The sequence below is a fragment of the Amycolatopsis sp. VC5-11 genome, assembly GCF_037034185.1.
GTDB lineage: Bacteria > Actinomycetota > Actinomycetes > Mycobacteriales > Pseudonocardiaceae > Amycolatopsis > Amycolatopsis nivea.
In genome coordinates, this window is sequence record NZ_JBAGKF010000033.1 from 1 (window position 1) to 43234 (window position 43234).

41 protein-coding genes and 1 pseudogene are annotated in these 43234 nt (G+C 69.6%); 21 read left to right on the forward strand and 21 right to left on the reverse strand.

Features of this window, described 5'->3' with window-relative positions:
• Positions 1-246: 246 nt before the first annotated feature.
• The 5 genes from WA670_RS43485 to WA670_RS43505 all read left to right on the forward strand — a co-directional run bounded on the left by WA670_RS43485 (position 247) and on the right by WA670_RS43505 (position 5872).
• Positions 247-1638, forward strand: coding sequence for a sensor histidine kinase (locus tag WA670_RS43485; RefSeq protein WP_078870814.1), 1392 nt, complete (start codon positions 247-249; stop codon positions 1636-1638).
• Between the two features lie 24 nt (positions 1639-1662).
• Positions 1663-2307, forward strand: a complete 645-nt coding sequence (locus WA670_RS43490) for a response regulator transcription factor (RefSeq protein ID WP_037820382.1) — start codon at positions 1663-1665, stop codon at positions 2305-2307.
• A 16-nt stretch (positions 2308-2323) separates the two neighbouring features.
• A complete protein-coding gene (locus tag WA670_RS43495) occupies positions 2324-2734 on the forward strand; it encodes a YjbQ family protein (RefSeq protein WP_037820381.1) in 411 nt (136 codons plus the stop codon).
• A gap of 30 nt (positions 2735-2764) precedes the next feature.
• Complete coding sequence (locus tag WA670_RS43500) at positions 2765-3466, forward strand: haloacid dehalogenase-like hydrolase (protein WP_037820390.1); 702 nt, start codon at positions 2765-2767, stop codon at positions 3464-3466.
• Between the two features lie 234 nt (positions 3467-3700).
• On the forward strand, positions 3701-5872 hold the full coding sequence (locus WA670_RS43505; protein ID WP_107051245.1) for a bifunctional lysylphosphatidylglycerol flippase/synthetase MprF: 2172 nt from the start codon (positions 3701-3703) through the stop codon (positions 5870-5872).
• Here WA670_RS43505 and WA670_RS43510 read toward each other — a convergent pair.
• From WA670_RS43510 to WA670_RS43535, 6 genes are all read right to left on the reverse strand, one after another.
• A complete protein-coding gene (locus tag WA670_RS43510; RefSeq protein ID WP_037820377.1) occupies positions 5812-6789 on the reverse strand; it encodes a hypothetical protein in 978 nt (325 codons plus the stop codon). The two genes, WA670_RS43505 and WA670_RS43510, sit on opposite strands and share 61 nt — an antisense overlap.
• 5 nt (positions 6790-6794) lie before the next feature.
• Entirely contained in the window at positions 6795-8543 is a 1749-nt protein-coding gene (locus tag WA670_RS43515; RefSeq protein WP_238607739.1) for a proline--tRNA ligase, read from the reverse strand.
• Between the two features lie 76 nt (positions 8544-8619).
• Complete coding sequence (locus WA670_RS43520) at positions 8620-8907, reverse strand: hypothetical protein (RefSeq protein WP_336162015.1); 288 nt, start codon at positions 8905-8907, stop codon at positions 8620-8622.
• A gap of 512 nt (positions 8908-9419) precedes the next feature.
• Positions 9420-9989: a DUF3558 domain-containing protein gene (locus WA670_RS43525; RefSeq protein WP_336162017.1), complete on the reverse strand. Its 570-nt coding sequence runs from the start codon at positions 9987-9989 to the stop codon at positions 9420-9422.
• A gap of 30 nt (positions 9990-10019) precedes the next feature.
• Positions 10020-10409 (reverse strand): hypothetical protein, encoded by a 390-nt coding sequence (locus tag WA670_RS43530; RefSeq protein WP_336162018.1) that lies wholly within the window; start codon positions 10407-10409, stop codon positions 10020-10022.
• A gap of 451 nt (positions 10410-10860) precedes the next feature.
• Positions 10861-11826, reverse strand: coding sequence for a GNAT family N-acetyltransferase (locus WA670_RS43535; RefSeq protein ID WP_336162020.1), 966 nt, complete (start codon positions 11824-11826; stop codon positions 10861-10863).
• 65 nt (positions 11827-11891) lie between these two features.
• On the opposite strand from WA670_RS43535, the gene yaaA reads away from it, so the two are divergent.
• Positions 11892-12635: a peroxide stress protein YaaA gene (gene yaaA, locus WA670_RS43540; RefSeq protein WP_238607742.1), complete on the forward strand. Its 744-nt coding sequence runs from the start codon at positions 11892-11894 to the stop codon at positions 12633-12635.
• A gap of 207 nt (positions 12636-12842) precedes the next feature.
• Here the strand turns inward: yaaA and WA670_RS43545 are convergent, their stop codons facing one another.
• On the reverse strand, positions 12843-13931 hold the full coding sequence (locus WA670_RS43545) for an NAD(P)/FAD-dependent oxidoreductase (protein ID WP_336162023.1): 1089 nt from the start codon (positions 13929-13931) through the stop codon (positions 12843-12845).
• A gap of 4 nt (positions 13932-13935) precedes the next feature.
• Positions 13936-15483, reverse strand: a complete 1548-nt coding sequence (locus tag WA670_RS43550; RefSeq protein WP_336162025.1) for a phytoene desaturase family protein — start codon at positions 15481-15483, stop codon at positions 13936-13938.
• Between the two features lie 83 nt (positions 15484-15566).
• Here WA670_RS43550 and WA670_RS43555 point away from each other — a divergent pair, with 83 nt between their 5' ends.
• Complete coding sequence (locus WA670_RS43555) at positions 15567-16553, forward strand: aldo/keto reductase (RefSeq protein ID WP_238607745.1); 987 nt, start codon at positions 15567-15569, stop codon at positions 16551-16553.
• Between the two features lie 85 nt (positions 16554-16638).
• On the opposite strand, the gene WA670_RS43560 is transcribed toward WA670_RS43555, so the two are convergent.
• The gene (locus WA670_RS43560; protein ID WP_037820363.1) at positions 16639-17241 is read right to left on the reverse strand and encodes a TetR/AcrR family transcriptional regulator; all 603 of its coding nucleotides are present in this window, start codon (positions 17239-17241) and stop codon (positions 16639-16641) included.
• Positions 17242-17333: 92 nt separating this feature from the next.
• On the opposite strand from WA670_RS43560, the gene WA670_RS43565 reads away from it, so the two are divergent.
• The 4 genes from WA670_RS43565 (at position 17334) to WA670_RS43580 (ending at position 24504) form a co-directional block, all read left to right on the forward strand.
• Entirely contained in the window at positions 17334-18848 is a 1515-nt protein-coding gene (locus WA670_RS43565; protein ID WP_336162029.1) for an FAD-dependent oxidoreductase, read from the forward strand.
• 669 nt (positions 18849-19517) lie between these two features.
• Entirely contained in the window at positions 19518-20474 is a 957-nt protein-coding gene (locus WA670_RS43570) for a serine protein kinase RIO (protein WP_336162031.1), read from the forward strand.
• A gap of 321 nt (positions 20475-20795) precedes the next feature.
• A complete protein-coding gene (locus tag WA670_RS43575) occupies positions 20796-22505 on the forward strand; it encodes a DEAD/DEAH box helicase (RefSeq protein ID WP_238607747.1) in 1710 nt (569 codons plus the stop codon).
• An 832-nt stretch (positions 22506-23337) separates the two neighbouring features.
• Positions 23338-24504 carry an 8-amino-7-oxononanoate synthase gene (locus WA670_RS43580; RefSeq protein ID WP_336162034.1) on the forward strand — a complete coding sequence of 389 codons (1167 nt, stop codon included), beginning with the start codon at positions 23338-23340 and terminating at the stop codon, positions 24502-24504.
• Here WA670_RS43580 and WA670_RS43585 read toward each other — a convergent pair.
• Complete coding sequence (locus WA670_RS43585) at positions 24501-24932, reverse strand: GNAT family N-acetyltransferase (RefSeq protein ID WP_336162036.1); 432 nt, start codon at positions 24930-24932, stop codon at positions 24501-24503. The two genes, WA670_RS43580 and WA670_RS43585, sit on opposite strands and share 4 nt — an antisense overlap.
• A gap of 20 nt (positions 24933-24952) precedes the next feature.
• Positions 24953-25771: a S1 family peptidase gene (locus WA670_RS43590; protein ID WP_134733686.1), complete on the reverse strand. Its 819-nt coding sequence runs from the start codon at positions 25769-25771 to the stop codon at positions 24953-24955.
• Positions 25772-25943: 172 nt separating this feature from the next.
• On the opposite strand from WA670_RS43590, the gene WA670_RS43595 reads away from it, so the two are divergent.
• From WA670_RS43595 to WA670_RS43605, 3 genes are all read left to right on the forward strand, one after another.
• Entirely contained in the window at positions 25944-26804 is an 861-nt protein-coding gene (locus WA670_RS43595; RefSeq protein ID WP_336162039.1) for a M15 family metallopeptidase, read from the forward strand.
• Positions 26805-26874: 70 nt separating this feature from the next.
• Positions 26875-28269, forward strand: a complete 1395-nt coding sequence (locus WA670_RS43600; protein WP_134669602.1) for a mycothione reductase — start codon at positions 26875-26877, stop codon at positions 28267-28269.
• Between the two features lie 102 nt (positions 28270-28371).
• Positions 28372-28629, forward strand: a complete 258-nt coding sequence (locus tag WA670_RS43605) for a hypothetical protein (RefSeq protein ID WP_043830355.1) — start codon at positions 28372-28374, stop codon at positions 28627-28629.
• Positions 28630-28636: 7 nt separating this feature from the next.
• Here WA670_RS43605 and WA670_RS43610 read toward each other — a convergent pair whose 3' ends face one another.
• Together WA670_RS43610 and WA670_RS43615 are read right to left on the reverse strand one after the other, a co-directional pair.
• The gene (locus WA670_RS43610; RefSeq protein ID WP_238607751.1) at positions 28637-28954 is read right to left on the reverse strand and encodes a hypothetical protein; all 318 of its coding nucleotides are present in this window, start codon (positions 28952-28954) and stop codon (positions 28637-28639) included.
• A 59-nt stretch (positions 28955-29013) separates the two neighbouring features.
• Entirely contained in the window at positions 29014-30288 is a 1275-nt protein-coding gene (locus tag WA670_RS43615) for a CynX/NimT family MFS transporter (RefSeq protein ID WP_374204430.1), read from the reverse strand.
• 48 nt (positions 30289-30336) lie between these two features.
• On the opposite strand from WA670_RS43615, the gene WA670_RS43620 reads away from it, so the two are divergent.
• Positions 30337-31011 carry a FadR/GntR family transcriptional regulator gene (locus tag WA670_RS43620; RefSeq protein ID WP_037820340.1) on the forward strand — a complete coding sequence of 225 codons (675 nt, stop codon included), beginning with the start codon at positions 30337-30339 and terminating at the stop codon, positions 31009-31011.
• 234 nt (positions 31012-31245) lie between these two features.
• Here WA670_RS43620 and map read toward each other — a convergent pair whose 3' ends face one another.
• The 3 genes from map to WA670_RS43635 form a co-directional block, all read right to left on the reverse strand.
• Entirely contained in the window at positions 31246-32103 is an 858-nt protein-coding gene (gene map / locus WA670_RS43625; RefSeq protein WP_037820338.1) for a type I methionyl aminopeptidase, read from the reverse strand.
• 42 nt (positions 32104-32145) lie between these two features.
• Positions 32146-33000 carry a GNAT family N-acetyltransferase gene (locus WA670_RS43630; RefSeq protein ID WP_037820337.1) on the reverse strand — a complete coding sequence of 285 codons (855 nt, stop codon included), beginning with the start codon at positions 32998-33000 and terminating at the stop codon, positions 32146-32148.
• A 496-nt stretch (positions 33001-33496) separates the two neighbouring features.
• Positions 33497-34822, reverse strand: coding sequence for a glycoside hydrolase family 27 protein (locus tag WA670_RS43635; RefSeq protein WP_336162046.1), 1326 nt, complete (start codon positions 34820-34822; stop codon positions 33497-33499).
• Positions 34823-35057: 235 nt separating this feature from the next.
• Here WA670_RS43635 and WA670_RS43640 point away from each other — a divergent pair, with 235 nt between their 5' ends.
• Positions 35058-37667 (forward strand): fibronectin type III domain-containing protein, encoded by a 2610-nt coding sequence (locus WA670_RS43640; RefSeq protein WP_336162047.1) that lies wholly within the window; start codon positions 35058-35060, stop codon positions 37665-37667.
• 44 nt (positions 37668-37711) lie between these two features.
• Here the strand turns inward: WA670_RS43640 and WA670_RS43645 are convergent, their stop codons facing one another.
• Positions 37712-38647 (reverse strand): GlxA family transcriptional regulator, encoded by a 936-nt coding sequence (locus tag WA670_RS43645; RefSeq protein ID WP_336162049.1) that lies wholly within the window; start codon positions 38645-38647, stop codon positions 37712-37714.
• Positions 38648-38718: 71 nt separating this feature from the next.
• Between WA670_RS43645 and WA670_RS43650 the strand changes: the two genes are divergently transcribed.
• Complete coding sequence (locus WA670_RS43650; protein WP_238607755.1) at positions 38719-39054, forward strand: cupin domain-containing protein; 336 nt, start codon at positions 38719-38721, stop codon at positions 39052-39054.
• Here WA670_RS43650 and WA670_RS43655 read toward each other — a convergent pair.
• Both WA670_RS43655 and WA670_RS43660 read right to left on the reverse strand, forming a co-directional pair.
• Positions 39051-39443: a VOC family protein gene (locus WA670_RS43655; protein ID WP_336162053.1), complete on the reverse strand. Its 393-nt coding sequence runs from the start codon at positions 39441-39443 to the stop codon at positions 39051-39053. The two genes, WA670_RS43650 and WA670_RS43655, sit on opposite strands and share 4 nt — an antisense overlap.
• Positions 39440-40264, reverse strand: coding sequence for a helix-turn-helix domain-containing protein (locus WA670_RS43660; protein ID WP_336162055.1), 825 nt, complete (start codon positions 40262-40264; stop codon positions 39440-39442). The genes WA670_RS43655 and WA670_RS43660 overlap by 4 nt, the downstream gene beginning before the upstream one ends.
• 74 nt (positions 40265-40338) lie before the next feature.
• On the opposite strand from WA670_RS43660, the gene WA670_RS43665 reads away from it, so the two are divergent.
• From WA670_RS43665 to WA670_RS43675, 3 genes are read left to right on the forward strand one after another with little or no spacing between them, the layout of a single operon-like run.
• Positions 40339-40593 (forward strand): hypothetical protein, encoded by a 255-nt coding sequence (locus tag WA670_RS43665; RefSeq protein ID WP_037820327.1) that lies wholly within the window; start codon positions 40339-40341, stop codon positions 40591-40593.
• Between the two features lies 1 nt (position 40594).
• A complete protein-coding gene (locus WA670_RS43670) occupies positions 40595-41617 on the forward strand; it encodes a DUF2891 domain-containing protein (RefSeq protein ID WP_336162058.1) in 1023 nt (340 codons plus the stop codon).
• A 31-nt stretch (positions 41618-41648) separates the two neighbouring features.
• Positions 41649-41894: a hypothetical protein gene (locus WA670_RS43675; RefSeq protein WP_336162060.1), complete on the forward strand. Its 246-nt coding sequence runs from the start codon at positions 41649-41651 to the stop codon at positions 41892-41894.
• On the opposite strand, the gene WA670_RS43680 is transcribed toward WA670_RS43675, so the two are convergent.
• Entirely contained in the window at positions 41891-42496 is a 606-nt protein-coding gene (locus WA670_RS43680) for a TetR/AcrR family transcriptional regulator (RefSeq protein ID WP_336162061.1), read from the reverse strand. The two genes, WA670_RS43675 and WA670_RS43680, sit on opposite strands and share 4 nt — an antisense overlap.
• An 89-nt stretch (positions 42497-42585) precedes the next feature.
• Between WA670_RS43680 and WA670_RS43685 the strand changes: the two genes are divergently transcribed.
• Complete coding sequence (locus WA670_RS43685; RefSeq protein ID WP_336162063.1) at positions 42586-43056, forward strand: nitroreductase/quinone reductase family protein; 471 nt, start codon at positions 42586-42588, stop codon at positions 43054-43056.
• Between the two features lie 51 nt (positions 43057-43107).
• Here the strand turns inward: WA670_RS43685 and WA670_RS43690 are convergent.
• A pseudogene (locus WA670_RS43690) lies at positions 43108-43234 on the reverse strand (flavodoxin-dependent (E)-4-hydroxy-3-methylbut-2-enyl-diphosphate synthase); the annotation flags it as partial.

Here is a 43234-nt window from a genome sequence, read left to right on the forward strand (position 1 = left end):
ATCCCACGCACCGAACGCCACATTGGGTGCGTCACATGCACCCAATGCCACATTGGGGCGCTACCCCCACCACCAGCCGCAGCCGGTGCACCCAACGAGCGAGGCACCCAGCCCCTCCCCCGCACCCCGATACGAAGCTCCCCTGCGGTCGGTGGGTGCTTGTCAAGGCATCTTTCCCGCCTTGACAAGCACCCACCGACCGTCAGCACAATCAAGCTTCGGGGTGCCCCACGCACACCCGAACCAATGTCGCCCCCAGGCGACGAGGTAGGGCTATCCCCCGCCCCACCACACAGGCCACCCCGCTACCCGCCACTCATACAACCGGGCAAACTCACCAAGGTGACCACCACCAAGCAACCCCACCCAGGTCACCTAACCCCTGCCCAACTCCGCCACCTCTGGCCAGCAACCCCCCGCCAGACCCTGACCGAAGCAACCTGGATAGCCACAACCGGCCTGCTCCCACTGCTCTCCGTAGTCATCCTCCTGGCAGCGACAACCCTCGGCCTAGCCCTAACCCCGGTCTTCCTAGGCCTCCTAATCCTCACCACAGTCCTGAAAACCGCCAATCTCCTAGGCAGCCTCCACCGCCGCCTAGCCGCCAAACTCCTCAACCTCCCCCTCCCGCCCCCACCGAGAACCACCCTCAAACCCGGCCTCTGGAACTGGCTAACGGCCCGCCTCTCCGACCGAACAGCCTGGCGCTCCGTCGCCTACCTCCTGGTCCGCCTCCCCGCCGCCCTCCTGGCCCTCCTGGGCACCGGCACCCTCGGCTTCTACGGCTTGGCCTCCTTCACCTACCCCTTCACCTGGCTCCTCGAGACCAGGCCCGGCCACGGCCTCCCGGTCTTCAACATCCAGAGCGACAACTGGATCGGCTCGCTGGTCTGGTGCGTCTCCGGCATCCTGATCCTGGCCGTCTGGCCCGCCGTGGTGCACCTCGTCGCCGGAGCGGACCGCCTCCTCCTCCGTCTGCTGGTAGCCGACCCAAGCCTGCGCGAACGTGTCCGTTTCCTCGAAGAAACCCGCGCCACCGCGCTGGACGAAGCAGCGGAACAACTCCGCCGCATCGAACGCGACCTCCACGACGGCGCCCAAGCCCAGCTGGTCGCCATGGCCATGAAACTGGGACTGGCAAAGGAAGAACTAGCCACCGACCAGGTCAACCTCGACCAGATCCGCACCCTGGTCGACGCCGCGCACAGCAACGCCAAACAAGCCCTCACCGAATTGCGCGACCTGGCCCGCGGCATCCACCCCGCGGCACTGGACAAAGGCCTGAGCCTCGCACTGTCCACATTGGCCAGTTCCGCCGATTTCTCCGCGAAAGTCACCGTGGAACTGAGCCGCCGTCCGCCACCGTCGCTGGAAACGATCGTCTACTTCGCCGCCGCCGAACTCATGACCAACGCGTCCAAACACGGCGCCGGACGCTGCACCGTCCTGGTCGAAGACCGCGAAGACGTCCTGCGCCTGACCGTAATCGACCACGGCTCCGGCGGCGCCGCGATCATCCCCGGCGGCGGACTGTCCGGCATCGCCGAACGCCTCCGCCCAGCCGACGGAGAACTGACCGTGTCGAGCCCGCCCGGCGGCCCGACCGTCGTCACCGCCACGCTCCCGCTGCCCCGCTAAACTCGGTGAAATGAGGGGGAAACCGTGCGGATCGTGATCGCGGAGGACTCGGCCATTCTGCGTCAGGGTCTCGTCGAATTGCTGGGCCTGCGCGGCCACGAGGTAGCGGCGGCGGTGAAGAACGCCGACGACCTCCGCGCCGCCGTCCGCGAGCACCGGCCCGATGTGTCCATTGTGGACATCCGGATGCCGCCGACCCACACCGACGAAGGCCTGCGCGCGGCGATCGACCTGCGCGCCGAACGGCCTGGCTGCGCGATTCTGGTGTTCTCGCAGTACGTCGAGACCAACTACGCCAAGCAACTCCTCGCCGGGGAAGCAGGCGCGGTCGGCTACCTGCTGAAGGACCGCGTCGCCGAGGTGTCGGACTTCCTCACCGCGCTGGAACGCGTAGCCGCTGGCGAGACGGTGCTCGATCCGGAAGTCGTCCGCCAGCTGTTCGCGACCACCGGCCAGGCTGGTCCGCTCGCCGAGCTGACGCCGCGCGAACGCGAGATCCTCGGGCTGATGGCGCAGGGCCGGTCGAACTCGGCGATCGCGGCGGAGGCGTTCCTGTCCGCGGGCTCGGTCGAGAAGTACGTGACGAGCATCTTCGGCAAGCTGGGCCTGCCGCCGTCGGACGGGCACAACCGGCGCGTCCTCGCCGTGCTCCGCTACCTCGATTCCTGACGCCTACCCTGACGGTATGTACTCCACCGAGATCGAAGTGCACACCGGCAACACAGCGGTCGTGCACAACCTGACCCGGGAGGCCGAGAGGTTCCTGCGCGACGCCGACGCCACCGACGGCCTGCTGCACGTGTGGGTGCCGCATGCGACGGCCGGGCTCGCGGTGCTGGAAACCGGCGCGGGCAGCGACGACGACCTCCTCGCCGCGCTCGACGATCTGCTCCCCCGCGACAACCGCTGGCGCCACCAGCACGGCACCGGCGGACACGGCCGCGACCACGTGCTCCCGGCGTTCCTCCCGCCGTACGCGACCGTGCCGGTGCTCGGCGGCGTGCTGCTGCTCGGCACCTGGCAGTCGGTGTGTTTGGTGGACACGAACGTCGACAACCCCGTCCGCCGGGTCCGCTTCAGCTACCTCACCGGCTGAGCCCGCCGTAGCATCGCGGACGTGACAGCCATTCGCACGCACCGGCTGGTGCTCTGGGACATCGACCACACGCTCGTCGACTACACCGGGCTGGGCATCGGCTGGTACGGTGCCGCGCTCGCCGCCGCGACCGGCACGGAGTTCCGCACGCCGCCGAATTTCGGCGGCCGGACCGAACGCGCGATCACGGCCGACGTGTTGGCGATGCACGGGATCGAGCCGGACGAGGAAACCATCCAGCGGATGTGGCGGGAGCTGATCGCGGCCGTCGAACGCGCCCGGGAAACGCTGCCCGAGGAAGGCCGGGCGCTCGACGGCGCTGCGGCCGTGCTCGCTGACTTCGCCGGCCGCGAGGGAGTCGTGCAGAGCCTCATCACCGGGAACCTGCCGGAGATCTCGCTGCACAAACTCGCCGCGCTCGGTCTCGACGAACATCTCGATCTGGAGATCGGCGGCTACGGTTCGCTTTCGGCCCGCCGCGCGGATCTCGTCCCGCACGCCGTCAAAGCGGCGGAAACGAAGCATGGCACGGAATTTCCTGCTGAATCCGTAGTAATCCTCGGCGACACTCCGCACGACATCGAGGCCGCGCTCGAATACGGCGCGGTAGCGATCGGCGTTGCTACCGGCCGGTTTTCCGCCGAACAACTGACCGGAGCCGGTGCGCACACGGTTTTGCCGAATCTCGCCGACCTTTCCGCCGTCCGCGCGGCAGTGCTCGGAACGCCGTGAGGCAAGCGACCGGAATCACTCGTTCGGGCGGCTTTCGGCGTCAACCCCTACTCCGGGTCGGAGGCACCGCTTACTAGCCGAACGCCAGCCCCTTTCCGCTGGTGAGAGCGTTGCCGCACACCGCGGGTCAGTCTTGGGACCAGGGTCGGGTCCCCCTGGGGTAGCAGTCCCTTAGGGGGAGAAGTAGGTCCGACGGCCGATGACCGCTTAAGATCGCCGCGCCAAACTTTCCCCATGACGATCGCACAGGGGGGAACCGGCCTCACGGCCGGAGAGGCACGCGGGCGGCTAGCAGTGCTGTGGCACCGGATTCCGTTCACGACGACCGTGGTGCTCGCCATCTTGATCGTGGGGGTCGCGACCGGTTCGCTCTGGCACGCCGCCGAGCACCAGCACGCTTTCCACTATTACGCCTACGGCCTTCCCTCGCTCGAACACGGACGCTGGTGGACGCTGTTCACCGGCCCGTTCTACGCCCTGCGCCCCTGGTTCTACCTGCCGATGGCGGGCAGTTTCGCGCTGATGGCCGGATTCGCCGAATGGCACCTCGGCACCCGGCGGGCGATGGCGGTGACCATCGGCGGGCAATTGGTGTCGACGGTCGTGGCGGTGCAGTTCCTCGAGCTTTCCCGCAATTCCGGCTGGGCCTGGGCCGATCGTATCGCCGGCACGCTCGACGTCGGCTTCTCCGGCGGTGCGCTCGCCGCGATCGCCATCACCAGCGCGACCCTGCGGACGCCGTGGCGGCTGCGCCTGCGAGCCGGGCTGTGCGTGTACGCCGGGGTGGCGATCGTCTATGTCGGCACGCTCGCCGATCTCGTGCATTTCTTCGCACTCGTTCTCGCGCTTCCGCTGGGCCGACGCCTCGCCGGGCCCGCCGCGCGCAACGCCAACAAGCCGTCGCTGCGCGAATGGCGACTGCTCGCGTCGGCCGGGCTGGTGCTGCTGGTCGTCGCCGAAGTGGTGATGTGGCTGGTGCCCGGCGACGGACCGTTCGGCTCGTCCGACTCGATCTCGATGTCCGGCAACGAACTCATCCCGCTGTGCCTGATCGCGGTGCCGATCCTCAACGGGCTGCGCCGGGGTTCGCGGTTCGCCTGGCGGTGCGCGATCACGCTGTGCGTGCTCGCCGCGTCGCAGATGGCGGTGCTGGCCGGGGTCGTCGCGATCACGCAGGTCGTCCGGCAGGAAGCCGAACTCAGCAACCCGCCGCTGTTCATTGTGGACAATCTCTTGTGGGGCGTGGAACTGGTGCTGCTGATCTCCGCGCGGCGCGCGTTCCGCGTGCCCTCGCGGCGCAGGCGGCGCAAGCTGTTCCGCGGCGGTCCGGACCCGGCCTTCGCCCGGCTTCTGCTGGGCCGCAACGGCGGCAGCACCATCTCGTGGATGACGACGTGGCCGCAGAACACCTACTTCGTCGCCTCCGACGGTGCTTCGTACCTGGCCTACCAGCGGCACGCCGGCGTCGCGGTGGCGCTCGGCGACCCGGTCGCGCCGGACGGGACGAGCGACCGCACGCTGCGGGAATTCGCCGCGATGTGCGAGAACACCGGGCTCGTGCCGTGCGTTTTCTCGGCGACCGCGGGAACCGCCGCGCAGACCGCGAAACTGGGCTGGCAGCACGTGCAGGTCGCCGAGGACACGTTGGTGGACTTGGAAAACCTCGAATTCCGCGGCAAGGCCTGGCAGGACGTGCGGACCGCGCTGAACCGCGCGAAGAAGGACGGGATCGAGTTCCGGCTCGTGCGGCTGGCCGAGCAGCCGTGGTCGATCCGCGACCAGGTGCGCGCGCTGTCCGAGGAGTGGATCTGCGACAAGGGCCTGCCGGAAATGGGCTTCACGCTCGGCGGCGTGGACCAGGCGATGGACCCGGCGACCCGGGTCGGCCTCGCGGTCGACGCCGACGGCACGGTGCACGGCGTGACGTCGTGGCTGCCGGTGCACACCGGCGACGGCGAGGTCGGCGGCTGGACGCTCGACGTGATGCGCCGCCGCACCGGCGGATTCCGGCCGGTGATGGAGTTCCTGATCGCCTCGGCCTGCCTGGCGTTCCGCGAGGAGGGCGCGCAGTTCGTGTCGCTCTCGGGCGCGCCGCTGGTCCGCAGCAACGACAGCACGCCGCGGCAGATGGTCGACCGGATGCTGGACGCGCTGGGCTCGATGATGGAGCCGTACTACGGATTCCGTTCCCTGCACGCGTTCAAGGCGAAGTTCCAGCCGCGGCACGAGCCGCTGTACCTCGCTTACCGCGACGAGGCCGATCTGCCGCGGATCGGGATCGCGCTCGGCCGCGCGTATCTGCCGAACGCCGGGCTGATGGACTTCGCGAAGCTGGCGCTGCGCCGTCAGCGCGTGGTCGGCGGCGGCGTGGTCGTGGACCGGTCCGCGGCCGGGACGCCGCGGTAACTGTGCAGAATCCGGACGAGGTCGTCCCGGGACGCGGAGCCCGGGCGGCCTTGTTCGGAATACGCGACCAGCACGGCCGACTTTTCGCCGGCGGTGAGCGCGAGCGCCCCGACCAGCGCGCTCTTTGGCTGGCACGGCGCGTTGCTCGGGGCGACCTCGGCAACCACGAGCGTGCCCTCGCGGCTTTCGTTCTCGATCTTGACTTCGGTTTTCTCCGGAGCACCAGGCGTCACCTTCGCGGCCGGAGCGCCTTCGCCGGTGTACGCGCTGACGCCCAGGTCGGTGACGGCCTTACGGGCGGCTTCAGCGGCGTCACTGGTCTTCTCGGTGGTGAAACCCGAGCCGCCGATCTGGCCGACCGGATCTTCCTTGCAGCTGCCCTTGCCGAGGAACGCGCTGGTGGACAGGTTGATGCCGGGCGATCCGGCGACCGGGTCCCAGCCGTGCAGCGTGGTCGGAGCCGGTTCCCAGGACGGCGGCACGTCGTACGCGTAACTGCCGTCCTTGCCCGCCACTGACTGCCAACCCGCGACCACCGGCGGCACGACGACACGGGGGTCCGGCTGGTACGTGTACGGGGCGCGCGGAGTGTCGTCCGTGCTGGCGGAATGGCGGCTGTTGGCGGAGAAGACGTTGTAGCCGAACACCCCGATCAGGATGACGATCGGGACCGCCTTGACCAGGCGGAGATTGGTCTTGCGGGGCGTCCCTCGCCGCAACTGCGCCGGGGTGAGGGACTGCCGCATCGGGTCGGCCCGCGGCTCCGGGGCTGGTTCGGACGGCGCCGGGTCCGGTTTCCCGTACCCGGCGCTCGGGAACTTCGGCGCGTCGGACGGCTCGTACCCGCCGAAGCCGCTCAGCGCGGCGTTGTCCCGGTACCCGCCGTCGTCGCGGCGTTTGCGCCCGAACCAGCCCACCGGCTTCAGCCGCGGACGAGCTTCGCGAGGTGGTCGACGACCGAGTCGACGGCGATTTCCTCGCGTTCGCCGGTGCGCCGGTCCTTGACCTCGACCAGCCCGTTCGCGAGGCCACGGCCGACGACGAGGATCGTCGGGACGCCGACCAGCTCCGCGTCGGCGAACTTCACGCCCGGGGTGGCCTTGCGGTCGTCGAGGATGATTTCGAGGCCGGCGGCGTCGAGTTCGGCGGCGATCTTCTCCGCGCCCTCGCGCACCGTCTCGTCCTTGCCCGCGATGACCACGTGCACGTCGAACGGCGACACCTCGCGCGGCCACACGAGGCCCTGCTCGTCGTGGTTCTGCTCGGCGAGCACGGCGACCAGGCGGGAGACGCCGACGCCGTAGGAGCCCATGGTGATGCGGACCGGCTTGGAGTCCGGGCCGAGCGCGTCGACCTCGAAGGCATCGGTGTACTTGCGGCCGAGCTGGAAGATGTGCCCGATCTCGATGCCGCGCGCGGCGACGAGCGTGCCGTGCCCGTCCGGCGACGCGTCGCCCTCGCGCACCTCGGCGGCCTCGATGGTGCCGTCCGGGGTGAAGTCGCGGCCCACGACCAGGTCGAGCACGTGGTGGTCGCGCTCGTCGGCGCCGGTCAGCCAGGCAGTGCCCTCGACCACGCGCGGGTCGACGAGGTAGCGGACCCCGTTCTCCTGCAACGCCTTCGGGCCGATGTAGCCCTTGACGAGGAACGGGTTCTTCGCGAAGTCGGCTTCTTCGAGCAGCTCCACCTCGGCGGGTTCGAGCGCGGCTTCGAGGCGCTTGAAGTCCACCTCGCGGTCGCCCGGGACGCCGATGCCGAGCAGCTCCCACTCCTTCGCGCCCGGCTGGCGCGTCTTGACCAGGACGTTCTTCAGCGTGTCCGCCGCGGTGAACTCGCGGCCGAGCCCGGCGGCGTTGAAGAACGCGACGAGGGTCTCGATGGTCGGCGTGTTCGGCGTGTGGTGGACCTGCGCCTCGGGCAGCCCCTCGAGCGGGCGGGCAGCGGGCGCGGGCGTGACGACCGCTTCGACGTTCGCCGCGTAGCCCGACTCGGTGCTGCGGACGAAGGTGTCCTCGCCGTTCTCCGCGACCGCCAGGAACTCCTCGGACGCCGAACCGCCCATCGCGCCGGACGTGGCGGACACGATGACGTACTCGATGCCGAGCCGGTCGAACAGCTTGATGTAGGCGTCCCGGTGCTTCTGGTACGAGCTGGCGAGGCCTTCATCGTCGAGGTCGAAGGAGTAGGAGTCCTTCATGACGAACTCGCGGCCGCGCAGGATGCCCGCGCGGGGACGCGCCTCGTCGCGGTACTTGGTCTGGATTTGGTAGAGCGTGACCGGGAAGTCCTTGTAGGAGCTGTACTCGCCCTTCACGGTGAGCGCGAACAGCTCCTCGTGGGTCGGGCCGAGGAGGTAGTCGGCTCCCTTGCGGTCCTTGAGGCGGAAGAGCGTGTCGCCGTACTCGGTCCAGCGGTTGGTGGCCTCGTAGGGTTCGCGGGGCAGCAGCGCGGGGAACTGGATCTCCTGCGCGCCGATCGCGTTCATCTCCTGGCGCACGGTCTCCTCGACCCGGCGCAGCACGCGCAGCCCGAGCGGCAGCCACGAGTAACCACCCGGGGCGACCCGGCGGACGTAGCCGGCGCGTACCAGCAGCCGGTGGCTGGGTACCTCGGCGTCCGCCGGATCCTCGCGCAGCGTGCGGAGGAACAACGACGACATCCTGGTGATCACTGGGAACTCCCTGCGCTGAGCGGGCCTTAGACGTTTCGCACAGAGTAGTCAACCCCCTGGCCGCGACGCATGCGGGTTATCGGCGGACGCCGTTTTTGTCGGTGGTCGCGGTTAGCGTGCGGGCATGGGTTTGGAAATGGGCATGATCACCGTCGACTGCGCCGAGCCGCAGCGCCTGGCGGAGTTCTGGACGGCGGCGTGGGCGTTGCTTCGGGCCCATCCGCGGCCGCCGGGCGTCCTCATGCGTCGAGCAGGGCCCGCTTGGCTCCGACGCCGGGGCTTGTAGCGCGTCGCCCTTGAGCCCGACCCGGGCCAGGGCTTCGGCGCACTGGAACTCGGTGTAGGTGCGCAGGCCGATGTTCACCCATTCGTCCCGCCGACACAGCCTCGAGGCTACGCAGAGACTGCGGTGCCGCCCCGCCGCCGGGGCTACAGCTACCGGCGGCGCTATTACGCCGAGCGGTATCGACCCGCTGCACCTGTTCGTTGAGGGGTTGGCGCATGACCCCGGCCGCACCCGCCCAGCACCACCAGTTCAGCAGGTGCGGGTGCGGTCTACCTGCGCGATATGTCGCGAGGAGGTGCCGCAGTCAGCGGCACGTTGCCACTGCGGTGAGCTCTTCTGCACGCCCCACGTGGACCGTTCACAAGCTTGCTGGGCCTGATGATGTATCCCGAGGACGCACAAGAACGCTGGCCGGGCCAATTCCGCCTCGACAACGCCGACCGCCGCCACGAATCGCCCGAGCAACCGCATCCCGGGCTGTGCCAGCACGAGCGATGCGCGTGGAAACACGAAAACGGAGCGTCTCGCCCCATCTGATCGCCCGGTCGCCGCACCCGATACCGGTGCGGCGACCGGGTTCCGACTCAGGCTCAGGCAGCGCCCTTCAGGTGCGTGACCAGAGCGTCGCCGACCTTCTTCGCGATCGGGCACGGGTCCGACTTGTTCGGCCCGCTGCTGATTCCGGTGATGATGGAGACGGCCAGCTGATCGGTGACGCCCACCCAGAGCTGGCACGACCCGTCTGACCGGGCGTCGTCAGTGGCAGCGAACAGGCCCGGGTAGTCGCTGACCTTCACCGGCTCGAAGTAGGCCTGCTTCGCCTTCTGGGCGTAAATGTCGCTGATGCCGCCCTTGTTCTGCGGCAGCGGTGCCAAGCTGATCGAATTCAACTCGTTCGACGAAGACTTCCAGCGGCACGATTTGGGCGGTCCGGAGGTCACTCGGCCACCGGTGAGCAGCCCGATCTGCGTCAGCTGGCTGTCGCTCAGTGCTGAGCACGGGTTGTCGATCAGCCCGTCCGTCTGCAGGGGCGCCGGAACGGCGAGCGACGAATCGCCGGCAGATGAGGACGATGGCGCCGAGGATGCCGGCGGGGCGTCAGGCGATCCTCCATTGCTGCACGCGGCGAGAAGCGCCGGTATGGCCAGCAACGAGAGCACGCCGGCGGATCGGTACGGCTTCCTGGACACTCAGACTCCTTGACCCTTGGCCGGGGCTTTGGCGGCGTCGGCAGCTTGCTGCTCCGCCACCGTTATCTTGTTTTTCGCAGCCCGCAGCGCCGTGATGAAGTTCACTGTGTAGTCAACCATCGCCTTGTGCTGCTGCTTCAACGACTCCCCGGACGGCCCGGCACCCTGCTTGACGTAGAGGTTGCTCGCGGGTTCGTCACCCGGTGCCTGGACGTTGGCGATGCGCTCCGCGGAATCCAGGTCGTTTTTCAGGTCGTCCAGCAGGTCTTCCCACTGCTTGATGACCGAGTCGATCTCGTCCTCGCTGAACTTGTAGCCCCCGCCCTTGCCGTAGCTGCCGACCTGGATGGGCGGCACGGGCGGCAGTGGAATCGCACCGGAATCGGACATGGCTCGTAAGCCCCCCTCGTTTCATCACCGCACCACCCCGATGCGGCGAGATCAACATGTCGGATGCTAGCTCACCGCGCCCGGTTCCTCACAGAGACGGACGTCCGCGGGCCACGCTCGCTCACTACATGGCCTGGCTTGTCCACTGTCCGCTCGGACGGCCGGGACCACGCAGAGACGACGAAGAGCCCGCCCCCTCGGGTCGACGCCGGAATAACGAGAAGCCTTCGCCATTTGCACGCGATAGAGGCGCTGGACACAACTGGATGGAAGCCTCACGTCGCTTCCTGCTTCACGAGCAGCCACGCAAGACTGGTTTCGCGCCAGGGAATCTCTCCGCAGCAGACACTGCTAATACTCAAAGGGTCCACGAAACAGTCCGCACCAAGCGCACACTCGCCGAGCCGCGTCCAACCCCTACCAGCGGTCCCGTCGTACACCGCCCGACCGGTCAGTCGAGCGGCAAAACGTACCCGTAAACGCGCGCATCCGTCCGGTACCCGCACCGCTCGTACACCGCGAGCGCGCGATGAGTGTTGTCCACGTCCACCGACAGCGACGACCTCTCGAAGCCTGCCGCGCGACCGGCTTCGAGGGCGTGGGCCAGCAGGGCCGACGCCAGTCCTCGCCCGCGGGCCTCCGCCAGGGTCCCGACGTAGTTGACGTGCAGTTCCCGCACGCCGGTCGCCTGTGCGTCCGCCTCGAAGAACGACGACATCACGAACGCGACCACCCGGTCGCGCTCCGGGGAAAGGAGGAGGAACGACAAGTCCGGCTGGAAGTCCTTGCTGTCGCGGAACCGGTGCTTCCACTCGTCGGCCGAAAGCCACGTGCTGCCCCAGTGACCAGCAAACGCGGCATTGCGCGCGTCGAGAACCAAGGCGTCGTAGCGCTCTTCGCAGGCGACCAGCGGAAGGTCGTCCGGGAGCGGCGGTGCGGCGGGCAGCGAGGTGAGGTCGGCACGCATCTCCACGAAGGTGCGTTCCTGCTTGAACCCGCCGCGTTCGAGGAGCGAGAGGTACCAATGCTCGTTCTCGTGCGCACCGGCGTGGAGTTCGAGCTTCGCGTCCGGAAAGTGCTGCGCGTGGACGCTCCGCGCCGTGCGCACGAGCCACTCCGTCAGCACCGAAGCGACCTCGTCCGTCCGGTACTCCGGGTCGGTCAGCGCCGCCACGTGTGGCTGGTGCACTGGGTCAGCGGCGTCGCGCGGGATGACCAGGGCGTAGCTCACGAGACGCGAACCGTCCCACGCTCCGATGCTCGCGCCGGGCAGGTCGACCGACGGGCCCGACATTTCCTGGCGCACGTCACCCTCGTCCCAATGCTCACCGGTCCGGTCGGTTTCCTCCGCGACCGCGCAGAGCCGGGTGACGGCCTCGACGTCGGCGAGCGCGAGCGGGCGCCAGGTGAGTTCCATGCGGCCAGGGTAAGGAGCGGCACACGGCCGCCGCACCTGGATTACCGGGCGGTTACGCTCCGGGGGTGCTGGTGCTCCTCCCCCCTTCAGAAACCAAAGCCGACGGCGGCAAAGGCGCGCCGCTGGACCTGGACGCATTGTCGTTCCCAGAGCTGAACCCAGTGCGCGCCAAACTGGCCGACGCCCTGGTCGAACTCGCGGCGGACGTCCCCGCGAGCCTCGCCGCACTGGGCATCTCCGCACGCCAAGCGGACGAGGTCACCCGCAACGCCCAGCTCTGGACCTCCCCGACGATGCCCGCCCTGCGCCGCTACACCGGCGTCCTCTACGACGCACTAGACGTCAAAAGCTTCACCCGCGCCGGACTAGCGAAAGCACAACAACGTCTGGCCGTCACGTCGTCCTTGTTCGGCGTCGTAGCGGCAACCGACCCCATCCCCGCCTACCGCCTCTCCGGCGGCAACACGGTCCCCGCACTAGGAACCGTACGAGGCCTGTGGAAGCCAGTCCTGGAACCAGTGCTGCACAACGTAGAAGGCCTGCTGGTAGACCTCCGCTCCGGCACGTACGCAGCCTTCGCAAAGCTTCCGTCGGACGCAGTAACCGTCCGCGTAGTAACCGAAGACGCCAACGGCAACCGCACCACAGTCAGCCACTTCAACAAGGCCTACAAGGGAAAACTGGCAGCAGTACTAGCCACCTCACGCACCGAACCGTCCACTGTGGACCAGCTAGTACGCGTAATCACCAAAGCAGGCCTAACAGTAGAACGCACAGGCGACCACGCCCTAGAACTACTAACCGACTAACCACCAGCACCGACGCACCCAACGAGCGAGGCACCCAGCCCTCCCCCGCACCCCGATACGAAGCTCATCTGCGGTCGGTGGGTGCTTGTCAAGGCATCTTTCCCGCCTTGACAAGCACCCACCGACCGTCAGCACAATCAAACTTCGGGGTGCCCCACGCAACCACCCGGGCGCGATGTCGCCGCCAGGCGACGAGCCGAACACGATTCAAGAAAACCTCCCCACCCCGAACCCAGCCAGCAACTCCCCAGGAACATCCGCCCCCAAAACCAACTCCGCCACCAGCTTCCCGGCAAACGGCCCCAACGTAAGCCCAGCCGGCCCAAACCCAGTAGCCAAAAACAACCCAGGCGCCACCTGCCCCAACAACGGCAACCCGTCGGGCGAAACCGGCCGAAACCCCACCCGAGTCTCCACCAACCCCGCACTCCCCAACCCAGGCGCAACAGCCAACGCCTGCTCCAGCACTTCCCGCTGCCCAGCCGCGGTCACCCGATGGTCAAACCCGGCCCCGCTCTCCCGAGTAGCCCCAGCCACCACCCGACCACCGGGAAACGCCAGCAGGTAATGGCTGCTCCGAGGCAACACCACCGGCCACCCGGCAGTCTCCACCCCAGGCAGATCAAAGTGACTGATCTGCCCCCGCTGCGGCACAACCGGCACCGGCACCCCCAGCGCCTCAGCCACCTCCCCGGACCAAGCCCCAGCCGCAAGCACCACCGCGTCCCCGGAGAGTTCCTCCGCCCCAGCCCGCACCCGCAGCCCAGGCTCCAACGCAGCCTCAGCGGTCATGAACTCAACGCCCCGATCAATCGCCGCGGAGATCAGCGCACGCCGCAGCACCTGCCCGTCCACCCGCCCGGCACCCGACAAATGCACCGCAGCCAGTTCCGGTGCCAACGGCGGAAAAAGCTCTCGCGCCTGCCCGGCGTCAAGCCGCTCGACAACCCCAGCCTCCGGCGCATCCGCCGCCCGCCCGGCAAGCCGGTCATAAGCCTCAGTCAGCTCCCCTTCAGAAGCCGACACCACCATCCCGCCGACCACCTCATACGACGATTCGTGCCCAGCCTCGCTCAATTCGGCTGCCAAAGCCGGGTAATACCGCCCAGCAGCAGCCGCGAGCGGATAAACCGCTTCGTCCCAGGAAGACGTCCAAGGGCTGACGATCCCGGCGCCGGCATCGGTCGCCACCCCGGCCCGGTCCGCGTCCACCACGACGACGTCCGCTCCACGCAGCGCCAGGTGGTAAGCCGTCGAAGCCCCGCCGATTCCGCTGCCGATCACGATCACGCGCATGTCTTCACCCTGCCTGTCCGCCGCCGAAACGTCGACCGAGCACCGCCATCGCCGCGTTGTGCCCGGGGATCCCACTGACCCCGCCGCCCCGGACCGCGCCGGCCCCGCACAGCAACACCCGCTCGTGCCCGGTCTCGACACCCCAGGTCCCCGCCGTCTCGTCATCCCCGTACGGCCACGACAGGTCGCGATGGAAGATGTGCCCGCGCGGCAATCCCAGCTCCGCCTCCAGATCCAGCGGCGTTTTGGCTTCAATACACGGTTTTCCGTCGCCGTCCAGCAGGAGACAGTCCTCGATCGGCTCCGCGAGCACGCTGTCCAGCGACGCCACCGTGGCCCGCAACGCCTCCGCCCGCGCCCTGTCGTTGTCCGCCTCGAACAGCCGAGCAGGCATGTGCAGGCCGAACAACGTCAGTGTCTGCACGCCCGCCGCCCGTTCAGCCGGGCCGAGAATCGACGGATCAGTCAGCGAATGGCAGTAGATCTCACACGGCGGCACCGTCGGGATCCGGCCCGCCGCAGCTTCCCGGTAAGCAGTTTCGAGCTGGGCAAACGATTCGTTGACGTGGAAAGTCCCGCCGAACGCGTCGCGCGGATCGACCGCCGTGTCCCGCAACCGAGGCAGCCGGCGCAGCACCATGTTCACCTTCAGTTGCGCGCCCTCGGGCGACTCCGCGGGCTCCTCGCCGAGCAACCGGGCGAGCGTGCGCGGCGCGACATTCGCCAGCACATGCCCGCCGACCACCACGTGTTCCGCATCGCCTGAGCGGTAACGAACTTCTCCGTCCGGCGTCACAGACAGCACCTCCGCGCCGGTGACCAACGTCGCCCCGGCGCGACGGGCCGCGTCGGCGAGCGCATCGGTGACCGCGCCCATTCCGCCGACCGGGACGTCCCAGTCGCCAGTCCCGTTGCCGATGAGGTGGTAGAGCAGGCATCGGTTCTGCCGAAGCTGATCGTCGTCCGCGGCGGCGAAAGTGCCGATCAGCGCGTCCGTGAGCACGACGCCGCGCACGACGTCGTCCTCGAACAGCTCGCGCAGCGTTTCCCCTGCCGGACGCTCGAAAAACGTCGTCCACGCCTCGTCGTCGCCAATCCGTCGACGCAGCTCAGCACGCGTCGGCAACGGCTCGGTCAGCGAATCGAAGGTCGCCTCCGCCACCCGCGCGGCCGAGGCGTAGAACCGTTGCCAGGCCGCATAGTCCTTTGTGGACCCAGTGACCGCGCGGAACGACGCGCCGGTCCGCTCGTCGTCGCCCGTGTCGACAAGGAGACCCGTGTCGCCAGCCGGGGTATAGGACGACATCCGCCGCCTCCGCAGCTGGACATCCAAGCCCAACTCGGCCGCGATCCGCCGGGGCAGCAGGCTGACCAGGTACGAATAGCGCGAGAGCCGGACGTCCACGCCAGGGAAAGCGCGGAACGACACTGCCGCGCCGCCGATCTCCGCACGCCGTTCGAGCACCAGCACCGACTGTCCGGCCCGGGCCAGACAGGCAGCGGCGACGAGCCCGTTGTGCCCGCCGCCGACGATCACCGCGTCGTAGTCCACCGCCGCGAGCCTAATGCTTGACCCGGAGCGCGCTCCAGGATTTAGCGTCGCCGGAGACAGGATCCAGCGCAGAAGGAGCGACCATGACCGACGTCCCGACCCGGAACCTCGGCGGCCTGACGGTTTCCGCACAGGGCTTGGGCTGCATGGGAATGAGCCACGGCTACGGCGCGACCGACGACGCGCAGTCGATCGAGACGCTGCGCCACGCCGTCGACCTCGGGGTGAACTTCCTTGACACCTCTGACTTTTACGGCTCCGGGCACAACGAGGAACTGATCGGCCGCGCGATCGCCGACCGCCGCGACGAGGTCGTGCTGGCCACGAAATTCGGCATCGCGAACCGCCTCGGCGAACCGACCAAGGTCCGCGGCGACGCCGCCTACGTGCACCAGGCCTGCGACGCCTCGCTGCGACGGCTCGGCATCGACCACATCGACCTGTACTACCTGCACCGAGTCGATCCGGACGTGCCGATCGAGGAAACCGTCGGCGCGATGGCGGAGCTGGTTCAGGCCGGGAAAGTCCGCCACCTGGGGCTTTCCGAGGCGAGCGCGCAGACCGTCCGGCGCGCCCACGCGGTGCACCCGATCGCGGCGCTGCAGAGCGAATGGTCGCTGTGGACCCGCGGCCTGGAGGCGGAAATCGCGCCGGCCTGCCGCGAACTGGGCATCGGCATCGTCCCGTTCTCGCCGCTCGGCCGCGGTTTCCTGACCGGCCGCTACCGCTCCACCGAAACGATGGCGGACAACGACGTGCGCCGCTACCAGCCCCGTTTCGCCGACGGCAACCTCGACCGCAACCTCGCGATCGTGGCGAAGCTGGAGGAGCTGGCTGCCGCGAAGGAGGTCACGACCGGGCAGTTGGCGCTCGCGTGGGTGCAGGCGCGCGGCGAGGACGTGGTGCCGATCCCGGGCACCCGGCGGAAGCAGTACCTGGAGGAAAACCTCGCGGCGCTGACGGTAGACCTCACCACCGACGATCTCGCCGCGATCGAGGCGGTCGCGGCGCCGGAGAACTTCGCGGGCGAGCGCTACGACGCCGCGCACCTCGCGTTCGTCAACGGCTGATTTGCCGGAGGCGGCGCTGGATTTCCGTCCAGCGCCGCCTCAGCCGCCCCCTGACCGAGGCGAGACCTGGACGCAGCGGCGTGCCTCAGCCGCTGACCAGGCGATCGACCATGTCGAACGCCCGCGTCAACCGCTCCCGGTGCGACGCCGCCAGCTCAGCCAGATCCTCCCCCTCCAGCCGCCGCCGGATCGTCTCCACCGCCACGGTCCGGTAAGCCGCCACCACCAACGCCGCGAGCAGCGTCGAGTCCCCGGAGAACCGCGCGTCCGCGGCCAGTTCCGCGGCCAGTTCGGCTTCCATCTCGTACCCGAAGGCCCGCAGCCGCGCGATCAGTGCGGGCGACTCCGCGACCGTCCGCATCAGCGGCTCGATGTCGCCGCCCACGCCGGACAGCACGTGCCCCTCTTCTTGCAGCGTCAGCGCGAGCTGCCGGAGCGCGTCCACCACGCCGCCAGTCCGTTCGCGGACCGCCGACCGCACCAGGTCGATCGCCTCCGGCAGGCGGTCCAGGAGCAGGTCTTCCTTGCGCTCGAAGTGCGAAAACACCGTCACCTTGGACACCCCGGCCGCGGCGGCGACCTCGGCGATCGTGACCGCGTCGAACCCGCGCTCGAGGAACAGCCCGGTCGCGACCTCGGCGATTCGCGCCCGCGTCTTGGCCCCGCCTCGATCGCCGCGATTGGGCATGAGTCCACCCTTCCGTGTTACGTTTACCTGGTAAGCTTACCCAGTAAGCACACTTGGTTAAGCCGTCAGGCAAGGGTAGAGGGGAGAACGACATGGAGCGGACTGAGGTGATCGTCGCGGGGGCCGGGCCCACCGGGCTGTTCCTCGCCGGGGAGCTGGCGCTGCGCGGGGTGACAGTGACGGTGCTGGACCGGCTGCCGGAGCCGGACCCGACCATCAAGGCCGGGTCGGTCAACGTCGCGAGCGCCGAACTGCTCGACCGGCGCGGCCTGCTGCCCGCGGCGGAGGCGGCGCAGCGGCGGTTCCTCGCGTCAGTCGGCAAATTCGGCCCCACGGTCGAGGCGGCCAAACGAGGCGGCCGCCGGTTCCTGGCCGCCGGGCACTTCGCCGGTTTCCTGTTCGACAACGACCTGATCGACCAGAGCGATCCCGTGCTCGCCGCGCACCGGGCGGTGTCGAACGGGCTGGGAGTGCCGCAGCAGGAAGTCGAGCAGATGCTCGCCGAACACTGCGCCACACTGGGCGTCGACCTCCGGCGCGGCGTCGAAGTGCACGGCGTGCGCGCCGCCGACGAATCCGTGACAGTCGAAACGAGCGCGGGCGAGTTCGCCGCGAGCTGGCTCGTCGCGGCCGACGGCGGGCGGAGCGTCATCCGCAAGCAACTCGGCATCGAGTTCGACGGCACGGATCCGGAAATGACCGGCTACCAGGCCATCGCCGACTTCGAAGACGCGACCGGCCTGCGCCCAGGCTGGACCTGGACACCCCGCGGCGTCTACGCGTACGGCCCGGTCCCCGGCCGCATCTTCCTCAGCCGCTTCCGGCAACCGCCGGAAGACCGCGACGCCCCGGTGTCGGTCGAAGAGCTGCAGGAAGCCGTCCGCGACGTCACCGGTGTCCCGGTCACCATCACCGGAATCCAGGGCCGGGCAACGCGCTTCACCGACAACGCGCGCCAGGCCCGGCACTACCGCCAAGGCCGCGTATTCCTGGCCGGCGACGCGGCACACGTCCACTCGCCACTCGGCGGCCAGGGCCTGAACCTCGGCCTGGGCGACGCGGCAAACCTCGGCTGGAAACTCGCCGCGACCGTCCAAGGCTGGGCACCGGCGGGATTGCTCGACACCTACGAAACCGAACGCCACCCCATCGGCGCAGCAGTGCTCGACTGGACCCGCGCCCAAGTCGCCCTCCTCCGCGGCGACAAACGCACCGAACAACTCCGCACCATCGTCGGCGGCGAACTGCTCCGAGTGCCCGCCGCGATGAACCGCATCGTCGCGCTGTCGTCCGGAATCCTGCAGCACTACGACGTCGCCGACGACGCCCCCGCCCCAGTCGGGTCAATCGCCGGAGACGTCGACCTGACCTCCGGCTCCCGCCTCGCCGACCACGCCCACGACGGCAGCTTCGTCCTCATCGACCGCTCCCCCGACGGCCGCTTCGCAGTCACCGGCTTGACCGACCGGCTCACCCACGTAGCCGACCCAGCCGACGAACCGAGCCTCCTCGTCCGCCCGGACGGCGTGATCGTGTGGGCCAGTTCCGGAAGCGACGAGCTGAAGCTCCTCGACGCCGCCCTTGCGCGATGGGCAGGCGCGAAATGACCAGCCACACAGCCTGGCCGACGAGCCAAGCCCCTAGCCAGCCGCCAGCCCCAGAACCGACACCTGCTCGACTCCGCACTCTCACGGAGGCTGGCACGAAATGACCAGCGGCGCGGGCCAGCCGACAAACCAAGCCCCTCGCCCGCGCAGGACGGAGCGAGCCCGTAGGCCAGACCCGGAAACAACAACCGGAAACTTCCCGGCACCGCACTCACACGCTAGGCAGGCACGAAACGATCAGCCACGAAGTCCAGCCGACAAACCAAGCCCCTCTCCCGCCCGGATCGCCCCAGCCGAGTCCCGGGACCGACAAGAAGCTCCCCGACCCGCACGCACACGGCAGACGGGCGCGAAACAGTCCAGTCACGCGGCTCAACCAACGAGCCACCCCACCCACCCAGACGGAGTGATCCCCTAGACCAGTCCCGGAAACAACAACCAGAAGCCCCAACGCCGCACACGCGCGCCGAGCGGGCGAAATAAATCAGTTGCGCGAGTTCGAGACGGTCGGCAAGGTAGTCGGCGTCCGACGGGTTGCCGTCGGCTGCCGGAAGCAAGGGAGGTGCGTCGTGGAGTTTGTCCGGGCGCTGTCCTGCCCTCTTCCGCCCGCCCGCCTCGGCTAGAGCACGCGCTCGCCCGGTGGGCACCCTCATCTAGGAGAACCCACCAGTGCGCGAGCACGATTTCGACGAATTTTCCGACGCCTCCGACTACACCGACCGCCGGATGCGCCGTCGCCCCCGCTTCGACGACGGGCCCGCCCCCGCTCGCCGGGGACGGCTCACCGAAGCCGAGCGAGTCCGTCTCGCCCAGCTTCGCGAAGACGCCTACACCGAAACCGCACTGCCCGACGGCGCCGACCGATGGACCAACTGGGACGACGCCGACCAGGGTCCGCATCCGCGGCCCGATTGGGTGGTCACCGAACTCGCCGCGGTCGACACCGACCTCGGCGTGCTCAAGACCGGCAAGGAAGCCGACGTGCATCTGCTGCGCCGCAACCTTCCCGGAGAAGACGGAGTTCTGCTGGCAGCCAAGCGATACCGCTCAGACGAGCACAAGCTGTTCCACCGCGACGCGGGTTATCTCGAGGGCAGGCGGATGCGCCGGTCCCGCGAGATGCGGGCGATGGCCGGGCGCACCTCGTTCGGCCGCAACCTGATCGCCGAACAGTGGGCGGTGGCGGAGTTCGCCGTCCTCAGTCGCTTGTGGACGATCGGCGCGCCGGTGCCGTATCCGGTGCAGCGGCACGGCACCGAGATCCTGCTGGAGTTCCTCGGCGAGTCCGACGGCACCGCCGCGCCGCGGCTGGCTCAGCTGCGGCCCGGGCCGGACGAGCTGGCCGGCCTGTGGGAGCAGGCCGTGTCGGCGCTGGAACTCCTGGCGGGGCAAGGACTCGCGCACGGCGACCTGTCCGCGTACAACCTCCTGGTGCACGAAGGCCACCTGATGGTGATCGACCTGCCCCAGGCGGTCGACGTGATCGCGAACCCGCGCGGCCGGGAATTCCTCGCCCGCGACGTCGCGAATCTCGCCGGCTGGTTCCACAGCCGCGGACTGTCCGAACAGGTCACCGGCACCGATGACCTGGTGCGGGAACTGGAAAACGCGGCCGGTCTCGGCTGAGTCCCCGGGCGGGGCCGCGGGTTGTGCGACAGGCCACACCTGCGACCCCGCCCACAACCACGCACCTGGGTGCGGGGCAACCGCTCTCTCTCAGGTAGAGTGTGTCAAGACCGCAACGGCGGCGTGGATGAGTTGGTGTCCGTCGCCTCCACAGTCCGCAGAAGGACTCGCGGCCATCCGAAGCAATTTCCGTCGGTGTGCCATGCCATGGCTCGGCACACCGGGTCCGTCCCTGTGAACGCCCATCGCCACACCATCTTGCCCTGCCTGCGCGCGGGCAGCCCGGGCCTCCTTGCGACGTGCCACGTCCGAGAGGCATTTGTGACGATCACGTACGACTCCGGCCAGTCCGCCCGCTCCCGAGCGGGCCGCCCCGAGCGCAAGCCGCGGCACCGGCCGGCCGGTGGAGACGTTCTCCACGACGACACGGTGGAAACCCCCGCCGTGAAGACCTTCGCCCAGCTGGGCCTGCCCGAGCCGCTGCTGCGGGCGCTTTCCGAGGCGGGCATCGACGCTCCGTTCCCGATCCAGTCCGCGACCATCCCGGACGCTCTGGCCGGCCGCGACGTGCTGGGCCGCGCCCAGACCGGCTCCGGCAAGACGCTGGCCTTCGGCCTGGCCATCCTGGCCCGGCTCGACGGCGGCAAGGCCCGCCCGAAGCGCCCCCGCGCGCTCGTGCTGGTGCCGACCCGCGAGCTGGCCATGCAGGTGGCCGACTCGCTGACCCCGCTCGCCAAGTCCCTCGGCCTGTGGTGCCGCACCGCGGTCGGCGGCATGTCCTTCGGCCGCCAGGCGGAGTCGCTCGCCCGCGGCGTCGACCTGCTGATCGCCACCCCGGGCCGGCTGTCGGACCACGTCCGCCAGGGCACCGCCTCGCTCGGCGACTGCAACTTCATCGCGCTCGACGAGGCCGACCAGATGGCCGACATGGGCTTCATGCCGCAGGTCCGCGAGATCATGGACCTCACCCCTCCGGGCGGACAGCGGCTGCTGTTCTCCGCGACGCTCGACGGGGACGTCGACAAGCTGGTCCGGCAGTACCTGGCCGACCCGGTCACGCACTCGGTCGCGCCGTCCACCGCGAGCGTCACCACGATGGACCACCACCTGTTCCAGGTGTCGCACTCCGACAAGCAGGACATCATCACCCGGATCGGCGCCCGCGAGGGCCGCACGATCATGTTCGTGCGCACCAAGCACCACGTGGACCGGCTCACCGAGCGGCTGCGCGAAAGCGGCGTGCACGCGGTGGCCCTGCACGGCGGCAAGACCCAGGGCCAGCGCAACCGCGTCCTGTCCGACTTCAAGGAAGGCCACGCGGCGGTCCTGGTGGCCACCGACGTCGCCGCCCGCGGCATCCACGTCGACGACATCTCGCTGGTGCTGCACGTCGACCCGGCCGCGGACCACAAGGACTACCTGCACCGCGCCGGCCGCACGGCCCGGGCGGGCGCGTCCGGCATCGTCGTCACCCTGGTGACGCACGACCAGCGGCGCACCGTCCGCCGGATGACCGACCGGGCCGGCGTGCGCGCCGAGACCACGATGATCCGCACCCACGACGACGACCTGTCCCGCATCACCGGCGCCCGCGAGCCGAGCGGCGAGCCGGTCGTGGAGCGTCGCCGGGAGTCCCCGCGCCGCTCCGGCGGCCGAGGCTTCGGCGGCGACCGCGGCGGCTACCGCGGCCCGCGTGAGGGCGGCGGCTACCGCGGCGGACGCGAAGGCGGCGGCTACCGCGGCTCGCGCGAAGACCGCGGCGGTTACGGCTCGCGCGAGGACCGCGGTCCCCGCGAAGGCGGCTACAACCGCGGCTCGAACGAAGGCCGGGGCTCCCGCGAAGGCGGTTACGCCCGCGAGGGCGGCTACTCGCGCGAGGGCGGTCGCGAAGGCGGCTACGCCCGCGAAGGTGGCTACGGCTCCCGCGAGAACCGCGGCGGTGGCGGCTACAGCCGCAGCCGCCAGCAGTCCCGCTCCGGCGGCGGCTTCGGCCGCCCGAGCCGCGGCCCGCGCCGCGGCCACGACGCCTGATTGATTTCTGGAGAACGGCCCCGCTTCGGCGGGGCCGTTCTTCGTTTCCGGGCCGGGTCCGCCTGCTGAACCAGGTCGCATGCCGCGGCCGGGCCTGGGCTCGGCGTCAGGCCGGGACGCCATCGCACCCCGACAGTCGCGCTTCGACGCAGCAGTCTTCTTCGAGCAGGGTTTCGCGCGCCAGCCAGCCCGCGCCCGAACCCCGACACGGCGGCCGTCGCTGAGGGCGGATCTCGCCCACCGAACCACGCTCCGCCAACCCGTACCCCGGGACAGCGACTGTTGCTGAGCAGGGGTCGCGCGCGGCAGCCAGTCCCACGCCGCAAAGCGCGCCTCGACACAGCGATGTTGCCCAAGTAATGGCCTGCCCCGGGCGTACCGGCAATCCACAGCGGTCACCGCACTCCCAGCAGCCACGCCTCGACGCAGCGATCGCCGCCGAGCACCGGCCTCTCTCGCCAGCCAGCCCACGCCCCGCCACAACGATCCTCGCCAAGGAGGCGTCGCGCTCGCCAAACCACGCACCGCCAGCTCGTACCGCCAGCTCGTACCGCCACCGCTGAGCAGGGGGTCACACGCTAGCCAGCACCCCCGAACACCCGCTCCGACACAGCACAGCCGAACCACGGGTCTCGTTCGTCGGAGCACCGCTCCACCAGCCAGCCCGCACCCCGACAGCCGCGCCCGACACCCCATCACCGCCAACTAGAGCCCGCGCCCACCCCGCCCAACCCCTCCGCACCAGTCTGTTTCCGTTGCCCTGCCCCGCTTCCCGTCCGTCTCGAAGCGGGGGTGGGGAACGCGGCACCCGGCCGGATGCGACACTGCCTCAGTGACTGACACTCCGCCGCTGCCGCCTGAGAACGTCTTCGACTGGATTGAAGCCGAAGGCCAGCGGCGGGCGGAAGCCGGTCTCTCGCGGCGGATGAATCCTCGGCCCGCGCAGCACTCCGTGCTCGACCTCGCTGGCAACGACTACCTCGGCCTCGCCCGCGACAAGCGCGTCGCCGGGGCAGCCGCCGCGGCTGCGTTGCGGTGGGGGGCCGGGGCGACTGGATCGCGTCTTCTCACCGGGTCCACCGAGCTGCACGTCGAGCTCGAACACGAGCTTGCCCGCTTCTGCGGGGCCCAGGCGGCGCTCGTCTTCTCCTCCGGATTCACTGCCAACCTCGGCGCGGTGACCGCCCTGTCCGGGGCCGAATCGGCGATTGTCACCGACAAATACGTCCACACGTCGCTGGTCGAAGGCTGTCGGCTGTCCCGCGCGGACATCGCGGCTGTCGAGCACTCGACTCCGTCGGCGATCAAGCACGCGCTGGCCACCCGACGCAAACCGCGGGCGATTGTGGTTACTGACTCGGTGTTTTCCGCTGACGGTGAGGTCGCGCCGCTGGGCGAACTCGCCGAGATCTGTCGTGCGCACAGTGCTGCGTTGGTCGTCAACGACGCGCACGGGTTCGGTGTCCTCGGCGAAGGCGGACGGGGCGCGGTGAGCGCTGCGGGATTGTCGTCGGCGCCGGACGTCGTCACCACGCTCACGCTTTCCAACGCCTTGGGCGCGCAAGGCGGCGCAGTGGTCGGTCCGCGCCGCGTGATCCGGCATCTCGTCGACACGGCTCGCAGCTTCATCTTCGACACGGCTCTCGCGCCGGCCAGTGCCGCTGCGGCGCTGACGGCGTTGCAGGTGCTCAAGTCCGAACCGGAGCTGCCGGCGAAGGTCATCGAGAACGCCGGGAACCTGGCGATGAGCCTGAAGCACGCCGGTCTGCCGGTCGATCTTCCGGAGGCTGCCGTGGTCGCGGTGCGGACGCCGTCGCCGCAAGCTGCGACCGCGTGGGCGGAAGCCTGTGCGGAGCAAGGGATTCAGGTCGGCTGCTTCCGCCCGCCCGCAGTGCCGGACGGCGTTTCCCGGCTGCGGCTTACCGCCCGCGCGGATCTGTCCGAGGCGGACATCGACCGCGCGGTGAAGGTGATCGCCGCGACCGCGCCCCGCGGTTAAGCCGGGCGGCGCATGGTGATGTGCGGGATCCCGTCCTCGAGGAATTCCTCCCCCTCAGCCACGAAACCGAACCGCGCGTAAAGCTGCTGCGCATAGGTCTGCGCGTCTAGTACGAACGCGCCGGTCGCCCCGTCCAGCGCAGCCGCCATCAGTTGCGCCGCCAAACCCTGGCCGCGGGCGGACTTCGCGGTCACCACCCGGCCGATGCGCCGTCCGCCGCTCGGCTCGGCCAGAACGCGCAGGCACGCGAGGACTTCGGTATCGGAGGCCACCCAGGAATGCTCCGTCTCCGGAAGCAGATCGAGCCCGTCGATGTCGGCGTACACGCAGTCTTGTTCCACCACGAACACGTCCGACCGCAGCCGGAGAATCGCGTACAGGTCGGCAGCGGAGAGGTCGGGCCCGGCGGCGCGGTGCAGAGTCGTCACGCCGCCTTGCTTAACACAGCTCAGCCGAACAGCCGCGCCTGGGACTGGGCCGCGATGTCGTCGGAGAACTGCGAAACCCGCGTGTACACCCCCGGCTTGCCTGGTTTTCCGCAGCCGTCGCCGAAGGACACGATGCCGATCAGCGTGTCGCCCTCGACGAGCGGGCCGCCGGAGTCTCCCTGGCAGGCGTCCTGGCCGCCCTGCGGGTAGCCGGCGCACACCATGCTCGACGGGTCGTAGGTGTCGTAGGCCGTTTTGCACGTGGAGTCGCTGACCAGCGGCACCTGGGCGCTGCGCAGCACGTCCGACCGCTCCCCGCCTTCGGACAGCCGTCCCCAGCCGAGCACGGTCGCCTGCGTGCCTTCCGCGTACAGCGACTGGTCGCTCTTGTCCGCGACCTTCGCCGCGCGGTAGGGCAGCCGTCCGCGCACGGTGAGGACCGCGATGTCGTCGCCCCTCGTCGGGTCGCTGTAGTCCGGGTTCACCCAGACCCGCGAGACGCCGAGTTCCACGCCGTCGCTGCTCCGCTTGTCCTGGCGGCCCGCGACCACGTGGACGGACGACTTCGGCAGGGCTTTCGCGCAGTGCGCGGCGGTCGCCACCGCGGACGGGCTCACGATCACCGCGCCGCAGAACTGCGAGCCGCTCTGGTCGGTGAGGTAGACCGCGTACGGGTGGTCGGCCAGCGAAGCCTCGCTGCCGCCGACGATCCGGGGCTGCGCGTGCGAACCCGGGTCGGACGGCGTCGCCGCCCAGGCCGAGCCGACCGGGACCGCGATCGCGGCGGCGAGCAGCGAGCCCGCCGCGAGCAGGACCGGACGACGGAACTTCGCGGGCATGGGCTTTCCCTTCATCGGCACTACGACGGCACAGCCTGGACGCGCACGGGAATCAACCGACTCCGGCGCGTGCACACACGGCCGCGATTACCCTAAACGGGCCAAGCCCAAAACGGTGTCACTGGAACGGGTGGAGTCTCTATACACCGAGCGCATTCGCTTAGCTGGGGGCATGCGACGGAAAACAGCCGCGACGGCCGGCGCGCTGACGCTCTTTCTGCTGGCCGGATGTGCCACCAGCACCCCCGCGACTCCCCCGCCGAGCCCGTTGAGCGCGCCGTCGGCACCGCCGAGTCCGACACTTCCGGCAACTCGGACAGCGACGAGCGCGCCCGCCGTCACCTGGCAGGTGGGTGCTCATCCGCTGCCGCGCCGCCCGGACGGCTTCGGCGAGATCCGGCCGACTCCACCCGAACTGGTGAACCGTTCGCTGCCGACCCAGGATTTCCTCCCGCCGCCGTCCGGCACGACGTACACCTCGAAGATCGCCGACGTCCCCGACGCCGTGCTCAAGCGCAGCACCTGGCAGGCCGCCTGTCCGGTCTCGTCGGCCGACCTCCGGTACGTCACGCTTTCCTTCTGGGGCTTCGACCATCGCACGCACACCGGCGAGCTCCTGGTGAACAAGGACGCGGCTCCAGGGGTGGTCAGGGCGTTCGGCGAGCTGTACGCGCAGCAGTTCCCCATCGAGGAAATGCGCATCACCTCCCCCGCCGAACTCGACGCCCCGCCGACCGGCGACGGCAACGACACCAGCGCGTTCGTCTGCCGTCCGGTGCGCGGGCAGAAGAACTGGTCCGCCCACGCGTACGGGCTCGCGGTGGACGTCAATCCGTTCTGCAACCCCTACACCAAGGACGACCTCGTCCTCCCCGAACTGGCGTCCGCCTACGTCGACCGCGCGAACGTGCGGCCGGGGATGGTCACCGCGGGCGGCCCGGTCGTGCGCGCGTTCGCCGCGGCGGGCTGGCAGTGGGGCGGGGCGTGGAAGTCGCCGGTCGACCGGATGCATTTCACAGCCAACGGCGAGTGAGCCGGGAACACCGGGGCGGGCATCCGGGGTTGACTAGGCTTGCAGCAGACCGCTTTCGGGAAGGACCGCCGTGCCGCACTACGACCTGGTGATCATCGGGACCGGATCGGGGAACTCGATCCTCGGGCCGGAGTTCGCCGACCTCCGGACGGCCATCGTCGAGAAGGGCGTGTTCGGCGGGACCTGCCTGAACGTCGGCTGCATCCCGACGAAGATGTTCGTCTACGCCGCCGACGTCGCCGCGACGCCCGAGCACAGCTCGCGCTTCGGCGTGGACGAAGAGCTCACCGCGGTGCGCTGGCCGGACATCCGCGACCGGATCTTCGGCCGGATCGACCCGATCGCCGAGGGCGGCGCGGAGTACCGCGAGAACCACGAGGACAACCGCAACGTCGACGTCTACCGCGGCGAAGGCCGGTTCACCGGCATGAAGGAGCTGCGGGTCAGCTTCGCCGACGGCCGTCCGGACGAGGTCGTCACCGCGGACCGGTTCGTGCTCGCCGCGGGCGGGCGGCCGGTGATCCCGGACGTGCCGGGGCTGGCCGAAACCGGCTACTACACCTCCGACACGGTCATGCGGCTCGACACGCTGCCGGAGCGGATCGTCATCCTCGGCGGCGGGTACATCGCGGCGGAGTTCGCGCACGTCTTCGCGTCGTTCGGCGTCGCGGTCACCATGGTGAACCGTTCCGGCGCGCTGCTGCGCCAGGAGGACGCGGACGTCAGCGCCCGGTTCACCGAACTGGCTTCGCAGCGGTTCGACGTCCGGCTGGACCGCAAGACAGTTCGCGCGCGCAGCACGGACAACGGGGTCGCGCTGGATCTCGAAGGCCCGCAGGGCGCGGAGACCGTCGAGGCCGACCTGATCCTGGTCGCCACCGGCCGCAAGCCGAACTCGGATCTGCTCGACGTGGCCGCCACCGGCGTCGCCACCACCGAGCGCGGGCACGTTGTGGTGGACGACTACCAGCAGACGTCCGTCGAAGGCATCTACGCGCTCGGGGACATCTCGTCGCCGCTGGAGCTGAAGCACGTCGCGAACCACGAAGCCCGCGTGGTGCAGCACAATCTGGCGCACCCGGACGACCGCATCAAGGCCGACCACCGGTTCGTGCCGCACGCGGTGTTCACCTCGCCGCAGGTGGCGTCGGTCGGGCTGACCGAGGCGCAGGCGACCGAGCGCGGACTGTCCTTTGTGGTCTCGAAGCAGGACTACGCGGGCATCGCCTACGGCTGGGCGATGGAGGACACCTCCGGCTTCGCGAAGCTGCTGGCCGATCCGGCGACCGGGCAGCTGCTGGGCGCGCACATCATCGGCCCGCAGGCGTCGACGGTGATCCAGCCGCTGATCCAGGCGATGAGCTTCGGCCTCGACGCGCGGTCGATGGCGCGCGGGCAGTACTGGATCCACCCGGCGATGCCGGAACTGGTGGAGAACGCGCTGCTGAATCTGCCGCTGGACTGACTCCGGGGATACCCAGAGTTGATCACCCGGGGCGGGGATTCCCGAATCGGGTAACAAGGATGTCGCGTTGTTACTGTTCTCCGCGGAGGTGCGGGGACTGACATGACCGACATGATCGCCGGGGAAATCGTTGCGGCCGCGGAGAATCTGGCCGCTCGCTGGACCGACGTGACGGATCTCGAGCTGGTGTTCGCCGTGCGGCGGGCCGAGCTCGGGACGACAGCCGCGACGCTCGCGTTGCTGGAGGAGCTTCGGGCGATGCCGTCCGAACGGGCCGCGGAATGCCTCGCGGTCGCGGTGGCCGCGCTGGACGACGTCCGGCGCACTGGCCAGCTGCCCGAGGCGGCGCTGGCGAGCTGAGAGAGGTTCAGCTGTGCGGCGGATCCGACCCGCGCAGCTGAGCCTCGAAGCTTTCGTCCCGGCGGCGCAGGACGTCGCGGATCGCCAGAAAGACAGGCGCGACAATGAGAAACACGCTGAGACCGAACATGACGGCCACGATGAAGGCGTTTTGATCCCACTGGTCGGCGACGGTCGCGGTCTTCCCGCTGTCCACCCATTGGCAGCGCACCTCCGGCGAGGGCTGGCACTTCGGCTTCCAGCTCACGAAAAAGACGTCGATGGTGAACCACATCAGCGCGACCCCGGCGACGGCCATCAGGCACAAGAAGACCGCTCGGCTCACTATGCCGCTCCGTCGTGGCCGCGCCGTCATGGCCTCAGCGTGACACAGTCACGCCAGCCTCACACGAAACGGCGCCGCCCGGACAGCGCACCGAAGATCATCTGCGTCACCATCACCACGAGCAGCACGATCAACGACACCGTCCAGCTGCCCGTCGCGTCGTGCAGCAGGCCGAACACGAACGGCCCCACCGCGGCCAGCAGGTAGCCGAAGCCCTGCGCCATTCCCGACAGCCTCGCCGTCTCGGCGCCGGTCCGGGCTCGCAGCGCGATCACCGTCAGGGCCAGCGAGAAGACGCTCATCCCGATGCCGAGCAGGATGCTCCACAGCAGCGGCGAGAACCCGGGCGCGATGACGAGGCCCAGCATGCCGGCCGCGCCGAAGACGCCCATGCCGACGATCCACGGGCTCTGGCTTTTCTGCCGCGCGGCGATCGGCGGGATCACCAGGCTGATCGGCACCGCGATCACCGAGATCAGGCCGAGCAGCAGACCGGCGTCGGCCTTGCTGACGCCCGAGTCGATGAACACCTGCGGCAGCCAGCCCATCACGACGTAGGCGATGAACGACTGCAGGCCGAAGAAGATCGTGACGATCCATGCGAGCGGGCTGCGCATCAGCGACCGGGCGGGAGCGGAGCCCGCGGCCGGACGCGGCGGACGGCCGGTGCCGCGCGAAGCGATCAGCCATGCCACCAACGCGATCGCCGACAGCACTCCCCAGCTGCCGAGCGCGGCGCGCCAGCCGCCGAGGGCCGATTCCAGCGGCGGGCTCAGCGCGGAACCCGCCGCGCCGCCGCCCTGCAGCGCCGCGGTGTAGACGCCGGTCATGAGCCCGACGCGAGCCGGGAACGAATCCTTGATGACCACCGGGATCAGCACGTTGACCAGCGCGATTCCCGCGGTCGCGACGAGCGTGCCGCCGAGCACGACGTACGGTCCGTCGAGCACCCGCACCGCGAGGCCCGCGGTCAGCACCGCCAGCGCGAGGCCGATCGCCGGGCCGATGCCCAGGCGGCGCGACAGCACGGGCGCGGCCAATCCGGCGCCGGCGAAACAGAGGCCGGGCAGGGTCGTGAGGATGCTCGCCCACACCGCGGACGCGCCGAGGCTGCCGCGCATTTCCGCGAGCAGCGGGCCGACACTCGTGATCGCCGGCCGCAGGTTCATCGCCGTCAGCACCACCGCGACCGCGAGCAGCACGCCACCCGCCACCACGCCCGGACGGCGACCGGCGGGCACCTCCTCCTCGAGGCTGCCTTCCAGTTCGAGCTCGAGCCGGTCGGAATAGGTGGCGGTGGACACGGCTGCAGCGTCTCGGGAGTCGGCGGGCATGTGCGCTACTATTCCATACGTAGGATGATTGGATGAAGGGATCAGGCTGTGCCGTTGGCCACCACCCGCCGCGCCGGACTCGTCGACCAGGTCATCGATCAGCTGCGCGAGGCGGTCACCGCGGGCGAATGGCCGATCGGGCACCGGATCCCGACCGAGCCGGAACTGTCGGCGCAGCTCGGCGTCGGGCGCAACACGGTCCGCGAGGCCGTGCGAGCGCTGGCGCACACCGGGATCCTGGAAGTCCGCCAGGGTGACGGCACATACGTGCGCGCGACGAGCGAGGTGTCCGGCGCGATCCGCCGCCTGTGCGGGACGGAACTGCGCGAGGTGCTGCACGTCCGGCGGCTGCTGGAGGTCGAGGGCGCCCGGCTGGCCGCGACCGCGCGCACCGAGGAAGACCTGGCGGAACTGCGCGTCCTGCTCAACCGGCGCGACACCGACTGGGACGAGGGCCGCCTCGACGATTTCGCCCGCAGCGACGCGGAATTCCACCAGGTCGTGGTCCGCTGCGGACACAACGGGCTGCTGCTGGAGCTCTACCGCGGCCTGATGGAGGCGATCACCGCAAGCGTGGCGTCCACTTCGGATAATCCGGAGCACGCGGAGATGATCCGGCACCGGGAACTGGTGGACGCGATCGAGGCGCGCGACGCCGGGCGGGCTGCCGAGGAGGCGGCTGGGTTCCTGGACGAGTTGATCGCGCGGGCCGAGGGCTTGTGAGTGCGTAGGCCGATTAGAACCGGCCTACGCGATCACGACAACCGGCGCACTGTCACGGAGCGGCGGTGCGGCGGAGGCGGGGCAAAGGCTGCTGCGGTGGCTGGTCAGGCCTCGTGAGTGGCTATGCCGGTCAGAACCGGCATAGCCACTCACGACCGCCCAGCTCGACGCAACCCGCAGCGGCTCGTGAGTGCTGGCGCCGGTTAGAACCGGCACCGCCGCTCACGAGGCGTCTTACGGGAGCGTCAGGATCTCCGCGCCGTCAGCAGTCACCACGAGGGTGTGCTCGAACTGCGCCGTCCACTTCTTGTCCTTCGTGGTGACCGTCCAGTCGTCGGCCCACAGGTCGTAGTCGATGGTGCCGAGCGTGATCATCGGCTCGATCGTGAAGGTCATGCCCTCTTCGATCAGCGTCTGCACCGAGGGCTCCTCGTAGTGCAGCACCGTCGGCGCGGTGTGGAAGGCCGGGCCGACGCCGTGGCCGGTGAAGTCGCGGACCACGCCGTAGCCGAAGCGCTTCGCGTACGCCTCGATCACGCGGCCGATCACGTTGAGCTGCCGGCCCGGGCGGACCGCCTTGATCGCGCGTGCGGTCGCCTCTCGGGTGCGCTCGACCAGGAGCCGCACCTCCTCGGAGACGTCGCCGGCGAGGAACGTCGCGTTGGTGTCGCCGTGCACGCCGCCGATGAAGGCCGTCACGTCGATGTTGCAGATGTCGCCGTCCTCGATCACGGTCGAGTCCGGGATGCCGTGGCAGATCACCTCGTTCAGCGAGGTGCAGCACGACTTCGGGTAGCCGCGGTAGCCGAGCGTGGACGGGTACGCGCGGTGGTCGAGCAGGAACTCGTGCACGACCTTGTCGATGTCGTCGGTGGTCGCGCCCGGCTTGACCGCCTTGCCGCCCTCCTCGAGCGCCTGCGCGGCGATCTTCGACGCGACCCGCATCGCCTCGATGACCTCGGGCGTGCGCACTCCGTTGCCGGTGTCCCGTTTCGGCGCCGGCCGGTCCACGTACTCGGGACGGGCGATGTCGGCGGGGACGGCACGGCGCGGCGTCTGGACGCCGGGCTTCAACGGGGCGCGAACGGACATGTCCCCCAGCCTACGACCTCGCCCGGCCGCGGCGCAGCCAGCTCAGAACAGCACCGTCGCGTACTGGCCGACCTGCTGGAACCCGATCCGCCGGTATGCCGCCAGCGCGGGCGCGTTGAACCCGTTCACGTACAGGCTCGCGGTCCGGCCGAGGCCGTGGACCAGGCGGTTCACCACCGCCGCGGTGCCCGCGGTGCCGAGCCCGCCGCCGCGCCGGTCCGGGTGCACCCACACGCCCTGGATCTGGCCGACCCGCGCGGACATCGCGCCGATCTCGGCCTTGAACACGACCTCGCCGTCCTCGAACCGGGCGAACGCGCGGCCGGTGGAGATCAGCTCGCTGACCCGGGCGCGGTAGCTGGCCCCGCCGTCGCCCGCGCGCGGGTCGACGCCGACCTCCTCGATGAACATCGCGACGGCTGCGGGGAGGTAGCGGTCCAGTTCGTGCGGCCGGACGGTGCGGACCTGCGGGTCGGCGGGCACCAGCGGGTCGCCTTCGAGGGCCATCAGCGGCTGGTCGCCGCGCACCTCGCGGGCCGGGCCCCATTCCGAGGACAGCTCGTCCCACAACCCGAGCACCTGCGGGGCGGGACCGACGAGCGAGGAACAGGTGCGCTGGCGGCGCAGCGCCCGGTCGGCGAAGGACCGGAGCGCCGAAGCGTTGCCGCGCAACGGGATCAGGTTGGGCCCGGCGAAGCACAGCCCGGTGAGCCGCCCGGCGCGCACCGGACGGGCGTCGGCCGCCCACAGCTCGCCACCAAGACGCCACGGGTCGAGACCGGCCGCCTCGACCCGGGCGCTGACCATGCAGCTGCCCACCGGGTCGGCGGCGAGTGCAGCGCGCACCGCCGGATAGTCCCGATCATCGAGCAGCCGTGCACCTGCAAGCCGCAACACGGGGTCCAGAGTGCCAGATGAACCGGGTGAACGGAACGCGAGCCGGCCGACACGCTGAGATGAACGGCCCTCGCACCCGAACGGCGGCGCCCCGGCGGGCTCCGCCACCGACCGTGCCCGAATCCGCGGAAGAGGGCTCCGGAGGCACCCCGCCCGGGTGCCCCCGGAGCTTCCCCGGGGATCCGTGAAGGGCTCCCCGAGGGAATCAGCGTCCGTGAAGGAGCCCTTCACGGACATCCGGGCACGGCAAGGTCCGTGAGGGCCACCCTCACGGACGCAGATTCCCGCAGGGCTCCCCTCGCCGACGACGCCTGCGGGCCGTGAAGGGCCCCTTCCCGGACTTGGATTCCCGCAAGGAGCCCTTCACGGACGCCCGGGCACGGCAAGGTCCGTGAGGGCCACCCTCACGGACGCAGATTCCCGCAGGGTTCCCCTCACGACCCGCAGCCGGTCGCGAAGGAGCCCTTCACGGACGGCGGCCGCCGCGTGCGGGAGCTCAGTGATGCCGCGGGACCAGGTGCAGCAGCCGCGAAGCGTGCGGCGCGAGCGTCGCGGTGAAGCTGTCCCGGCTCACGCCCAGGTTCCGGTGCGTCCACAGATCCCGCACCGCCGCCGGGCCGCGCAGACCCAGGTCCTGCCAGGACGCGGTCACCGGGGCCTCCGTCGAGCCCAGGTTGAACAGCGCGACCGTCACTCCGCCGCGGCCGTCGGGGCTGAACCACACCTGCTGCTGGGTCGCCTGCGAAACCGGACGCGCTGCCCGTCCCGCCTGGTCGACGGCCAGCACCTCGCGGTTGGTGAGCAGTTTCAGGTCGTCCGGGTCGAGTTTGGTCAGGTCGGTGCCGAGCAGCAGCGGCGAGGCTTCGATCGCCCACAGCGTCATGACGCTCTGCCGTTCGTCCGGGGTGATGCCGTTCGCGTCGCCGTTGCCGATCTCGATGGAGTCCAGGTCGTTCCAGTGACCGGGGCCCGCGAAGCCAGTCCACTTGGGAGCGTCGGCGAAGCGCAGCTTGACCCGCACGTCCCAGTTCGTGAGGCCGACGCAGTGCGAGTAGCACTCGATGTCGCCCTCGATCCGCCACCCGTTGCTGTAGCGCTGCCAGGTCGCGGCCTCGGCGATGCTGAGCGAGTTCGACAGTTCCAAGTGGATCGGGCGGCCGGTCGCCTGGATCGCCGCGTGCCACTGCCGGATGTCCTCGCGGTTGTCCGCCGGGATCTTGCCCCCGCCGGGTCCGACGAAGTCCATCTTGATGTAGTCGACGCCCCACGACGCCAGCTGCCGCGCCTGCGAGCGGACGTACGCGGCCGCGCCGGGCTTGCTGAAGTCGAGTTTCGCGGATTTGTCGTCCGCGGTGTTGCCCGCGCCCGCCATGACGATGTCGTGCACCCGGTACGGAGTGCCCTCGATCGGCGAATCGGCCGCGACCGCTTGCGCCGGGACGCCAGGCACCAGGTAGATGCCGAATTTGAGGCCGCGCTGCTGCAGGTACCGGGCCAGCGACGCGATGCCGTTCGGGAACTTCTTCGGGTCCGGCGCGACGCGGCCGAATTCGTCGACGTGGTCGTTCCAGCCCGCGTCGATGTTGATGTAGCGGTAGCCGTACGCGGCGAGCCGGTCGTGCATGACGTCGGCCTGCGCCTTGATCGTTTCCTCGGTGAACTTCCGGCGCAGCGCGCTCCAGCTGCTCCAGCCCATCGGCGGCGTTCTCGCCACCGGCGTCCAGGATTCGATCGACTGACTGTCCGCGGCGGCTGTTCCCGCCAGCGCTCCGGCCAGCACCGCCACCGCCGCGGCCAGCACACCGATCCGACTTCGCTTCATCGCGACCACCTCTCCCGGGGATCGCTTCGTTGTACAAGCGGCGCGGCGACAGCAGCAATGATTCATCGGATCACTGACCGCTAGCCGGGACGGAACCCGCCGACCGGATCAACCCTGTTCACCACCGTGAATGCTGGGAATATCCGTCGGAGACCTCTCGACACGATCGCGAATAGATCCTATCTTTCTTGCGGCGCGCCCCAGCGTCGTTCACTGGCGAACACGGAGGTCCCGGATGAAGTTCAGACCAGCGCGCACCCTCGGGCTCGCGGTCGCGGCGCTGACCGCGACCGCGCTGCTGCCCGCCGGTGCGGCGGCCGCGTGGCCGGGCAGCCAGGACGTGTACGTCTCGCCGTGGGGCAACGATTCCGGCTCCGGGGCCGTCTGGTCGCCGGTGCGCACGCTCCCCCGCGCCCAGCAGCTCGTCCGGCAACGCGCCGCGCACCTGAACTCCGACCTGACCGTGCACGTCGCCTCCGGCACCTACCGGCTCGACAAACCGCTCGAACTCGACGCCTCCGATTCCGGCACGAACGGCCACCGGGTCGTCTGGCAGGGCTCGCCGGGCACCGTGGTCAGCGGCGGCAAGCAGGTCACCGGCTGGCATCCGGTCGCCGGACGCCCCGGCCTCTACTCCGCGCCCGCGCCCGCCGGACTGGACAACACTCGCCAGCTGTACGTCGACGGCGTCCGCGCGCAGCGAGCGTCCGGACGGCTTCCGGTCACGGTGAAGGCGACTGACACCGGGTACACCGCGTCCGCGGACACCATGGCGCACTGGCGGAACCCGAGCGACCTCGAACTGGTGTACACCAGCGGCGAGGAGCTGTGGAACGTCGAGCGCAACGGCCTCGGCCAGTGGACCGAGCCGCGCTGCCCGGTCGCGTCGGCGCAGGGCACGACGATCACCATGGCGCAGCCGTGCTGGGACAACTCGACCCGGCGCGTGATGTTCGCCGACATCCCCGGCCGTTCGGTCAACATGGTCGGCCCCGGCGATCTCACCAACGGACGGCAACCGTCCTATGTGGAGAATGCGTTCGAACTGCTGGACACGCCCGGCGAGTGGTATCTCGACCGCTCCGCGCACACCGTGTACTACCTGCCGCGCAAGGGCGAGAACCTGCACTGGGCCGACGTCGAGATGCCCGCGCTGGAGAAGCTCGTGGACGGCCGCGGCACCGCCGAAGCACCGATCCACGACATCTCGTTCCGCGGCATCCAGTTCTCCTACGCGACCTGGCTCGAACCGTCGTCGCCGGAAGGCTTCTCCGAAATCCAGGCCGGCTACCGGATCACCGGCGAGCGCGGCTGGGCCACGCAAGGTCTCTGCCAGTTCACGCCCGGCGGCACGTGCCCGTACGCGGACTGGACGAAGGAACCCGGCAACGTCTCGATGTCGCACGGGCACCGGATCGAATTCCGGGACACCGTGTTCGCGCACCTCGGCGCGGTCGGGCTCGACCTCGGTGAGGGCGCCCAGGACAGCAGCGTGTCCGACAGCGTGTTCACCGACATCTCCGGCAACGGCGTCGAAATCGGCGGGGTCAGCAAGCCGACCGCAGCCGGCGCGGACCTGACGGCGCGGGTCAAGGTGACCAACAACCACCTGTACGGCATGCCGCGCGAATTCACCGGCGGGGTGCCGATCGTCAACGGGTACTCGCAGGACAATGTCGTGTCGCACAACCAGATCGACCACGTCGCGTACTCCGGCATCTCGATGGGCTGGGGCGGCTGGCCGGACAAGATCAAGCAGGCCGCGACGCCGAACGTCTCGCGCAACAACGTGGTGTCGGACAACCTGATCCACGACTACATGCTTTCCCTCGACGACGGCGGCGGCATCTACACCCAGGGCATCACCGGCCCGTCGCAGGCCGAGGGCGAGAAGGTGACCGGGAACGTCATCTACGACCAGTGGGGCCTCGGCAAGTCGGTCTACACCGACAACGGCTGCACCTACGAAACCGTTTCCGGCAACGTGCTTTACCACGCGGCGTACGCCAACGTGGCCTCCACGCACGTCGACTACCGCGACTCGCTCGGCAACAACGACCCGACCGTCATCTCCGGAAACTACTGGGAGCAGGGCGATCCGGACGGCGACAAGAAGGGCGTCATCACCTCGGGCAACCACCTGCTGAACAACCCGGCCGCCGCACCTAAGTCCATTGTGGACAACGCGGGGATCGAACCGGGCCACCGCTCGGTGCTGAACCGCCGGATCGACGGCGCGTCCGCTCCGCAGGCCCCGACGCGGATCGGCACCTTCTCGGTGTCCGGCCAGCTGTACGCGACCTGGAATCCGACTGTCGCGGAGAACGGTGCGCCGGTGCAGGATTACCTGCTGACCGCGTCGGACGGCAAGCACAGTGTCACGAGTTCAGTGTCTGCCAAGGACTTCGCGCGCACCGGGTACACGGTGATCCCGAAGCTGACTGACGGCCAGACGTACACGGTCACGGTGGCCGCGCGCAACCGGTACGGGGTTGGCCTGCCGTCGCTGCCTTCGGCACCGGTCACCGTCGCGCAGCCGGGCACCCAGCTCGCTGCTGTCCCGACCAAGGCGAAGGCGCTGCCGAGCACCGACGCGGCGAGCATCCACTGGACGCCGCCGGCGGAAACCGGGTCGACCCCGGTGATCGGCTACCGGATCACCGTGTCCGACGGCCGCACCATCGAGGTCACCGGACGCGACACGATCGTCAGCCAGCCCACCCAGAAGGGCCTGACCCGCGTCGTGGACGGGTTGAAGTCCGGCACCGCGTACACGTTCACCATCGCCGCCGTCACCGGAAACGGCGTCGGCCCCGCGGTGACGGTGCAAGCCACCACCGCGTAACCGGTGATCGGCGCGTACCGGACCTCCCTGCCGGTGCGCGCCGATCACCCTATCCGGAAAGCCCTTCGGTAGGCCCCCGGAGTCGTCCCCACCTGCGCCCGGAACCGGCGCCGCAAGTTCACCGCCGACGCCAGGCCGACCCGCACCGCGATCGCGTCCACCGGCAGGTCCGTCTCCTCCAGGAGCCGCCGCGCCTCGGCCACCCGCCGCGACAACAGCCACGCACCCGGGCTTGTCCCGAGCTGATCAGCGAACCGGCGAGCCAGCGTCCGCGGCGAAATCCGCAAGCGGGCAGCCAAATCCTCCACCGACAGCGGCGTGCCCAACCGCTCCCCCGCCCAGTCGAGCAGCCCGTCCAACGTGTTCGCGGACGCTTGCGGCGGCGCGTACTGCACCTGCCCGCCCTCGCGATGCGTCGGCATCACCATGTGCCGCGAGACGAGCGCCGCGTGCGCCGCTCCGTGATCCTGGCGGACCAGGTGCAGGCATAGGTCGATGCCCGCTCCCGCACCCGCGCTGGTGGCGACGTCGCCGTGGTCCACGTACAGCACGTCCGGTTCCACCTGCACCGCCGGGAAATCCCGGCGCAGCTGTTCGGCGCGCGCCCAGTGCGTTGTCGCCGTTCTTCCGTCCAGCAGTCCGGTCTGCGCGAGCGCGAAGACACCCGAGCAGATCGTGACCAGCCGCGCGCCTCGTTCGTGCGCGTTCAGCAACGCCCGGCGCACCTTCGGGGAAAGCGGCGTCTCGACCGGGAGCCAGCCGGGGATCAGCACCGTGTCGGCCGTGGCGAGCTTGGAGAGCCCGATGGACACGTGCATCGCATACCCGGCCGACGTCGGCACCGGGCCGGGATTCTCGGTGCACACCTCGAATTCGTAGTACTGCGGCACGCCGTCTCTCGGCGTGCCGAACACTTCGGCGCCGCAGCCGAGTTCGAACGTCGACTGCACCGGCCGGACGAGGGCGACCACACGATGCATGGCAAGAAAGTACCTGATGACGTCTTTCCTGACACTGTCCCGCGCGGGCGCGGGAAGCCAACCTAGGTGTCATGCACTCCGAAATCCTTGCCCAGCCGGGCTACACCTCGGTCCCGGCCGGTGAAGCCCCGGTGAAGGACCTGTTCCCCGGCATCCGCCTCCGCCCGCTGTGGAAGGGCGAAAACGGCGCGCACGCCAACGTGGTCGAGTTCGATCCCGGCAGCACGTGGCCCGAACGCGACGTGCACGAGCCGGGTCCGGAAGAGGTCTTCGTCGTCTCCGGCACCTTCAACGACGGTGCCCGCGACTACCCGGCCGGCACGTTCATCCACGCCCCGGCGGGTTCGTGGCACGTCCCGGCTTCGGCGACCGGCTGCACGCTGTTCGTCTTCTATCCCGAGGGCTAAGCGCCGCGGTAACTCCCGATCGTCCAGGCGTTCCCCTCGGGGTCGCGGACGGTGAACGTGTGCGAGCCGTAGTCGGTGTCGTGCAGCTCCAGGCTGATTTCGGCACCGGCTTCGCGCACGCGGGCGTAGATCTCGTCGACCCGGTCCGAGACCAAGTACACCGCGCTGGCACCGGGTTTCATCTCGTCGTGCACACCGTCGGCTGGGCCGCCGCAACTGCCCAGCATCACGGCACCGCCTTCGGGCCAACGGAGTTCGGCGTGCGCGACGCCGTTTTCTCCGGGCACCACGAGGGTTTCTTCGAAGCCGAGAACGTCGGTGAGGAAGCGAATCGCGCCGCGCGCGTCGTTGTAACGGAAAGCGGGCCAGACTGTCGGTTGCGGAGTCATGCCACCGATTGTGCGGCGGGGGTCTTCGACTCGTCTTGGAGAAACGGGAGCTCCTCAGCCATCCACGTCCGCGGCGAGCACCCCGCCAGCGCGCGCCACTCGTTCGAGAAGTGTGCCTGGTCGTAATACCCTGCGGCATAAGCGATCCCAGCCAGATCGCGATGCCCGGTGCGCAGCAACCGCACCGCCCGCTCGAATCGCAGTACGCGGGCCGCCTGTTTCGGGGCCAATCCCAGCTCGGCGCGGAACCGCTCCCCCAGATGACGGCGGCTCCAGCCGACCTCGTTCGCCAGCTCGCCGACCCGCAACAGCCCGCCGCTGCGGCGCAGCTCGTGCCACGCGCGGTCCAGCTCCGGCGGCTGTTCGGCGCGCTCGACCGTCCGCGCGGCCAGCACCTCGTCGAGGATCGCGAACCGGGTGCGCCAATCGTCCGCCGCGGCCAGCCGGTCCGGCAAACGGGCGAGGTCGCCGCCGAAGTCGGCGAGGTCGGTTACCCGGCCGGTCAGCTCCGCGGCGGTGACGCCCAGCAGCGTCCGCGCCCCCAGCGGGTCCAGCTCCAGCTGCACCCCGCGCTGCACCCGGTCCTGCGTGATCAGCGCGGGTTCGGTGTGCAGGCCGCCGACCACGCTCTGCAGCGCTCCCGCCCCGGCCAGCCCGGCGTACCGGATCGGGTCTTCGAGGCTGATCACGAGCGTGATGTGCCGCGACGGCAGCCCGCGGTGCACCTCGAGGGTGACGTTCTCCTGCGCGTACCCGACGTAGCGCGTGACCAGGCCCCGCAGCACCGGATGCGGCGGACGGGCGGCCCAGCTGTGACTCACGCGACCAGGCTAGCCCCGATGCGGGCGAATTCTGCTACCACGGGAGAGCGGTCCCCACGATGAGGAGAAGCCCGATGACGATCCAGGAACAGGCGCAGCAGCTCGAACTGCTCGCCGACCAGGTGCCGACCGGAATCGCCCTCGCCACCAAGGGCGAACTGGAAGACCTGCAGGCCCAGGTGCTCGGCCTGCTCGGCGAAACCGGCTCCGCGACCGCCATCCAGGGGTCGGTGCAGATCGCGATCCGGCAGATCGACGAGGTCGCGGCCTCGCTGGAGAACGTCCGGATCCAGATCCGCGAAGCCGCCCAACATCACCTGCGCGGCTGACATGGTCGCGCACGCCGGCGAGTTGGCGGAAGTCGCGCTGGCCAATGTCGTACGCGAGTATCCGCATTACGAGAGCCACTGGCGCCTCGACGACACTCCCGTCCCGGCGATCCGCGAGCTGCACCCCTGCTTCTACGGCAGCTTCGACTGGCATTCGTGCGTGGAAATGTTCTGGGTGCTGGTGCATCTACTGCGCCGATACCCGACGCTCGTCCCGGCCGACGAGATCCGCGCTGTGCTGAACGCGCACCTGACTGAGCCCGCCTTGGCTGCCGAAGCCGCCTACTTCGCGCCGGAGCAGCACCGTACGACCCAGCGTCCGTATGGCTGGTCGATCCTGCTGGCGCTGACGTTCGAGACCGCCACCTGGGACGACCCGGACGCCGCGCGCTGGACCGCGGCGCTGCAACCGTTGAGCAGGCTTTTCGTGACCCGCTTCCTCGACTGGCTGCCGAAGGTCACGTACCCGATTCGGTACGGGCTGCACGAGAACGGCGCATTCGGAATCTCTCGTGCGCTTCCCTACGCTCGGCACCTGGCCTCCCGGGGCGAGCCGCAGCTGTTGCAGGTCCTCACCGAAACGGCGTGGCGCTGGTTCGGGGAGGACCGCGACTACCCCGGGGCTTGGGAACCGTCCGGTGCTGATTTCCTCAGCCCCGCCCTGGCCGAAGCCGAGCTGATGAGCCAGCTGGTACCCGATTTCGGTGCCTGGCTGGAGGGTTTCCTGCCGGGGATCGACGAGCGGAACCCGGCGGCGCTCTTCACTCCCGCGGTGGTGACCGACGCTTCCGACGGGTTGATCGCCCATCTGCACGGGCTCAACCTCCACCGCGCGTGGTGCTGGCAACGGATCGCGGCGGCGCTGCCGGAGCGGGACGCCCGGGTCGCGGTGATTGAGGCGGCTTCGCGCGAGCATGCGGAGGCTGGGCTGCCGCAGGTGGCGGAGGGGCCGTATGCGGTGGAGCATTTCTTGGCTTACTACGCGCTGCTTCTGCTGAGCGACGCCGAAGCGGGGAAGGCCTAGAGCAGTGTCGGATCCATGGTTATCCATCGAAGTGCTCGACGGAGAATCCTCGGCGAGCGATTGGCGGCGCACCTACTCCGACGCGTTGCTCAAAGCCGCGATCATCGACCGCGCGGTGCGATGGTCCTGGCGGACGCACGAACGCGGCGTCGTCTTCGAGATCGCCTTCAGAACCGAGGCGATCCGCGACGAATTCTGCGACCAGCCGTCAGTCAGGACAGCGCTCGACGCCGTGCCGGATCCGCGCCACGGGCTCACGATCACCCCTGGCGGCTAGCTTTCCGGCAACGGCTCCCGATGCTCCGCCCGCAATCCGTCGAGGGAAACCCGCAGCAGCCGGTTCCACATGTGCGGCCGGCAAGCGTCCGTGAACTGCGCCGCGTGCCCCAGCGAGATCAGCAGCAGCACCAGATCATCCGTAGTCACCCCGGGCCGCAGCAACTCCTCCGCGCGCGCCCGTAGCTCCTCCAGAACCGCACGGAGTTGTGGGATCCCCGTCGGATCGGGGTCCGTCCACGTCAGCGCGAAGCTCTCCATGATCGCGCGGTGCCGGGCGCAGCCGGACAACGCCTGTCGATAGAAATCGGTCAGCGCCGCCCACGGGTCGTCCGCCTCGATCGCTGCCTGGCGCGCGGACTCGGCCCACCGGGAGAAGTCCTGGTCCAGGACCGTCCGGACGAGGTCTTCCTTCTTCGGGAAATGCCGGTACAGCGTCCCCATGCCGACCCCGCTGCGCCGGGCGATCTCGCGGACGTCTACAGCGGCTCCCTGCTCCGCCATCACCTCGGCGGCGGCTTCGACGATCGCCTCCCGGTTGCGGATCGCGTCCGCACGGAGGGCGCGACGGCGGGTGGGGGTCTGCGGGTCAGCCACGGCCATGCGCCGAGCATACTCGCTTACCCGGAGCACTTGTTCCGTCTAGTGTGCTACTTTGCGGAGCAAGTGCTCCGCCTAGTGAAGGAGATGCCGTGCTCACCCTCGACGACTGGAATGTCCGGATTCGCGCCGAATTCCGCGAGAATGCCGGGTACGTCGCCTGGAGCAGTCCGGAAGAATTCGCCGCGGGCCGACCAGTTCCGCCGTATCTGCCGGGGTTTCCGGAAAAGGGGATGCCGCTGATCCTCGTGCACCACATCGGGGCGAAAACCGGGAAAGCGCGGATCAGCCCGCTGTTCTACCAGCCGGTCGGCGACAGCTGGGCGGTCTTCGGCACGCACGGCGGCAGTCCGCGCGACCCCGCGTGGTACCGCAATCTCATGGCGAATCCGCGGACGGTCATCGAGGCGGGCGCGGAGGAAATCCCGGTCGAAGCACGGCTGACCGCCGGGGAGGAACGCGCCAAGATCTGGGCGGACCAGATCGCGCAGGTCCCGAAATTCGCCGAGTTCGAGGCCGCTTCCGGGAGGCAGGTACCGGTCGTCCTGCTGGAACGCCGCTGAAAAAGAAAGGGCTCCCCGACCGAAGCCGGGGAGCCCTTTCGCAGGGAAAACTCAGCCGACGGTGACGCTCGGAGCGCCCTCGCCGATCGACTCGCCGGATTCCTCGGCGATCCGCATGGCTTCCTCGATGAGGGTTTCCACGATCGCGTGTTCGGGCACGGTCTTGATGACCTCGCCC

Excerpts from the sequence above, each read along its gene's own strand:
- WA670_RS43485 (WP_078870814.1), top strand. The coding sequence starts at position 247 with ATGTCGCCCCCAGGCGACGAGGTAGGGCTATCCCCCGCCCCACCACAC.
- WA670_RS43640 (WP_336162047.1), top strand. The coding sequence starts at position 35,058 with ATGAAGTTCAGACCAGCGCGCACCCTCGGGCTCGCGGTCGCGGCGCTG.
- WA670_RS43535 (WP_336162020.1), bottom strand. The coding sequence starts at position 11,826 with ATGGAACTCACCTGGCGCCCGCTCGCGCTCGCCGACGTCGAGGCCGTC.
- WA670_RS43565 (WP_336162029.1), top strand. The coding sequence starts at position 17,334 with ATGGAGCGGACTGAGGTGATCGTCGCGGGGGCCGGGCCCACCGGGCTG.
- WA670_RS43655 (WP_336162053.1), bottom strand. The coding sequence starts at position 39,443 with ATGACTCCGCAACCGACAGTCTGGCCCGCTTTCCGTTACAACGACGCG.
- WA670_RS43505 (WP_107051245.1), top strand. The coding sequence starts at position 3,701 with ATGACGATCGCACAGGGGGGAACCGGCCTCACGGCCGGAGAGGCACGC.
- WA670_RS43670 (WP_336162058.1), top strand. The coding sequence starts at position 40,595 with ATGGTCGCGCACGCCGGCGAGTTGGCGGAAGTCGCGCTGGCCAATGTC.
- WA670_RS43495 (WP_037820381.1), top strand. The coding sequence starts at position 2,324 with ATGTACTCCACCGAGATCGAAGTGCACACCGGCAACACAGCGGTCGTG.
- WA670_RS43645 (WP_336162049.1), bottom strand. The coding sequence starts at position 38,647 with ATGCATCGTGTGGTCGCCCTCGTCCGGCCGGTGCAGTCGACGTTCGAA.
- WA670_RS43605 (WP_043830355.1), top strand. The coding sequence starts at position 28,372 with ATGACCGACATGATCGCCGGGGAAATCGTTGCGGCCGCGGAGAATCTG.
- map (WP_037820338.1), bottom strand. The coding sequence starts at position 32,103 with ATGTCCGTTCGCGCCCCGTTGAAGCCCGGCGTCCAGACGCCGCGCCGT.
- WA670_RS43680 (WP_336162061.1), bottom strand. The coding sequence starts at position 42,496 with ATGGCCGTGGCTGACCCGCAGACCCCCACCCGCCGTCGCGCCCTCCGT.
- WA670_RS43665 (WP_037820327.1), top strand. The coding sequence starts at position 40,339 with ATGACGATCCAGGAACAGGCGCAGCAGCTCGAACTGCTCGCCGACCAG.
- WA670_RS43590 (WP_134733686.1), bottom strand. The coding sequence starts at position 25,771 with ATGCCCGCGAAGTTCCGTCGTCCGGTCCTGCTCGCGGCGGGCTCGCTG.
- WA670_RS43530 (WP_336162018.1), bottom strand. The coding sequence starts at position 10,409 with ATGTCCGATTCCGGTGCGATTCCACTGCCGCCCGTGCCGCCCATCCAG.
- WA670_RS43560 (WP_037820363.1), bottom strand. The coding sequence starts at position 17,241 with ATGCCCAATCGCGGCGATCGAGGCGGGGCCAAGACGCGGGCGCGAATC.
- WA670_RS43615 (WP_374204430.1), bottom strand. The coding sequence starts at position 30,288 with ATGCCCGCCGACTCCCGAGACGCTGCAGCCGTGTCCACCGCCACCTAT.
- WA670_RS43545 (WP_336162023.1), bottom strand. The coding sequence starts at position 13,931 with ATGCGCGTGATCGTGATCGGCAGCGGAATCGGCGGGGCTTCGACGGCT.
- WA670_RS43555 (WP_238607745.1), top strand. The coding sequence starts at position 15,567 with ATGACCGACGTCCCGACCCGGAACCTCGGCGGCCTGACGGTTTCCGCA.
- WA670_RS43650 (WP_238607755.1), top strand. The coding sequence starts at position 38,719 with ATGCACTCCGAAATCCTTGCCCAGCCGGGCTACACCTCGGTCCCGGCC.
- WA670_RS43595 (WP_336162039.1), top strand. The coding sequence starts at position 25,944 with ATGCGACGGAAAACAGCCGCGACGGCCGGCGCGCTGACGCTCTTTCTG.
- WA670_RS43635 (WP_336162046.1), bottom strand. The coding sequence starts at position 34,822 with ATGAAGCGAAGTCGGATCGGTGTGCTGGCCGCGGCGGTGGCGGTGCTG.